General features: G+C 43.6%; 43 protein-coding genes and 1 pseudogene (2 of these 44 cut by a window edge). 28 read left to right on the forward strand and 16 right to left on the reverse strand.

Annotated elements, in window-relative coordinates:
- Together IW644_RS11595 and IW644_RS11600 are read right to left on the reverse strand one after the other, a co-directional pair.
- A protein-coding gene (locus IW644_RS11595; RefSeq protein ID WP_269917736.1) for an Ig-like domain-containing protein crosses the window boundary here: on the reverse strand, positions 1 to 853 show its 5' end (the start). It extends 896 nt beyond the left edge of the window; 853 of the gene's 1,749 nt are visible here — the first part of the coding sequence; its start codon is at positions 851 to 853; the stop codon falls past the left edge of the window.
- 60 nt (positions 854 to 913) lie between these two features.
- The gene (locus IW644_RS11600; RefSeq protein WP_269917737.1) at positions 914 to 4,642 is read right to left on the reverse strand and encodes a TonB-dependent receptor domain-containing protein; all 3,729 of its coding nucleotides are present in this window, start codon (positions 4,640 to 4,642) and stop codon (positions 914 to 916) included.
- Positions 4,643 to 5,108: 466 nt separating this feature from the next.
- Between IW644_RS11600 and IW644_RS11605 the strand changes: the two genes are divergently transcribed.
- The 5 genes from IW644_RS11605 (at position 5,109) to IW644_RS11625 (ending at position 15,334) form a co-directional block, all read left to right on the forward strand.
- Positions 5,109 to 5,750: a hypothetical protein gene (locus IW644_RS11605; protein WP_269917738.1), complete on the forward strand. Its 642-nt coding sequence runs from the start codon at positions 5,109 to 5,111 to the stop codon at positions 5,748 to 5,750.
- A gap of 20 nt (positions 5,751 to 5,770) precedes the next feature.
- A complete protein-coding gene (locus IW644_RS11610; RefSeq protein ID WP_269917739.1) occupies positions 5,771 to 9,721 on the forward strand; it encodes a glycosyl hydrolase family 28-related protein in 3,951 nt (1,316 codons plus the stop codon).
- 176 nt (positions 9,722 to 9,897) lie between these two features.
- Positions 9,898 to 11,832 carry a CRTAC1 family protein gene (locus IW644_RS11615; RefSeq protein WP_269917740.1) on the forward strand — a complete coding sequence of 645 codons (1,935 nt, stop codon included), beginning with the start codon at positions 9,898 to 9,900 and terminating at the stop codon, positions 11,830 to 11,832.
- Between the two features lie 83 nt (positions 11,833 to 11,915).
- On the forward strand, positions 11,916 to 13,415 hold the full coding sequence (locus tag IW644_RS11620; RefSeq protein ID WP_269917741.1) for a sulfatase-like hydrolase/transferase: 1,500 nt from the start codon (positions 11,916 to 11,918) through the stop codon (positions 13,413 to 13,415).
- 8 nt (positions 13,416 to 13,423) lie between these two features.
- On the forward strand, positions 13,424 to 15,334 hold the full coding sequence (locus tag IW644_RS11625) for a CRTAC1 family protein (RefSeq protein WP_269917742.1): 1,911 nt from the start codon (positions 13,424 to 13,426) through the stop codon (positions 15,332 to 15,334).
- Positions 15,335 to 15,468: 134 nt separating this feature from the next.
- Here IW644_RS11625 and IW644_RS11630 read toward each other — a convergent pair whose 3' ends face one another.
- The 6 genes from IW644_RS11630 to IW644_RS11655 all read right to left on the reverse strand — a co-directional run bounded on the left by IW644_RS11630 (position 15,469) and on the right by IW644_RS11655 (position 22,414).
- The gene (locus IW644_RS11630) at positions 15,469 to 16,470 is read right to left on the reverse strand and encodes a family 16 glycosylhydrolase (protein ID WP_269917743.1); all 1,002 of its coding nucleotides are present in this window, start codon (positions 16,468 to 16,470) and stop codon (positions 15,469 to 15,471) included.
- A 29-nt stretch (positions 16,471 to 16,499) separates the two neighbouring features.
- Complete coding sequence (locus tag IW644_RS11635) at positions 16,500 to 17,414, reverse strand: glycoside hydrolase family 16 protein (RefSeq protein WP_269917744.1); 915 nt, start codon at positions 17,412 to 17,414, stop codon at positions 16,500 to 16,502.
- A gap of 183 nt (positions 17,415 to 17,597) precedes the next feature.
- Positions 17,598 to 19,832: an ammonia-forming cytochrome c nitrite reductase subunit c552 gene (locus IW644_RS11640; protein WP_333473862.1), complete on the reverse strand. Its 2,235-nt coding sequence runs from the start codon at positions 19,830 to 19,832 to the stop codon at positions 17,598 to 17,600.
- Positions 19,833 to 19,919: 87 nt separating this feature from the next.
- Positions 19,920 to 21,152, reverse strand: a complete 1,233-nt coding sequence (locus IW644_RS11645; protein WP_269917745.1) for a retropepsin-like aspartic protease family protein — start codon at positions 21,150 to 21,152, stop codon at positions 19,920 to 19,922.
- Positions 21,149 to 21,598, reverse strand: a complete 450-nt coding sequence (locus IW644_RS11650) for an acyl-CoA thioesterase (protein WP_269917746.1) — start codon at positions 21,596 to 21,598, stop codon at positions 21,149 to 21,151. Before IW644_RS11650 ends, IW644_RS11645 begins: the two co-directional genes overlap by 4 nt.
- Before the next feature lie 105 nt (positions 21,599 to 21,703).
- Entirely contained in the window at positions 21,704 to 22,414 is a 711-nt protein-coding gene (locus IW644_RS11655) for an FFLEELY motif protein (protein ID WP_269917747.1), read from the reverse strand.
- A gap of 154 nt (positions 22,415 to 22,568) precedes the next feature.
- On the opposite strand from IW644_RS11655, the gene IW644_RS11660 reads away from it, so the two are divergent.
- The 4 genes from IW644_RS11660 (at position 22,569) to IW644_RS11675 (ending at position 27,743) form a co-directional block, all read left to right on the forward strand.
- Positions 22,569 to 23,198 (forward strand): elongation factor P hydroxylase, encoded by a 630-nt coding sequence (locus IW644_RS11660; protein WP_269917748.1) that lies wholly within the window; start codon positions 22,569 to 22,571, stop codon positions 23,196 to 23,198.
- Complete coding sequence (locus IW644_RS11665; protein ID WP_269917749.1) at positions 23,195 to 24,358, forward strand: ATP-NAD kinase family protein; 1,164 nt, start codon at positions 23,195 to 23,197, stop codon at positions 24,356 to 24,358. The genes IW644_RS11660 and IW644_RS11665 overlap by 4 nt, the downstream gene beginning before the upstream one ends.
- Positions 24,359 to 24,477: 119 nt before the next feature.
- Complete coding sequence (locus IW644_RS11670) at positions 24,478 to 24,771, forward strand: YfcL family protein (protein WP_269917750.1); 294 nt, start codon at positions 24,478 to 24,480, stop codon at positions 24,769 to 24,771.
- 218 nt (positions 24,772 to 24,989) lie between these two features.
- Positions 24,990 to 27,743 (forward strand): M16 family metallopeptidase, encoded by a 2,754-nt coding sequence (locus IW644_RS11675; protein WP_269917751.1) that lies wholly within the window; start codon positions 24,990 to 24,992, stop codon positions 27,741 to 27,743.
- 62 nt (positions 27,744 to 27,805) lie between these two features.
- Here IW644_RS11675 and IW644_RS11680 read toward each other — a convergent pair whose 3' ends face one another.
- A complete protein-coding gene (locus tag IW644_RS11680; RefSeq protein ID WP_269917752.1) occupies positions 27,806 to 28,147 on the reverse strand; it encodes a carboxymuconolactone decarboxylase family protein in 342 nt (113 codons plus the stop codon).
- Positions 28,148 to 28,524: 377 nt separating this feature from the next.
- Here IW644_RS11680 and IW644_RS11685 point away from each other — a divergent pair, with 377 nt between their 5' ends.
- From IW644_RS11685 to IW644_RS11700, 4 genes are all read left to right on the forward strand, one after another.
- A complete protein-coding gene (locus IW644_RS11685) occupies positions 28,525 to 32,658 on the forward strand; it encodes a two-component regulator propeller domain-containing protein (RefSeq protein ID WP_442864434.1) in 4,134 nt (1,377 codons plus the stop codon).
- Positions 32,659 to 32,725: 67 nt separating this feature from the next.
- Entirely contained in the window at positions 32,726 to 34,033 is a 1,308-nt protein-coding gene (locus IW644_RS11690; protein WP_269917754.1) for a short-chain fatty acid transporter, read from the forward strand.
- A 183-nt stretch (positions 34,034 to 34,216) separates the two neighbouring features.
- The gene (zigA, locus tag IW644_RS11695) at positions 34,217 to 35,419 is read left to right on the forward strand and encodes a zinc metallochaperone GTPase ZigA (protein WP_269917755.1); all 1,203 of its coding nucleotides are present in this window, start codon (positions 34,217 to 34,219) and stop codon (positions 35,417 to 35,419) included.
- A 1-nt stretch (position 35,420) separates the two neighbouring features.
- Positions 35,421 to 36,104: a DUF1826 domain-containing protein gene (locus tag IW644_RS11700; RefSeq protein WP_269917756.1), complete on the forward strand. Its 684-nt coding sequence runs from the start codon at positions 35,421 to 35,423 to the stop codon at positions 36,102 to 36,104.
- Positions 36,105 to 36,241: 137 nt separating this feature from the next.
- Here IW644_RS11700 and IW644_RS11705 read toward each other — a convergent pair whose 3' ends face one another.
- Positions 36,242 to 37,714: an ATP-binding cassette domain-containing protein gene (locus tag IW644_RS11705; protein ID WP_269917757.1), complete on the reverse strand. Its 1,473-nt coding sequence runs from the start codon at positions 37,712 to 37,714 to the stop codon at positions 36,242 to 36,244.
- Positions 37,715 to 37,863: 149 nt separating this feature from the next.
- Between IW644_RS11705 and IW644_RS11710 the strand changes: the two genes are divergently transcribed.
- Both IW644_RS11710 and IW644_RS11715 read left to right on the forward strand, forming a co-directional pair.
- Positions 37,864 to 38,595 carry an SDR family oxidoreductase gene (locus tag IW644_RS11710; protein ID WP_269917758.1) on the forward strand — a complete coding sequence of 244 codons (732 nt, stop codon included), beginning with the start codon at positions 37,864 to 37,866 and terminating at the stop codon, positions 38,593 to 38,595.
- A gap of 5 nt (positions 38,596 to 38,600) precedes the next feature.
- Complete coding sequence (locus IW644_RS11715; protein WP_269917759.1) at positions 38,601 to 39,089, forward strand: GNAT family N-acetyltransferase; 489 nt, start codon at positions 38,601 to 38,603, stop codon at positions 39,087 to 39,089.
- A 580-nt stretch (positions 39,090 to 39,669) separates the two neighbouring features.
- Here the strand turns inward: IW644_RS11715 and IW644_RS11720 are convergent.
- Positions 39,670 to 40,500 (reverse strand): tetratricopeptide repeat protein, encoded by an 831-nt coding sequence (locus tag IW644_RS11720; RefSeq protein ID WP_269917760.1) that lies wholly within the window; start codon positions 40,498 to 40,500, stop codon positions 39,670 to 39,672.
- A gap of 473 nt (positions 40,501 to 40,973) precedes the next feature.
- Here IW644_RS11720 and IW644_RS11725 point away from each other — a divergent pair, with 473 nt between their 5' ends.
- The 3 genes from IW644_RS11725 (at position 40,974) to IW644_RS11735 (ending at position 44,756) form a co-directional block, all read left to right on the forward strand.
- A complete protein-coding gene (locus IW644_RS11725) occupies positions 40,974 to 42,362 on the forward strand; it encodes a L,D-transpeptidase family protein (protein WP_269917761.1) in 1,389 nt (462 codons plus the stop codon).
- 41 nt (positions 42,363 to 42,403) lie between these two features.
- The gene (locus tag IW644_RS11730) at positions 42,404 to 43,450 is read left to right on the forward strand and encodes a YcbK family protein (RefSeq protein ID WP_269917762.1); all 1,047 of its coding nucleotides are present in this window, start codon (positions 42,404 to 42,406) and stop codon (positions 43,448 to 43,450) included.
- Between the two features lie 130 nt (positions 43,451 to 43,580).
- A complete protein-coding gene (locus IW644_RS11735; protein WP_269917763.1) occupies positions 43,581 to 44,756 on the forward strand; it encodes an alcohol dehydrogenase family protein in 1,176 nt (391 codons plus the stop codon).
- 85 nt (positions 44,757 to 44,841) lie between these two features.
- On the opposite strand, the gene IW644_RS11740 is transcribed toward IW644_RS11735, so the two are convergent.
- The gene (locus IW644_RS11740; protein WP_136783032.1) at positions 44,842 to 45,366 is read right to left on the reverse strand and encodes a lactoylglutathione lyase family protein; all 525 of its coding nucleotides are present in this window, start codon (positions 45,364 to 45,366) and stop codon (positions 44,842 to 44,844) included.
- Between the two features lie 312 nt (positions 45,367 to 45,678).
- Complete coding sequence (locus IW644_RS11745; RefSeq protein ID WP_269917764.1) at positions 45,679 to 46,092, reverse strand: helix-turn-helix domain-containing protein; 414 nt, start codon at positions 46,090 to 46,092, stop codon at positions 45,679 to 45,681.
- A gap of 91 nt (positions 46,093 to 46,183) precedes the next feature.
- On the opposite strand from IW644_RS11745, the gene IW644_RS11750 reads away from it, so the two are divergent.
- Positions 46,184 to 46,675 (forward strand): DUF2938 domain-containing protein, encoded by a 492-nt coding sequence (locus IW644_RS11750; RefSeq protein ID WP_269917765.1) that lies wholly within the window; start codon positions 46,184 to 46,186, stop codon positions 46,673 to 46,675.
- A 106-nt stretch (positions 46,676 to 46,781) separates the two neighbouring features.
- Here the strand turns inward: IW644_RS11750 and IW644_RS11755 are convergent, their stop codons facing one another.
- Positions 46,782 to 47,492: a hypothetical protein gene (locus IW644_RS11755; RefSeq protein ID WP_269917766.1), complete on the reverse strand. Its 711-nt coding sequence runs from the start codon at positions 47,490 to 47,492 to the stop codon at positions 46,782 to 46,784.
- A gap of 265 nt (positions 47,493 to 47,757) precedes the next feature.
- Here IW644_RS11755 and IW644_RS11760 point away from each other — a divergent pair, with 265 nt between their 5' ends.
- From IW644_RS11760 to IW644_RS11785, 6 genes and pseudogenes are all read left to right on the forward strand, one after another.
- Positions 47,758 to 48,195, forward strand: a complete 438-nt coding sequence (locus tag IW644_RS11760) for a GNAT family N-acetyltransferase (RefSeq protein WP_269917767.1) — start codon at positions 47,758 to 47,760, stop codon at positions 48,193 to 48,195.
- A 45-nt stretch (positions 48,196 to 48,240) separates the two neighbouring features.
- A pseudogene (locus tag IW644_RS11765) lies at positions 48,241 to 48,619 on the forward strand (lactoylglutathione lyase).
- Positions 48,616 to 49,035 carry a GNAT family N-acetyltransferase gene (locus IW644_RS11770; protein WP_269917768.1) on the forward strand — a complete coding sequence of 140 codons (420 nt, stop codon included), beginning with the start codon at positions 48,616 to 48,618 and terminating at the stop codon, positions 49,033 to 49,035. Before IW644_RS11765 ends, IW644_RS11770 begins: the two are co-directional and overlap by 4 nt.
- A gap of 409 nt (positions 49,036 to 49,444) precedes the next feature.
- Positions 49,445 to 50,110 carry a FlgO family outer membrane protein gene (locus IW644_RS11775; protein WP_269917769.1) on the forward strand — a complete coding sequence of 222 codons (666 nt, stop codon included), beginning with the start codon at positions 49,445 to 49,447 and terminating at the stop codon, positions 50,108 to 50,110.
- Between the two features lie 4 nt (positions 50,111 to 50,114).
- Positions 50,115 to 50,879, forward strand: coding sequence for a FlgO family outer membrane protein (locus IW644_RS11780; protein ID WP_269917770.1), 765 nt, complete (start codon positions 50,115 to 50,117; stop codon positions 50,877 to 50,879).
- 10 nt (positions 50,880 to 50,889) lie between these two features.
- Positions 50,890 to 51,615 (forward strand): FlgO family outer membrane protein, encoded by a 726-nt coding sequence (locus IW644_RS11785; RefSeq protein ID WP_269917771.1) that lies wholly within the window; start codon positions 50,890 to 50,892, stop codon positions 51,613 to 51,615.
- A gap of 137 nt (positions 51,616 to 51,752) precedes the next feature.
- Here the strand turns inward: IW644_RS11785 and mnmC are convergent, their stop codons facing one another.
- Positions 51,753 to 53,813, reverse strand: a complete 2,061-nt coding sequence (gene mnmC / locus IW644_RS11790) for a bifunctional tRNA (5-methylaminomethyl-2-thiouridine)(34)-methyltransferase MnmD/FAD-dependent 5-carboxymethylaminomethyl-2-thiouridine(34) oxidoreductase MnmC (RefSeq protein WP_269917772.1) — start codon at positions 53,811 to 53,813, stop codon at positions 51,753 to 51,755.
- A gap of 3 nt (positions 53,814 to 53,816) precedes the next feature.
- On the reverse strand, positions 53,817 to 55,088 hold the full coding sequence (locus tag IW644_RS11795) for a Kelch repeat-containing protein (protein WP_269917773.1): 1,272 nt from the start codon (positions 55,086 to 55,088) through the stop codon (positions 53,817 to 53,819).
- A gap of 223 nt (positions 55,089 to 55,311) precedes the next feature.
- Between IW644_RS11795 and IW644_RS11800 the strand changes: the two genes are divergently transcribed.
- The 3 genes from IW644_RS11800 to fabB form a co-directional block, all read left to right on the forward strand.
- Positions 55,312 to 56,877: an AMP-binding protein gene (locus tag IW644_RS11800; protein WP_269917774.1), complete on the forward strand. Its 1,566-nt coding sequence runs from the start codon at positions 55,312 to 55,314 to the stop codon at positions 56,875 to 56,877.
- A 72-nt stretch (positions 56,878 to 56,949) separates the two neighbouring features.
- Positions 56,950 to 57,087: a hypothetical protein gene (locus IW644_RS11805; RefSeq protein WP_269917775.1), complete on the forward strand. Its 138-nt coding sequence runs from the start codon at positions 56,950 to 56,952 to the stop codon at positions 57,085 to 57,087.
- An 82-nt stretch (positions 57,088 to 57,169) separates the two neighbouring features.
- A protein-coding gene (fabB, locus tag IW644_RS11810) for a beta-ketoacyl-ACP synthase I (protein WP_269917776.1) crosses the window boundary here: on the forward strand, positions 57,170 to 57,671 show its beginning. 713 nt of this gene lie beyond the right edge of the window; 502 of the gene's 1,215 nt are visible here — the first part of the coding sequence; it begins with the start codon at positions 57,170 to 57,172; the stop codon falls past the right edge of the window.

The following is a 57,671-nucleotide window of genomic DNA, read 5'->3' on the forward strand; positions in this document are numbered from 1 at the left end:
GCCCGTTTTCATCAATGTCTTTATTCGCTAGGTTTAATGTGAATTCAGAAAACACTTCCAAGGCCACGGTTGTTGATAGCTCAGGGTTGCTTAAGCTTGTAACGGTTACCGTAGTTTCACCAATAGCTAGGGTGGTGATATTGCCGTTTTCATCTATCGTCGCAATACTCTCATCTGCTACGCTAAAAGATAAACGTTGATCGCATGCTTTTTGGGGCAGCACGGTGGCAAATAACGAGCCTTCTTTACCAAGGGAAACTCTGATAGGTTCGGCAGTGACGCTTTCTACGTCATCAAAAACAGCGTTTATTGTTAACTCAAGTGTTCGTCTAGGTAATACTTCCCCCGGCTGTAAGTTAAAGCCGTTGTCTATGGCAAAATCGATGGTATAGGTGACCGATGGAGGGTTGTCTAGAAGACCGTCAGGTTCAGACCCTGGTGTCGAACCGAAGTTGTCACTGGTATCACATGTACTTAAACGATCGGCGAATAAATCCGTGTCCACAACCAAGTTTCTACCGTCTACAGTAAATGGTGATATGGTTTGATTAGGCTGTCCAATAGAAGGTGCCTGCGGTGTTCTATATAGAGGTGATGTGGTGAACTGTAAGTCAGAAATAATGATATTTCCTTGGGCTGGCTCACCATCTACCGTAACGCCGGCTACCAAATCAATCGTTTGTTCTCCCGATTCTTCTGTCATTTCTGCCGTTAACATTGGCATTGATATCTCAAGGGGGGCATCTGCACTAAAATTTGGGTCAAAGCCTTCGTCAGTACCACCGCCACATCCTGTAAGCGCAATTGTTACCGAAGCAGCGAGAGCAGATATTTGTAGTAAGTTTTTCTTCATCTTACTTCTCCAAAAATGTGAAATTGGCCAGACTGAAATCTGGCCTTATTAATTGATTAACTAGAAAGTTCCGCGAAGACCAATTCGGAATTGACGACCGAATTTGAATAGCGATGCCGTGCGCTCTTGTGGAATACTGCTATCCTCATACACGCTGCCTTCGTCAAGCACGATTTCATTGCTATTAACGTTATTCGGGTTGATGGCGTTGGCTGCGGTAACAAAGTTTCTTCTGGTATCGTCTGTAATGTTTAGCGCGTTAAACGTTACCGTGAGGTTTTTGTTAATCGCATAAGATGCACTGAAATCTAATCTGTGAGATTCATCCTGCCAAAGCGATACGCCAGATAACCCTCGGTTCACCAGTTGCTGACCGGTGTAACGGTGTGCCAGTCTTAACTGAATGCCATCTTTTTCATAAAACAGCGTTGCGTTTGCCGAGTGTCTAGGCGTAAAAGGTTGTGGCAAAGGCTTAAGAAAACGACCAGAATTTCCAATTTCTACAGGGTCGGATTCAGATTTCTGATAGGTGTAGTTAATGGTGGCACCAAAACCAGACCAGACTCCCGGTAAGAAATCGTAGTTTTGCGTATAACCAAGCTCTACACCTTCAATAGTGGCACCTGAGCCATTTTTTGAGGTGGTGATATTGGCAACATCACATTCAATTCTCCACTGCTCAAAGAAACCAGCTGCAAGGCGAAGTGGATGACAGTCGTCTTCTCCCCCTGGTGTGCGGTTTTCATCAAAGTCGAGAAGAAGGTCAGAGCTTTGTAAATCAACTTCTTCTCTCACGTCACGGTAGTGGAAAGGAGTAACCACGGTTTCTTCGAAGTTATCCATATCTTTGTAGAAGAAAGCCGCAGACAACAGTCCAGAGTCACTGAAGTACCACTCGTAAGATAAGTCGATATTGTTCGAGGTAAGCGGTTTAAGTGCTGTGTTGCCAGCGTTGCCCGAGGCTAAGCCAAACTGGTTTTCGCGGATAAAAGCAGAAGGGTTTAAAGAGTCAAATCGCGGCCGCGTCATTGTTTTAGTTAATGCAAATCGCACGATAGTCTCTTCGTTCAACGCATAATTTAACGTCAAACTCGGCAACCAAATAGAACTTGATGCGTCATCAGTCACTGGCGCGGTTCTAACTTGAACTTCTTGGCCCGTGCCATTTGGGCCAGTGAACGATGTACTTCTGTCCAGGAAAGGCCAAACATAGCCAGTCTGGTTAAAGCGCGCCCAGCTTGAAGCATTTGTCGGCACTAAATTACCGTTCGAGTCATATACTTGGCCTGGTAACTCATTAAAAACAAAGTTGCCATTTTCATCTTGAAATACTAAACGGTTTACGTCTAAGCCAGTTTGCCCGTCAGGACCAACAACAAGGAATTGCCCCGTGTTTACGTCAAAAGGAATGGTTGCCGCATTATTAAAGTTGTATCCGTGGGTTAGTGCCCACGCCCAGCAGTTGCTTAGTTCTGCTTCGTTTTGTGGCGCGTAACGGGTATCACCGTTGGCAATAGGTATACCTAACGGGCAAGGATCAAGGCTGGTGTTACCCAAGTCCCTTTCTACAAACAAGTTATATGGGTCAATGACTTGCGGTGCTCTGATATAGTTGATACCACCGATACCAGAGGCTTCGTTTTCATCTTTTACGTAACGAACGCCAATGTTACCGGTAAGTCGGCCATCCATAAATTCAAAATTAGCTTTGAAGTAGGCAGCCATGGTTTCGGTCGTTATTTCGCGAGTACCTTGGTCGCTAAAACGTACGCCAACTTCAGACGCATCTTTACCAGACAGTAGCTCTAATGCTTTTTGGGCATCAAGTAATGGCCATCCTCCCCAAAAGGCATTGTCACGATTAGCTTGTAAATCCTCGCCGTAATTGTCATAAGGAAAAGCTTCACCAGAAAGCATGTTAGCAACGCGAATAGACGCTAAGCCTCGCACTTCAAACTCGGCATCAGGATCATCGAGCGCTATAAGATCTTCACCGTTAGTAATCGCTGTGTTTTTTATTGATACGTCACGGTTTCTATGAGAGTACTTTCCACCAAACTCTATGCTGGTCACGTAGTCATTATCGAGCGCATAATCAAAGTCAATGAACAGAGACTTATTGGTATCTTCGAATTTGTTCTCTCTAAACGCTAAATTTCCTAGGTGATTGTGTTGTAAATCAAATGGGTTAAAACGGCTGGTCACACTGTTAGCACTGCCGTCAAAGGCATCAAATTCACCCGGTGTGCTTCCCGTAAAATATTCACAGTCTGACAGTGAGCCTTGCGTACAGTCGTAGCCTACAAGTTCAAGAATATCTGATGGCATGGCCTCAACGACGTTTCGACCTGCCGTGCCCCAGGTTGCTGTGCCTATCGTAAAGAATGCATCCGGGTCAGCTCTATCAGGTGTTTCATCTTCAGAACCAGAATAACCAGCTCGTAGGTTCATGGTTAAGTCGTCGGTAAAGCTGTGGAAAAGGTCTAACGTAACAACATTGGTTGTGAGTTCTCGTAAGCCTCTTGCTCTATTGAATCCCCCAGTGATTGAGCGACTCGTAGAGCGCTGCAGTGTATTGGTAGAAAGGTCCACCACATTAAGTGCAACATTGTCGTCACCAGGGTGAATGGAAGGAGTCAACGGCGCAATGTTCATAAACATGCGGTGGTTATCGGTAAGTACCTTTTGATTGGTATGTGTAATATCGACCTGAAGCATAGTGTCGTCACTTACTTCATACTGAATACCCGTTGAAATAGACAGTCTGTCGCGCTGATCGGTATTTAAGTTGTAGTTGATAAACTCACGACCCATTACGAATAAATCACCCTCAACCAATGTTTGGGTTGCAGGGTCGTAGTTTAAGAGACTCTCAATGGGGTTTAATAAGGGCTGGCCGTCTTCACCAAGAATAAGTTCACCACTGTTGTCGCGCTGGTAACCGAGAACCCGAATAGGCTGACCGGTTGCAAGGTCAGTAGCTGGACGTGCTCGGCTGCCTTCATCGAATGCATCTGCTATCTGGATAGCTTGGTTAGCCCAATTAGTATCTATTCTGTCGACGCGAGTATTTTGTCGGTCTTTTGTGGCGGTTATGATGAAACCTAGTCGATCGTTAAATAGCTTTTCCGAGAAACTTCCAACAATTCGATAATCTTCATCGTCTGCGAACTCGTTGTGTCTACCCTCAACAGTAAAAGAGCGACGAGGCTTGTTTAACGACAAAGGGCGTACGGTTTTTAGCTCGATATTGGCACCAAGAGAGCCTTCGTCTTGGTCGGCTGCAGCTGTTTTCACCACATCTATCGAGGATAAGATATCTGCAGAAAAAGAACTCAAGTCAACGCTGTTATTGTTAACGCCATTACCGCCGCCACCGCTCAAACCGCCTGTTAACGCCACACCGTTAATAGACACTTGGTTCAACGAAGGACCAGCACCGCGTACCGATATTCTGGTACCTTCACCAGCTTCTTCTTGTACTGTAACGCCGGTAACACGCGATAGGGCGTCAGCGATGTTTTGGTCGGTAGATTTACCCACATCTTCAGCATGTATCGAATCTGAAACGCTGTCATTAAAGCGTTTAGAGTTGACTGATTTTTGTAAACTTCCTTTTATTCCTTGAACTTCTATAACCTCAATATCGGACTCTTCGTCTTTAGTTACAGCACGTTCGACCAACTCTTCGTCTGACTCTTTCGGGGCTTCTTGTGCCCACAGAGGCTGACTCAAACAAGACGCGACCACCACGGTTGTGATCGCATTAAGCTTAAATTTTTTATACATGTGGTTTTTACCTAGTTTGAGTGTTCTAATTTTTATCGAGCTAACAACAGTCAAGTCCACCAGATTTTCTTCTCGCATACTGCATTTTGAAATTACAACGCCAATCTGAAGCTTAATAGACCTGAAGATTTGATACCTACCTCGCTCAACTCTCCAAGTTTCAACTATCGCTAGATGTTATTAGTTTAAACATATGATGTTTGTTGTTGCAATTTTAGTTCACAAAAAATTAACCATTTTTTGTCTTATTCTTGTCAAATTATTGAAAGATAATGAAATTATGTTTTTCAATGTGAGGGGCAACGGTTTTTTCTTATTCAAAAATCAGGAGTGAAGGGACTCAGGCAGTGTGACAGTTTAAACCTTGAAACTAAAATTTAATGTCGGTTATTTGTTGAAAAAATGTTAAACAAATGATTATATCAAACATATTATGTTTGAATTGAATAATCTAAAAGGAAGAAACATGCTGAACAAAAAACAGACCGCCGTGATGTACTGGAGCTGTATAACCCTATTAATGCTCGCCTTATCTTTCTCAAGTAAAGCTTCAGCCACGCTGATAAATAGCTCTTTCGACAATGCGTTTGAAGGATGGCAGGGGCAAGTCGACATCTTCGACGGTGCAAATGAATTGTTTTTTGTTGATGTAAACGATTTTTCCGATTTTTCTAAGAATTTTTCTACAAATGCAGACACGCTTTTTCTATCGACGGATTTTCAAGGTGCCGATGAAATTTTTGGGGTATACCTCTTTCAATCATTCACGGTAGGCGCTACAGCACACTCACTCTCACTGGCATTTAGTGCAGCTGCTGATTTCTTTCAAGTTGCATTATTCGACAGTAACGCAAACCTTTTACATGACTTCGATACAGACGGAGTAACTGCTGACTTATCGGTGCTGCGTGGGCAACTGGTCTCTCTTGAATTTGCTGTGGGTGACACGAACTTTTCGCTAGGCGATACGCTAACCGTTTCTAATATTCAACTAGCTGATACATCGGTAGAGGTTCCAGAGCCGTTCAGTTTCTCCCTATTGCTAATGGCCTTAATTGGGCTGTGGGTTCGCCGTAATTCTGTAACTTCCAGTTATACACTTCGCTAATTCGTTTCAGGGAACATACCATGTTTAATCAAAAGCAAACTCTTAGCCACTGTGTGTCTAGGAAGCTAAGTACTTTTAATAAAAAACTTGTGCAAAATTTACTGAGTAGATCTCTTTACCATGCCTCTTCACGTCCTACATTGTCTGTACTAAGTGCTATACCTGCGTTATTAACGCTCAATATGGCGCAAGCCCAAGTGGCGGAGGTTACGCAATGGGAAGTCATGAGTGACACCGTTGTTGAGCAAAGTGACCGCTATGTTAAGCGGGGGGTAGGGTATTTTACTGAAAACACCTTTACTTTATCAGAGTCGGTTAGCCAAAGTGATACATTGCGCTTAGTCGTCACGCAAAGCAGCCATGAGGTTATAGAGCCAGACGGATACAACAATTTCAATCAACCCTACTTTAATATAACGGCGACTCAAAACAGCCACACTATTTACTTTAGCCCAGCCCGAAAAGCGTTTGCCTATGACGTTAAGCTTCAACAACAAGTTCAACCGAGTAATGCTCTGGCATTTGCCTACGATTTTAATATTGACCAAGTACAGCTTGAAAATAACAACTGGGAAGGTTGGGTGTATCCCACGCGCAACCGAGGTGAAATGGTATTTGAGGCAGATGGTGGGAGAGATGAAACAGGAGCAATTAGCTATACCGATACCAGTGCTAATGTAAACATCACGCAAAATGGCATTAGATTTAACAACCGTACCAATCAGCCTAATATCAACCCGTGGACGACGTTGCTCGAAGGTGCTATAGGCAAAGATATCAACTCAGTCTCGCTATGGGTGAAGGTTGAAAAAGCTCAGCCAGGCAATGTAACTGTAAGGCACAATCTTGTTCCTTTCCCTGTGATTGATGACAAGAAAGGACCAACTATTAACGCGGGCATAGACATCGGCCCACAATACGAAATGATCATTCCGGCTTCCGAAAATGGCAACTGGGTGCAAGTTGAATTTATTGATAGTAAAACTGGCTTACGCAGTTTTACTATTCCTGATACGTGGCGTCATTTTGATGGCGAGTCATCTATTCAGGTTTATCCCCAGTTTTTATTTGATGGACTAGAGGTGGGTGACAAAGTCACCATAGATAGCTACGCAATAAACGAAATATCTTTGGATGAAGCGTGCTGTGCGCCAGTAGATGATAGCGACACTGGAAATAGTGGCGGGGGCTCTTCAGGTGGAAGTGATAGCACTCCAGACATTAACGAGCCAGATTATCAGCTCGGTGATATTCTTAACTTTAACTATACGTTTGACGAGAACAGCTTGGCACCAAACCAGGGCAGTCAAGGCTGGGTATATTCTGTTATCGATAGGGGAGCACTTAGTTTTGCCGATGGGGAAGGGAGAAATGGAGCGGCGCTTGTCTATGAAGATACAAGTGAAAATGTTAACCCAGAGCAAAACGGGTTTTACCTTCAGCAATGGAATAACAGTCCGTTTACTGCAAGGTTTGATAACCACGGTCACATATTAAGAGAAGTGTCTTTGTGGGTAAAAACTGACTTAGTGTCTGAGAAGGACATTGAAATCATTCACTACCTCCTTCCTTATGGTTTAGTTTCAGGTAATAAGCGAAATAATTACCCTGCTGCAGTTGAAGCTGCACCGCGTTATACAGGTACTATTCCAGCGAATAGTAGAGGCTGGGTTGAGTTAACATTAACGCTCACTTCCGATTCAGAAGGCGATTTTATTATTCCATCCACGTGGTCGGGCTATGAAGGGGGCGATTTCAATATTTATCCTGAATTTAAATTTGCTGGCACTGAAGTAGGGGATAAAATTTACCTAGATGACTATTTTGTTGTATCAGAAGTGGGCGAGCCGCTACCTATTCCCACAGATTTCACTATTGCATACGACTTTGAAGAGGTAACAGTTAGCCAAACTAACGGATGGGGTTTTGTACTTGCGGATTTCGGTAGTATTAGCCTAGAAGATAATGGTGGTGTGAATAGTAGTAGTGCTATCGGTTATACCGACACCAGTGTAAATACAGACATTAATAATCAATCTTTACTTTGGCACAAATGGGGCAACGCTAACCCCTGGAGCCAAGCTTTTGGTGGTGGTGCTGTAGACACTGAAATTCAGTCCGTAAGTTTAAATGTAAAAGTAGTTAAAGGGGCAGGCAATCCCAGTACAACCCCAGTAACGGTGAAGCATCACTTGTTACCGTGGAATGTTACCTTGAGTGGTGGTAAATCGGGCAAAGTTGCTGCAGCGCAGGCGATAACCGCAGACTACACCGCGACGGTTGAACCAGAGCATTTCGGTGACTGGGTAACGATAACCTTTGTGGATGCAAACACTGATGAACTTGGCTTCTCTGTTCCAGAAAGCTGGATCCTCACAACGGGTAAAGATATTACAGATGTTCTTCCGTCTTTCTATTTCGGCGGGTTAGAAGAAGGGGATAAGGTAATTATCGATGACTATCTGCTAGTAGGTGACAACGCGCTCGCTAGAAGCGGTGAAATTGAAAATGACGTTCCGTTGCCTGAATACGGCTATCATGATGGCAGCGGCACTTATACAGTAACACCCAGACCTGACCCCATCAGCTTTGAAGACTCTAGGTTCTATACACCGCCATCGGCAACCGGCATTCAGCGTGATTTACTGGTTGATTATGCAGTTAATAACCAGGATTCGACTGACGATACTCAGGTGCTGCAGGAAGCGCTTGATGACATAAGTAACAATTTAGGCGGAGGAAAGCTCTTTATTCCTGCCGGCGACTATTACTTTAGAAGTGTACATCTTCGGTCAAATGTACAAATTGTAGTTGATGAAAATGCACGTTTTTATCTGGCACCAGGTGGTGGTTACAACACCTGGATGTTTGAAATGGGCTTTGGTGACCAGGGTAAAGCAGAAAATGTGAGCATGGTTGGCCTTGGCGAAGGTTTTACTATCGACTTGTCTATCGACAGAACGCCAGAACCCAATGAGCGAATTGCTGTGTTTAGAATGGGTGACATAGAAAACTTCAGGTTTGCTAATTTTACTATTGAAGATAACAAGACTATTTTCGCTTCCTTTTTAGTTGGCGTTACACAGCGAGATAACGACCTCCACTGGCCAGTAAACGGCATTATTGAAGACATTACTCAGTACAACTCATTGTTCGGTTACGGGCTCGTTCAAACCTATGCCGCCGATAACATTCTGTTCAGGAATCTTCATAGCGAAGGCGGTATCACGTTACGAATGGAAACAGACAACTTAAGCATGAAGGACTTCGGTAAGGGCGGTATTCGAGATATTTTTGCTGAAAATATTCAAGGTACAGATTGTTTAGCCCCCGTTATGTTTGGCCCTCATTTTCAAGAGAATGGGTCGGTACAGGTCAATGGTGTTGTCTCCCACGGTTGTGGTTTTGCCGTGAGGGTAGACGAAGGGTTCGTTGAACTGTTCAGTCCTCAAGGAGAAAGTTATACGAGGAACCAGTGGCGCGATGAAGTTAACGCTACTTATGGTGATGGCTGCGCTGATGTAACTTATGCTCGTGGTGCAAACCAATGGGCTACCCGGATTACGCCGACGAAAGCGTGTTTAGATGCAGTGCATAATCGAACTAAACTCAAACCTGGATGGTTTGAAGAGTCTTACGTTTATAACGTTACCGCCAATTTCGATACAAACGCTCACTTGAAGCTAGATAACTTAAACTTCGTAGCTAGCTGCGACAACATCTGTATTGCTTCTCCCGAACAATGGTCGAGAAGAGGACAAATTTTCCTCGGGGATTCTGTCGCCGCTATCGTAAACGAGCAAAAAGAAGGTGTGGATTACAATTTCAATATTAATATTGATAACCCCTCGTCTAATGGCTTTCCTAATGGGCATTACGAAAAGCTAGATAGCTTTTCCATGCCGTTATCTTCGTGTCGTTCTAACTACCAAACCGCACTACCAAATTGTAGTGATTTAAGGTGGTATTAAGCGGGTTCATTTAACAATTTTATAAAAAGGGGAACATCATCGTTTCCCCTTTTTAATGCACTAAAAAACGTGCAACTGTAAAATCACTTAACATCTTGCAAACATATGATGTATATTAAGGTGGCATTTAATGGTGTGAGCCACATATAAGTTTAAGCATACAGAGAACGAGATAAATGTTTGTTAAAGGTCAATTCATCAGCGCTGCTAGAGGCAGCGAGTACTATAAAAACAAAATATCTAAAGTGCTCTTAGCAGTGCTGACTACCAGTGCTTTCGCTTGTGCAAATGGTGTGGAGCAAAACAAGGTAGACTTTAGTAGCGAAAATATTAGCAACGAGCACATCTTATTTAAGCAGGAGGTAAAGCACCTTCCTCTAAAAAACAGCAATTTGCGCAAATGGGATGTAGCTACAGTGGCTGACCTTGACCAAGATGGGTTTCCTGATCTTTTGCTAAATGACCATGGTTTTAGTTTAAAAGTGTTGTGGAACAACAATGGCCGGTTTGCCAAACCTTACGACCTTATCATGGGGGATATGCACGGTATTACTGCAGGTGACTTCGATAAAGACGGCAGTATAGAAATAGCGGTTTCCAGAGGCGGTGGTTCAGGGAGCAATGCCAGAAACACCAAGCTTTTTCGGATAGCGAGAAACCGTGAAATTTCAACAGTACCAAATTTAGAACAGCCCATGCCTTTTATGCGTGGGCGAACCGTAAAGCTTGTCGACTTAAATAGAGATGGGTGGCTGGATTTACTTAACTTTGCGTTTCCATCGCGTGAAATGCAGGGAAAAAGCGAAAGCTACGTATTTAAAAATACGCAAAACGGTCAATTTTCCGAGGAAACGAAACTTCCTGCAGTAAGAGGAGATGGTCAAAAAACGCTAATTACAGATTTTAACAACGATGGACTCCCTGATTTAATCGTTTATGGCAACGATAAGGCTAGAGCTTATCAAGCAAGTGAAGCGTTTGAATATAAGGAGGTGACGAGTCGCATTTTTCCTGCTTTGCTAAGTGATGTCACAAGTATCAATGAAATTGATTTTGATAACGACGGCGATTTTGACCTATTTATAACCCGCTCAGTCGAATATCAACCAGGGCAAACTTTCTACGATAAAAAACAGCAATTGTTGGGATATTATTGGTTAAGAGGTACACATAAATTTCCACCTTTGCACGCAGGCCCTGTTATCGAGTTTGTCAACTTTCAAAGTCAATGGCCCACAAAGGATTTATTCATTGGCGAGTCAGCTTATCCCTTTGCGTTTGAAGGTGAAACTCATATCGGGCGAGATGTTCGAATTGTAAATAGCGATGCACTAGGGTTCCCCGATAAATTAGACAAAAAGGGCGCTTATATTGGTTACATTGGGAATGAGCAATGGCAATTCGCCGCGGCAACGTTTTCAATTTCTACCGGGGTAATAAAAGGGGTTACCGCTTTTCCTGAAATGCCGAAGCCAGATGCGTTGACTGATATGCTGCTGTTAAATAACGGCGGTAAGTTTACAGACTATTCTACACAAGCGGGAATTTCCTATACTGAAAATACAGTGTCATCAGCGGTAGCAGATATCAATAATGACGGGTTCAGCGACCTTGTTATAACCAAGAAAGGCGACCTAATTCATCCTAACAACGCACTCACTTTTCTTAATGAAAACGGAAAGGGTTTCAAAGCTATTACGGCTCACGGCATCATAACTGAAGAACTAGGTGCACTAGGCCTTGGAATTGAACCGTTAGACTACGACTTAGATGGCGCTGTTGACCTAATAATAGGTAATGAACGCGGCAAGTGGCATCTATTGCGTAACACCAAAAAACACAATAATTACATTGGTATACATGTTCCATCTTCGCCTAAGGCAAACGCTAATTCAGAAGGTGCGGTAGTGGAAATTGACGCCTGCGGTATTAAGCAGAAAAAGAGAGTAGGGCAAACCTCAGCAGCATATTCTTTGAGTTCAAATACGGCGTTACATTTCGGTTTAGGCAACTGTACTGGACCGGTATCAGCAACGATTTCTTGGAGCAATGCCGAGCAAGCTTCACGAACATTTGAATCGGTAAATACTTATCACCAGTGGTTATTCTGACTGCAAGGCTTAAGCATTTACACAGAAAGCGAATGTTAAAAGAATTTTTGAAATTTTACTTAGTGGTATAGAAGGACAATACAATGACAAAGCACAATCGTAAAGTGCTCAAAATTTGGACGCTGTGTTTATCTATGATAGCCGTGGCTTCGCTTGCTCATAGTAGTGAGCAAAAAGAGGGAGGACTTTCAAAGGAACATAAAAAACCGAATATCGTTTTTATTTTTTCTGACGATGCAGGCTATGGTGATTTTGGCTTTCACGGCAGTAAGGTAATGAAAACGCCTAACCTTGATCAGTTAGCTGCCGAGGGAGTTCGGTTCGAACAGGGCTATGTTTCAGACCCCACGTGTGGACCTTCTAGAGCAGGCTTATTGACAGGGCGCTATCAACAACGCTTTGGTTTTGAAGAAAACAATGTTCCTGGATATATGAGTAAAAACTCTGCGCTAGATGGCGATCAAATGGGCGTGCCTGTTGAAGAAAAGATGATGGCTGCTTATCTAAAAGAACTGGGTTATACATCTTCCTATTATGGGAAGTGGCATTTAGGTGGTGCAGATAAATTTCATCCTCTAAATAAAGGTTTTGACGAATTCTATGGTTTTCGTGGCGGCGCGCGCAGTTATTTTGCTTATGAAGAAGGTAAAGCACCATCAAAGCTAGAATTGATGGAGCGCAACTTTGCCCAATACCAAGAGCCTGAAGGGTATTTAACGGATGAGCTTGCCGATGAAGCGATAGATTTTATCGAGCGTAGTACAAAAGCGGACAAGCCATTTTTTGTTTTCCTTTCGTTTAACGCGCCTCACACACCGATGGAAGCAACAAAAGAAGACTTAGCTAAATTCCCTAACTTAAAGGGCAAACGTAAAACGGTTGCCGCTATGATGTATGCCATGGACCGGGCCTCTGGAAAGGTTCTAGACTCGCTGGAACGCTTAGGTATTGAAGATAACACCTTGGTGGTTTTTACCAATGATAACGGCGGCCCTACAGATATGAATGCTTCAGACAACTTCCCGTTTAGTGGAACGAAATCTAATCATTTGGAAGGCGGAGTAAGAGTTCCATACGTTATGAAATGGCCGGGCGTATTCGAACAAGGAACTACGTATCCTCACCCCGTTAGTACCTTAGATTTGCTCCCTACATTTTTTGCAGCAGGTGGTGGTGATACTTCTACATTAGAAAATATAGATGGCGTTAATTTAATACCCTTCGTCAAAGGCTCAATTCAAGGTGCGCCACACGAGTTTCTTTATTGGAAAAAAGATACCCGAGCAACAGTTCGGGCGGGAAACTGGAAATTAATGCGTTTTCCAGACCGTCCTGCTGAGCTTTACTACATTGATAACGACGAAAAAGAGTTCAGAGACGTGGCTAGTGAGAACCCAGAACTTGTAAAAATGCTGTTTAAGAAAATATTCGAATGGGAATCTACGCTAGAGCGACCTCGTTGGTTACTTGAACGCAAGTTCGAAAATTACGATATCGATCGTATGGATCACTATTGGAATAAGCCAACTGATGGAAATGAGTCAGAAGGTAAGCTGTTAATTCGCCCCGCATCCGCGCACTAGAGGGAAAAATGAGCAAAGCACACTGGTACAAGGAAATAACACTGAAGCGTTTTGCCGGTTTGATGCTGTGTACAGTCCCTATTTGGGGTTGCACACAGCTAAAAACACCGCCACAGGACACCGCATTAGAGAATAAGGATACGCTTTTTGCTCGAACCAGTGACGTAATCACTTTCACTATGTCTCTTCAAAGAAAGTGGGGCGCTGCGGTTACCGCAGATGTAGACCAAGACGGATGGGATGACGTAATAACAACTCAGCACGGCACGAATGCACTTATTTACTGGAATAATGAAGGCAAATTTTCCGAACCTGTTGTAATAGTCACAGGCGACACACATGGATTAGGTGTGTCTGATTACGATGGCGACGGCAATATGGATATTGTTGTATCACCCGGTGGTGGCGATGGAGGTAATCCTAGACGACCTGTATATTTTAGTGTGGATACGCAGCGAAATATCACTAAAGGTGGTACGTTCTCGCACTTTAGCGCCAGTAGAGGGCGGGCCATTAAGTTCTTAGAAGCCAACAGCGATAATAAGTTGGACTTGTTCACAACGGGTTTTGCGCCCAAACGGGTGAAGTCATTAACCACTAATCAACTGTATCTGAATTCAGGGACAAGCTTTTCACACCCACTAACCTTATCTATCCCTCATGATGCGCTTTCAGTAAAAGCGCTTGTTACAGATGTAAATAACGACCATATTTCCGATGTCATTACCTTCGGAGGTAAAGACATGACCCTATCGGTAGGGCAAGGGGACGGGAGCTATGTAGATAAAACAAAGGAAGCTTTAGGGGAGTTAGCTAATACCCAAAATGTGATCAATATTGCAGAAATAGACTATGACAACGACGGTGACTTCGACTTATTTCTTGCCCGTAGCCTCTATCAGTTTCAACAAGAATCTTACTATGACCCTAAAGATAAAAACTTTGCGTTTTTTGTGTTCAGAAACAACTTTATGTATGACGACATTACCATTGAAGGCGAAAACCTTATCTTGGAAAATATTCAAGAAACCTATGCAACCTATGACATTCAGCTAGGTAGCGAACGGAAAGTTGTTGAAGCCGAGCGCACTGCGCACTATATGGATGGACGCCTTGAGATTACACCAAACGATGCGATGGGGTGGCCAGAAGGTGAAGCACTTAAGGGCATGCATATTGGCTATATGGGTAACGGAAAATGGCGTGTTGGCGGCGCAGTTAAATCTCGCTTATCAGCAGTAATAAAAAATGTTGTTGATCACCTAGGTGAGATGAAACGAAAGCCTTTGCCAGCGCTTTTACTCGAGAACCGTAGCGGTAAGTTTGTTGATGTTACAAATAGCCTAGGTATCGACATCCAAGAACAAACCACCAGTGTTGCCGCAGCCGACTTCAATAATGACGGTTTTATGGATTTAGCTATAACCCCTTACGGAAACATGGCGCTGCCCGTAGAACATTACGTATTGATGAACGAAGCTGGGACGGGATTTAAAAAGCTTCCTCACGTTGGACTAACCTCTGATGAAATAGGTGCCACGGGTGTCGGAGTCACCGCATTCGATTATGACCAAGACGGCCGTATGGACTTGGTTTATGGCAATGAAAGGGGGCGCTGGTACTTAGCTCAAAATCAGCTCCCCAAAAATACTTTGGGTAACTTTATAAAGGTAGAAGTGGGAGTGTCTGCCGATGAAAAAGCCCAGCCAACGGGTGCAAGAGTAACCATTACGGCCTGCGGCAAGCAGCAAACTCAACATGTAGGAGCCACTGGGGATGGCTTCCACCATATGCTAAATAGCAAAATGCATTTTGGAATTGGTGAGTGTGATGTTGTTGAGAATGTACATGTTATCTGGGCTAACGGCGAGAAAAAGTCAGTAGGGAACATCGTAGCCGGAACAAATATTAAGCTTTAGAGAATGGCGGACACGTGCTCAATAGCTTAAACAGTGACAAAAGACAAAGTTAACGGTAACTCATAGTAGGTAAAGTGAGTATTTGGAGCTGCTTTGAAGAATAGACGATTAAAGCAGCTGCCGAGTTCTAATTTCTACTGGATATCTTCAGGCTTTTGCCACACGCGAATGTATTCAACTTCAAAATCTACAATGCCATCGTGTTTTTTGCCTTCGGGGCTATTTTTTTCTAAATCCTCTAGACTATTTGGGTAGCCATGCCATGGGAAGGTTTCCATATCGAGCCATAAATTAATAGGGCGAGTGGCCACGTATCCGTTGTAGTCATCAGGAAGTCCTTCACGGTTTTGCTTAGCCCATGCAGTCGCTTGTTCTGGCGTCACAGATGAAAATAGCTCACCATCGATGTAATAGTTTATGCCGTCCTTGCTCCATTCAATACCGTAAACATGAAAGTCATCAGCCATTCTAAAGCCCAGCTGCTTTCTTTCTGTGTAGCTGGGCTTGCCGCCTACAGGTTTTTCCCAGTCGCGAATAGACCACCATAGTTCGCTGTCTAAATGGTCTTTGTTAGGATCTTCTCGGCTGTCGCCAAACGACTCGAAAAAGTCGAACTCCATTTTTGGACCCATAGACCAAAACGCACTGGTGACCTCTGCATCGGCAGATTTGCTTTTTATTTCAATGTAACCATAGGTGAACGAGCGGCGACCTATAAAACACGGCGTAGTGATATTTTCGTGCTTCATAGGTTCACCAAAGGTCGGCTTTCTAATCTCTTCAGTAAATGGAAAATCAGGCTCCCAGCGTGCTTCAAGCATCAGCTTTCCATCTTCTAAGCGATAGTTACGGCCTGAAAACTGTGAAGGAGCCCGACCTTTCCACACCCATTTGTCTGGATTGTCAGGGTGTATGTATTGCGGTTTACCATCTTTGAATTTGCCAACAATAAACCATCTGTCTTCGTCCACTTTATCTGCATCAAATTCATCGCTTACTTCTTTATTTAGTACCCAACCTCCGTTATTCATAGGGTCGGAAAGAGGAAGGACTGGGGCTGCACTTGAGCTATAAGATACGCCCGCGCTTACCAAACACGTGCTTAAAAAAGTGGTTTTAAGAATTCTAGTTTTCATCAGTGGGTTTCCTACTATTAGCGCTTTATTTAGTGTTTTGGCTCGAAAAAACGAACGTAATCAACTTGTATTTGTTCGGGTAAAGCACTGTCGTCTATGGCGGGGGTATTACCCAGGAATGTACCTAATCCGGTAAGCCAGATATTGACATCATTATGCTTATAGCGAGTTACGGGAAATTCGGTTTCACTTACTAATTTTCCGTCAAAGTAGTAACGAACGTGGGTTTCAGTAAACTCCATGCCATAAATATGAAAGTCGCTAAGTAATGTGCCGTCGTTAAAGCGTATTTGTTTTGTACCTACTTTATTCTGGGTGCGTCCTTCATCTTCGGTACCTGGCTCTGGTTTCCACTGATGTGCATCCGTTTGGTAATGCGTAGGGTCGATAGAGTCATTTTCGAAAGGATCGAGTTCGATATGACTATTAAGGTTAGGGTCATCTAATGGATTGAACGCAAGGCTGTCGTTATTCTCGGGCTTCTGAAGATATCGCATCATCCAAAAAGAACTATGCCATCCAGCGCCAGCTGGGGTTTTCAAACGCGCTTCATAAAACCCGTAGCGGAAAAGACGTTTTGAAATAATTCCTCCGCCAGTGTATTGCACGACTTCAGCAGGTACTTCACCTTCCTTTTGTCCAGGTTGAAGCCATTTATTGCCGGGGCACTCTACGCGTTCCTTTTTGAGTAAAATACGGTAAATCCCGTTAGATACTAGGTTATTTGCTTTTCCTTGCTTGCTCCAATGTTTACAGTCCAATCGATATTGCCACTTACTTTCATCAATTTTGTTTCCACTGAATTCATCGTGCCAGACTAATCGGTAGGCGCTGTTTTTATTTTCATTCAGGATAGGAGAAACTTCAGGCGTTTGATCAAATGAACAACCATTACACAGACTTACTATTAACAGTAGGACGAGATTGCGATACTTTTCTAGCACAAGAGGCCTCCGTGGCTTTCTGGCTGCTTATTGTTTCCATGTGTAATTAATTTAAACATAATATGTTTTAATTTGTAATATATTTTAGCCTTTAAGTTAAAAAGCTCTAGGCCTTGCATTCATAAACTTAAGGTGTGGCTTAGAAAAATAGAAAAGAGTTCGTAGCTCTGCCAGGGAGCAAAGCTAATTGGTAGCAAGTGATTTGAAATACATGAAGTTTTCTCTGTCACCTAATTTCTGTGAAAAAGACATGCCCAGTTCAATAAGCCTGCTGTCTCGAACATGCGAAAGTCCCTCTTTTAGCACGGTAATCGCATTTTGTGTTTTACCTATATTATCCAGAGCAAGGGCGTAGATATACCAGTTTTGAGTATTGGTCGGTGCTAACTCAGAAGCTTTTTTAAATAATTCAACCGCAGCAGGTTTATTCTGCTGGCGAATATTAAGCATTCCCAGTGAATAGTAAACAATGTCGCTAGTAGGAACCGCTTTTACTGCTTCTTCAAGGGTTTGTTTTTCAAGCTCTGCTTTATTTTGGCTTCGATATAGTTCAGCAAGATTTATGTAATTAGCTTCAAAGAACGGGTCTACTTGAATACCCTGTTTTAAAAGTGTTTCTGTTTCTTGAATGTTTCCTAGCTGGTATTCAACCATACTTTGATTGAGATTCCCTTCACCACGCCACTGATTGATGATGTTCGATGCTTTCAGTTCGTCCAATGCTTGTTTAAACGCAGCAGAATCAATACCCAAACCAATTAAATTATTAACCGCGGCAACGCGAACGCTTTTATATTTATCGTTAAGTAACCCTTTATATGATTTTAGCCGTTCGCCCGCTGGAAGAGCCCTGCCAGCTTGGGCGGCGGCAAGTCGCAGTAATGGTTCTTTATTTCTTATAAACGGTCTCAAATCTCGATCTGTCAGGGTTTCGATACGACTAGATAGCATTGTGACCACTGTCGCACGCTTTATAACGGGCAGCGTTTTAGCATAGGCAAGTCTTAGCACTTCGTTTTTATTCATAGCTTCGCCATGCACAAAAGCAATGTATTTTTCTTCATCGCTATTTAATGTTGAATCTCTGCCGTACCACTCATTTAACTGCTTTGACACCCAATCATTGTTGTTTTCATGGCAGTTAAGACAGGCGTTGGGAGCACCCGTTTGTTCTGATACATGTGGAGTAGGGATGCTAAAGCTGTGGTCCCGTCTGGCGTCCACGCCCATATAGGTACGCGTTGGCATGTGGCAATTTACACACTGGCTCGCTTCACTGTCACTAGGATGTTTGGTGTGCTTTTCACCTTCGTATGCTCGTGCAGAGTGGCACTGCAAACACAGCCCATTACCTTCTACTTTCAGCTTCATGGTGTGTGGGTTGTGACAGTCTATGCAATTAACACCAGCCTCATACATCCGGCTTTGAAGAAAAGACCCATATATATACACTTCTTCTTTTATTTGCCCGTCAGCAAAGTAAAGAGGGGATATAAGTAATGAAGGAGTGAACTGATCCAGATAGTGGTGTTCGGGGTTAATACCGTCGGTCAACGGAGAACGAAGAGAGTGGCAGCCAAAACAGGTATCCATAAAGCTATTGTCCCGTTTCGCAGGCTTATATTCGCCATTTTCAAGCTCTTGCCAGCTAGCAATTTTATCTCCTTCTTTTAGTAACCATTGCCCTATAGCTTTTTGTTCGTCTGCCGACAAGGTATTGTGGGAATAGGCGGGCATATCGTTACTGATAGCTGTATCAGCCTTCGAAGCATGCGTAGAAGAAGGTGGGTTGCTATATTGCTTATTATGGTTTGCCATATCTCCATGGCAAGAAGTACAAGAAACATTAATGGAATCAAAGTGACTGTTAAATGCTAATGTGTCCGCGTCGAAGTTACGTGTTAGGCCGGTCGAATGGCAATCGGCACACATTCCGTTCCAGTTTTGCATCGGCTGCTTCCAGTGCAGCCTATCACTTACGCCAATATCTTCATCTTGATAGTTAGGGTACCAGCGTTGACCGCCTTCTTTTTCGTCACGGCTATCCCATGCGAATGGAAAAACTTGAAAACGGCCACTTTCGGTTTCAATTAAATATTGTTGTAATGGGTAGTGACCAAATACATAAGAGATAGTGTACTGCTTAGCTTCGCCTGCCTCTGTGAGCGTGGCAAAAAATTTACCATTTTTTCTAGAGAAAGTTGCACGTTGTGAAAAGTGCGTAGTTGTTGCGTTATCAAAATCGCCTAAAACCGTTTCGTTTGTCGCATGATCCATGGCTTTTCCATGGTCTGATGTTTCCCATTGGCTGACTTGCTCAGCATGGCAATTCACGCATTGTGAAGATTCACTAGCGTAAGAAGTGTGACTTGAAAAAACAAAAAGCGATGCGAGAAGAAATACACCAATACGCGGCACGTCAAAAGCTCTAATATGTTAATAGTTTGTATAGAGTATCATGTTAACGCGAGCACGTCATAATAATACAAACATCCTATGTGGAGGTTATTCGTTACGTTCGGTTAAAATCAATTCACTAGACTGGGGCATTATCGCGAAGTCAAACTGCCCTAAGACGTTCATTCCCAACAATCCATCAGAATCGGGTAATGCGTCTTCGGGCAGCACGATGGCAGAAACATCGTTGAACTCGTAGCCAGCAAAGTAAAATCGCGGTATTTGTACCAGAGGGGCTTCAATAGTTCCTGACGCGGTTCTAACGTTGAAGTTACCGATAAACGTGAGGTTTCGCATACGGCCTAGGCGAGCGAATAATCGTGACGATATTGCTGTGGTACTGGCGCCGGTATCTAAGATCATGGTGGCTTTTTGGTTAAGCGCCTTTGCTTCAAGGCGATATTGGTCACCATTACGCTCTAAAGCTACACGAGTTTGATAACGTGCTGCCTCAACGTCTGATGGCGCTAGTTCGCTTTCGCTAAGCGTATTATCTGTGTTGGCGATATCGCGCATTTCATAGGCTTTATTGCGAATGATATTTGCGTCTCTATCGTTTAATGGCAGGGCGGCGAGCACATCTTCCATCAAGGTAAACTTTTGCTGATAGGCGTAGGCTTCAGCCAGGTTAAGAGTGTAGTGTTTCGCGTCGGGTATGCGCTGGTATAAAGGTTCGTTCAACCTTGCTACTAGTTCCCATTGTTCGTCCTGACTTAATTGCGTCTGCGCCTGTTGATACAAGGTGGCAATTTTTGTGTCAATAAACGTAAGCGTTTTGTTTGTAAGAGGCAGTTCAGCTAAGTCGTAGTAGTGCACTATCGCTGTGGGCAGGGGCTTGGTTAACTCAATTAGTTCAGCTTCTAGTAGCAGTAGTGATTCATTAAGCGGATCATTTTTCAGATACTTTGTAAGCTCTGTGGCAAGCAGTGCATATTGCCCGTTATTGAGTAAAGCTGTTAGCGCTGACAGCTGGTCTTGGTCTAATTGAGAAGAAGAGAAACCTTGCCCTTTTATCTCATTTGATGCCGTATTTGCCCCGCTGATGTCAGTGGGAAAATCAATGCGAAAGTCAGAAGATCTTGGGGCAGAGATAGGTACTGCCTTACTTTTTACATTTAGACCGCTTTTGTGCTTTGCATTATCTTCTAGGCGGTGTTCATAGCTTGCCTCTAATTCATAAGCTCTATCACTGTGCTGTTTTAAGTTAACCCACAGGTATATATTAAAGCTTAAGGACACACACAAAGTACATAGAAGCAGCACTGCTAGCCAGGTTCTCATTTGGATATACAAGCCTCGCCGTATATGTCCACGAATTGCTTAGGCATCCTTTTGGGCGCACCAGTATCAAGGCTGACGCAAACAAAAGTTGTTAGTGCATCAAAAACGGGTTTGTTACGCTTTGGGCAGATGAACTGGAATTGACGCTTCAGAGTTAGTTTGCGATCGCAAAACACTATCCAAGTTGCACATTCTAACGTATCTCCAAGATGTGTTGGCAGGTGGTAGTTCAGCTCGTGACGCTTAATAACCATGCCGCGGTTGAGCGATTGATAATCGGCAAACTGTAAGCCAAGGGCGTTTGAGTGAGCCCACGCTAGGCTTTCTAACTGCGACAGATACGCCACATTGTTCACGTGCTGATAGTGATCAATATGTGTTTCATCAATATGCCATTGCTGAACATAGGGGTTGTCTAACATCCAATTTAGCGTGTTGGAGCTCAAACTTCTTCCTCATTTATATATCTTGTTTATATCCTAGCTGCTTCATTACCGTCGGCGTAGCGCCGTTGCTTACGAAGGCCAGTTTTTGCATTTCTTTTTTGCAACTTAAACCACAGGTAATGGGTTATCTTCAGGTAAGATTAAATCGTCACTTAACAATGACTGCATAATTGCTTTTTCTCTTACCAAAACAGGTTGTATAAAGCCTTGCACATCGCCTAGCGCTTTAAATGCATTAAAACCACGCTCTAAAAACTCATGCAGAGCCAGTAAGCCAGCTAATTTGGCTGGACGTCGAGATAGCGAAATCAACATACCTATACCACGAATCTTTATTACGTCAGAGAGTTGATCGCCCAAATGAGAAATTATGTCGATTTGATGCGCTCTGTCTTCCATCCTGCCCACATTGCGATAAGCCAAGGCGTAGTTATCTCGGTTGATTGGCTCTGAAGGAAAATGGCTTTGTAGATATTGGGCCATTGCCATGTCTAAATCGAACGATAGTGCATTTAACGATAATGCGTCGTCCATAGCGTTCATGGCTTTGTCGGGCAATACTTTTGCGAGCTTAGGAATAACGCGAACTAAGTCAGCGTCGCGCTGGCTAAAATCTTTTGGCCCGTACAATTCATCTACAAAGAACGCCATGGCTTTTTGATAACGTTTTTGCTGCGCCAAATCGTCGTGCGTGACCAGTAAGCGTTCACACTGCCAATGCTGCAGCTGATGAATAATAGGCATTACACCCAACTGATTGGCCAAATCACGAAGGGCATTTACCCGATGAATATGTTTAATTATCTGTTGCGCCAAATGAGAAACTCCCTGTTGAACTAATGTGACTTGTTCGCTCTTGTAAACCTAGATTGACCTATGCCAGCATGCCTTTCAAGTGAGAAGACAAAGTTTTGCTGGTATACTCCACCGCCATTGATTTAGCTCACTCGTATAGAACTTATTTGCCGACATGAAGATTGCAAGTCATCACGCTCTGTCTGACCCAGACGTTCCTGCGTTAATAGCACTGTTTAATTCTACATTTGAAGATTTTAATACGCGCTTAGTTTTAGGCGATGATGAACCCATCTACCTCCCTGCCGACGGTGAAAAGCCTTATCATCAAATCGTGTTTGCCCATGGATTCTTTTCAAGTGCTTTGCATGAAATTGCACACTGGTGTATTGCCGGTGAAAAGCGCCGTCTGTTAGAAGACTACGGTTACTGGTATTGCCCAGACGGTCGAGATGTAGCGCAGCAAGCCGATTTTGAAAAAGTAGAAATTAAGCCACAGGCTATTGAATGGGCGTTTACTGAAGCGGCAGGCAGAAAATTTCAGGTAAGCACAGACAACTTAAATGGTGCTGAACCCGACAGAGAAGGGTTCACCCGAAACGTGGCTGCTCAGCTAGAAGCCTATAAAGCTAATGGTTTTCCACCACGCGCTGAACGTTTTATACAAGCGCTGTCATCTGAGTTTGGCAAAAGTAAATTGTCTGCTTTACCCATCAGTAATGCAATAGATAAGGCGGCTGGAAATGCGTTAACAGGTTTAGAAAGAAGCGAAACAGGTTACGGGATAGGAGTTGTTGCTGAATGAGTCAAGTTAGCACTAGTCAATCAGTGTCTGATCAAAAGCCTACATTCAAGCTAGGCGTTATAGTTAACCCCTTTGCGGGTATTGGCGGAGCGCTTGCGCTTAAAGGTAGCGATGGTGCTGAGATTCGTGAAAAAGCCCTCGCTATGGGAGCAGAGAAAAAAGCTAACGAAAAAATGGCTAAAGCGCTCAGTATCCTAGAAGCGTTGTCAGGCCAGTTCACAGTAGTTACAGCCTCAGGCGACATGGGCGAGACCGTATGTGAATCTCTAGGTATCCCTTGTGAAGTTATCTACACAGCCAATGCCGAGCAAACTGAAGGTGAAGACTCAGAGCGCGCGGCTCAAGCCATGATACACGCTAATGTGGACTTGCTGCTGTTTGCGGGTGGTGACGGAACCGCGCGCAATATTTGTAGTGTAGTGGGAACCCAGGTGCCCGTACTAGGCGTGCCTGCAGGATGCAAAATTCACTCTGGCGTTTACTGTGTATCGCCGTCAGCGGCAGGGCAGGTAGTAAGTCAAATGATTGCTGGCGAGCTTGTAAGTGAAATGGACGCAGAAGTCCGTGATATTGACGAGAACGCCTTTCGCGACGGGAAAGTTATTGCCAAACACTATGGTGAAATGCGCGTACCTGCTGAACTCACTTACGTTCAAGCTGTAAAAATGGGCGGCAAAGAAGACGAGGCGTTGGTGCTTGATGATATTGCGGCATATGTTAGCGAAATCATGGACGATGAGCCTGACACCTATTTTGTCATGGGGTCGGGCTCTACCGTTGGCGCGATTATGGACTTTTTGGGCTTAGACAACACCTTGTTAGGTGTGGATGTGGTGAAGCAAGGAGAGTTAATTGCAAGTGACGTTACTGCCAGTGAACTGATTGAGCTAACTCAAGATAAGCCCACGAAGGTCATTTTGACGGTTATCGGTGGTCAGGGCCACATTTTGGGGCGCGGAAATCAACAGTTAAGCCCAGCGTTTATTCGTCAGATTGGCAAGCAGAATATGCTTGTCGTTGCCACTAAACAAAAACTACAGGCGTTAAACGGCAAACCGCTTCGTTTAGATTCGAGCGATGCTTTGCTCGATACTGAATTAGCGGGCGCCTTTACGGTTATTACCGGCTACAAAGACAAAGTACTTTGCCACGCTGTTTAAGGGCATTGCGCCATATACCAAGGCAAACTCATAACCTTTAGAACAACGAGATTTATCTTCAAATAAGAATTGAACTTTAGAGATAAAGAACTGAAATTAAAAACAGAAAGGAGTAAGACGTGTTACCACCTGCTGCAGCACCAGAAAGTGTCGTTAAAGCTATTGCAGATATTGAGGCATCGCTTGATGACGTGGTAAATCACGGTAGCGATGATGAATTGTTCATTGCCAGCTACTTACAAGGCCATTTCGCGGTAGAGGCACGCCAACTAGAGATGCAAGAAGGCGCTACCGTTGCGATGCTTAATGAAAAAATGCTTGAAAGCCTTAATAAAGCTTTCGCTAACAACGAATTAGAAAGTGAAGATGCTCAACAAGTCAAAGCACTATGGGCACGGTTAGTCGCAATGTAATTGCGGCTTTCCTTATCTACTTTTTCACAAGCTTTTTCATAAGAGCTATCTCCCCTGCGCGTCGTTTTTCCCTCTTTTACAATCCGTTACAGTTTTCTGCATCATAGCGCTTTATATACTGTCAAATTGATTTATGTTTAGTGTTGGCGGCAAAGCCGTTTTATGGTGCTTGGCACATTTGCGTGTTTAGCACAGACAACAAGATTAAGGATGACGACATGACTGTACTTAAGCATCTCACCGAGCGCTTAAAAGTGAGCGTAGGTGTGCTGGCAGTAAGCAGTACGCTAATAAGCTCAGCGTTTGCCAAGAACGATATTAATATTGATTACGAAAAATTTACTACTGATAACGGGTTAACCGTAATTGTTCACGAAGACCGCAAAGCTCCAGTAGTTGCTGTGGCTGTGTGGTATAAAGTGGGCTCAAAAGATGAGCCAGAGGGTAAATCTGGGTTTGCCCATCTATTTGAACACCTTATGTTCAACGGTACCGAAAACTATGATGATGAGTGGTTCGGGCCGCTTCAAGAAGCCGGGGCTACAGGCCTCAACGGTACCACAAATTTTGACCGTACTAACTATTTTCAAACCGTCCCAACACCTGCGCTAGACCGCATTTTGTGGATGGAGTCTGACCGTATGGGTCACCTGTTAGGTGCAGTAACACAAGAGAAATTAGACGAACAACGTGGCGTTGTACAAAATGAAAAGCGCCAAGGCGAAGACCAGCCTTATGGTAGCGTATTCACTCATATTTTTGAGGGCTTATTTCCCATAGGGCACCCCTATCATCATACGGTAATAGGCTCTATGGAAGACCTCAACTCAGCGTCGCTTGACGACGTTAAGGGTTGGTTTAATCAATATTATGGCCCCAATAACGCAATATTGGTGCTGAGCGGCGATATTAACGCAGAAGAAGCCAAACCTTTGGTTAATAAGTACTTCGCTGATATTGAACCGGGTCCAGCGCTGTCTAAATGGGAAGCATGGGTACCGAAGCGTAGCGCTAACACCCGAGAAGTGATTCAAGACAAAGTGCCACAGTCGCGCATTTATCGCCTTTGGGTTTCACCTGAAAACACATCTTCAACTGCAACCGATCTGTTCATCGCTGCAAGTGTCATGGGGGATGGCAAAAACTCACGTCTTTATAAAGAACTTGTTTACGATCAGCAAATTGCTACCAATGCATCGGTATTTAATTACGAGCTACAAATGGCATCCATCTTTGGTGTTACGGTTGACGTAAAAGACGGCGTTGACGTAGCAAAAGTAGAAAAAGAGATTGATAAGGTCATTAGCGAATTCTTGCGTAAAGGCCCTAGCAAAGACGAAGTTAAGCTTGTGTCGACGAAACAACGCGCTTCAATCATTCGAGGACTCGAAGAAGTAGGGGGCTTTGGCGGAAAAGCTGACACCCTTGCTAGCGGGGAGTTTATTGCTGGAGACCCTAACTATTTTAAAACTGAATTAGACGAGCTAGCAGAAGCGACGCCCAAAGACGTTAAAGCGGCTGCGAATAAATGGTTAAAAGAAGGGTGGCACCAAATCACGGTTGTGCCGTTTATTGAACATACAGCATCCACTGAAAGCGTTGATCGCAGTTCAGGTTTGCCGCCAATTAATGCAGAGACACAGCTAAGCTTCCCTGAGGTTACGCAGACCACTTTATCTAACGGTGTGAATGTGGTGTTTGCGGAGCGCTCTACGGTGCCTTTAGTTAATGTGGCGGTGCAGTTTGATGCAGGTTACGCTGCTGATGCGGGCGGTAAACTTGGGCTCGCGAGTTTCACCACACAGATGCTTGATGAAGGGGCGGGTAAATACGATGCCTTAGAACTAGCTGCAGAGCTAGAGCAGTTGGGAACGAATCTAAATGCTGGCTCAAATTTAGACACTACAACAGTTAGCATGTCGATGTTGACAGAAAACATGAAGCCTTCTTTGGCGCTTTTGGGAGATATATTAAAATCGCCCACGTTTAAAGAAGAAGAGATTGAACGTCAACGTGCCCTTATATTAAGTAATATTGCACAGCAAAAAACGCGTCCTGTGAGCATTGCGCTGACTCTGCTACCGCCACTTATCTATGGTGATGCTCATGCCTACGGTATTCCATTTACCGGTACAGGCGTTGCTCAAGACGTCCAAGAAATTACGCGAAGCGATTTAGTTAATTTCAAAAATACCTGGCTACGCCCTGATAACGCGACAATTTTTGTAGTGGGTGACACCACATTGGATACCATTAAGCCAATGCTGGAAAAAGAATTTGGTCGCTGGAAAGTTAAAGGCAACAAGGGCGTTAAACAAATTACCGAAGCGGCTATGCCTGAAAAAGGCCAAGCGATTATCATCGACCGCCCCGGAGCACAACAGTCTCTTATACTAGCTGCGCATTTAGCGCCACCAACAGGGGCCGACAATAATATAGCTATCAATGCTATGAATAAAACCCTAGGTGGTGCTTTTACGGCGCGTGTGAATATGAACCTACGTGAAGATAAAAGCTGGTCTTATGGTGCGTATACCTTCCTTCAAGACGCCAGAGGGCAGCGACCGTTTATGGTTTATGCACCAGTGCAAACCGATAAAACAGGGCCGTCTTTGCTTGAACTCAAAAAAGAGCTCAATGCATATATAGGGGATAAGCCGCCGATGGCGAATGAATTGGAAAGAGCTCGATTGGATGAAGTTCGCTCGTTGCCTGGTCAATTCGAAACGGCCAATGCGGTAATGTATAGCCTCTTATCAAGTAAGAGATTTAATAGAGAATATAATTATCCAGAGTCTTTGGTCGAAAAGTACAATGGATTATCTTTAGACGATTTAAGTAGTGCGGCGAAAGAAGTACTGCATCCGGAAAAATTGACTTGGATAATCATTGGTGATGCAGAAAAAATCAAAGCGGATGTTGAAGCAGCGGAGCTTGGACCTGTCAGTGTTCAAAGTATGAATTCGCTGTAATAAGTGACACTGCAAAGCAAGCGAAAGGGCCGAGAAGTTTCTCGGCCCTTTTTTATTCGGAATTATTCGCTAAATTCGTCAAATGCGCGCAAAGCATCGGCAGCGTACATAAATGATGGGCCTCCGCCCATGTAAACCGACATACCACACACTTCTTCTATTTCTTCACGGGTAGCACCTAAATGCACTAAAGCTTTAGCATGAAAACCTATGCAGCCATCACATCGCGTTGCAATACCAATCGCAAGGGCAATAAGTTCTTTCGTTTTTTTATCCAACGCGCCATCGGCGGTCGCCGCCTTGGCCATGTCAGAAAATCCCTTCATGACTTCGGGTACGCCTTTTTTAACCTCGGCTAAATACGGATTTAAGCTATCGGTAATTTGTTTATATGACTTTGTCATTGTGTTCTCCTAACGCAAATAAAATCGGGCTTTAATGTCTCTTTTTCTTTCAGCACAAACGCTTTTAAAAAGAGACTATCTACTGGCCTCGTTGGTCAATGTCATCGTCAATCATAAACCTATAGCTTTTGCACGTTATGATTTAGGTCAAGAAGCGTTTATTTGTTGGTGACAAATGCGCCTTTTGTAGAATGGTGAGCGGCGACAACATGCACTAAAGTTAAACAAGTTTAATTAGCAGCTCCATTTTTGATTTGAAGACAACCTCTCTGGTGAACACGACAAAATTTATACTCTCACCCATTCGCGTGTTTGCAATCGCTCTTCTAAATGTAGTGTTTATTAGTGTTGCGCTCGCATCTGGTTCAAACAAGTTAATGAATGAATATGCGGTTGAGCTTTTAACTGCTGAAGATGGCTTTGTTTCATCGGAAATCTATTCCATAGTGCAAGATCGGCAAGGCTTCCTTTGGTTTGGCACAGCAGAAAATGGAGTAATGCGCTACGACGGTCGCAACGTCAAGCTCTTTGAATCGAATAGCGAAGACGACCAAAGCCTTTCTCATAACGATGCCGGCAACTTAATGTTGGATGCCGAGGGCAATATTTGGGTGGGTACGTGGGGCGGTGGTGTTAATCAATACGACCCTACAACCGGTCAGTATGCGCGCTATTTAAATGTGCCTGATGATGCAAATTCTCTGTCATCAAACCGAATTCAGTCACTTTTTCAAGATAACGCAGGTGATATCTGGCTAGGCTCTTACGACAAAGGGCTTAATCGTTTTTTAGGCAACGGGCGATTTCAGCGAGTTCAAAAAGTACCAGGAAATAAAAACAGTCTTTCCCATAATCGCATTTGGGACATTATTGATAATGATGCTGATAGCCTTTGGGTAGCAACCAGCTATGGGATAAATTTGCTCGATAAAAAGACGCTAAACGTCAAGCATTTCTTGCCCGAACCAAAAAACAAAACGGCTACAGGCGCAAATGAAATACGCAGCTTACTCCGTACATCTTCGCATCAGCTATTTGTCGCTACGCAAAACGGGCCCTTCTTATTCTTTCCAAGTTCCGGTGTCTTTTTGCCTCAAACGACGCGAGAAGGTAAACCACTAAGTCAAGTAAACTCAATGATTGAGGACCATGATGGTCAAATATGGTTCGTCACTACTGAGGGATTGTATCGACATACCGGAGAGGGGAACTATGTTGAAAAGGTCGACTTTGGTTATGAAAATGGCCTTCGCATAATTTTTGAAGACCATACTAAAACCATGTGGATTACCAGTGAGGTTCATGGAATTTTTAAATTTTCTCCTCGCGGCAAAATTAAACAAATTAATAGTGAATTACTAACCGCACCAAGTGGTATCGCACTTGATAACGTCGATAAAAATGGTAATGAAAATGGCGATGTACTCATTGTTACGGCAAACGCCGACGTGTTCAAATGGAAAGTGAATGAAGAGCTTTTGCAAAAAGAATACGACTCGGTATTTAAAGAGCTTAAAGGTTATAAAGAGCGTGGGGTTATAGAAAGACCCATTATAGTGCCGGATCAAGAAGGGTTTCTGTGGGTAGCACAAGATGACTTTGTGGCTAGAGTTGACCGACGTACTAAAGCAATAAGCCGCATTGAATACCCCAAGACTGACAGTAATTATCGTCAGTTTCGTGAGTTCAGAGCACTTGAACTAGACAATCATGGCAACGTTTGGATTGGTACCTATAAGCACGGTATCTACATTTACAACAAGCATTCCGAGGAATTCAGACATCTCACAACCGAGGACGGTTTAACGCACCCAGAAATCCATAGCCTATACAAAGACACCAACGGCAATATGTGGATTGGCACGGGCGGAGGGGTGAATTTGTGGTCAGCTGATAGTGAAAGTTTCGCGTTCTTTAGTGGCGCAAAGGATCAGCAGGGAAGTTTGGTCGATAGCATTGTGGAAGACATCCACCAAACGAATGATGGAGAAATATGGATAGCTACCCAAAGGGGGTTGCACCAGTATTTCGCCGAGTCTAAATCCTTCAAGCATTTCAGTGAAAAGAATGGGCTGCCCACCACCTTAATAAGAGCTATCGCCGATGGCGAGGACGGCAGGCTGTGGCTAACCACCAATAAAGGTGTTTTTCTTTATAATCCCGACACACAAAATGTTATTAGCTACAACAGTGCCACAGATTTGGCAGGTAAAAACTTTTACTCAGATAGCTTAATTAAAGCGGGTAAGAATACCTATTTTACGAGTAGTCAGCGGGGGATAGAGTACTTCAAATATAACCGAGAAAAAATTGACGCCGTTAGCGCGAACATCGTTCTCACCGGCTTTAACAAAATGGGGGAATCAGTAGAGCTTAATAAGCCACTGTCCTATGTCACTGATATCGACCTTTCTTATGAAGACTACTTTTTCTCATTAGATTTTGCACTTTTGGATTTTTCAGACCCTAAGCGCGCCCACTTTGCATACAAGTTAGAAGGGTACGATGAGCAGTGGATTGATATTGGAAATCATACTTCGGTGTCGTTTACCAATTTAAATGGGGGGGACTACAGGTTACTTGTAAAAGCCATGAAACCAAACGGAGAGTGGGGTGGTGATACCCTATCGTTGAATTTACATGTGGCAGTCGCACCATGGAAAAGCTGGTGGGCATATACTATCTACGGCTTATTTTTGTTAGGCATCCTTGTATTGGTGGTTTATCTGCGCACCCGTCTACAGCAAACCGAAATCACTAAACAAAAACGCTTTGTTCAAACGCTAGAGCAACAGGTCTCTGAAAAAACTGCGTCGCTAAAAGCGCAGGCTAATGATTTAAAACAAGCGCTCGAACGTGCTGAAGAGGCCACGAAATTGAAGTCTGAATTTCTCGCCAATATGAGCCATGAAATTAGGACGCCAATGAACGGCGTTATTGGCATGCTTGGCCTGTTGAAAAAAAGTGACCTTACAGCAGAACAAAGCCAGCGCGTGAGTATTGCTAAAACCAGTGCTAACTCACTGCTTGTGCTTATCAATGACATTCTAGACTTTTCAAAGATAGAAGCGGGTAAGCTTGAATTAGAGTCTTTGGATTTTGACCTAAGGGAGCTAGTGGAAAGTGTTGCACTATCAGTAGCGCACTCAGCCCAAGAAAAAGGTCTAGAATTAGTCGTTGATGTCTCTGAGATCAGCGAAACAAAGATATATTCAGATCCAAACCGAATTCAACAAATTCTGACTAATCTCTTGAGCAATGCCGTTAAATTCACTGAACAGGGTGAAATATACATTGCAGCAAAGTTACTTCCAAGTGATGTTGAAAATGAAGCTATGCTGCACTTAACTGTAAAAGATACGGGAATAGGCATCCCGGAATCCAAACTTCCTCATTTGTTCGACGCCTTCACCCAAGTAGACGCGTCTACAACGAGGCGATTCGGCGGCACTGGACTTGGTTTAAGTATTACAAAAAATTTGTGTCATTTATTGGGTGGTGACATAAGCGTTGCGTCAGAGCTTGGCAAAGGTAGCTGCTTCAACGTTATATGCAAAGTTACGGGCTCAAAGGAAAGCACGACACTGCAACCTGAACTTATTAAAGAGAACACGCGTTGCTTAATAGTGGATAACAATGCATCAACAAGGCATACCTTGCAAAATCAGCTTGGGCTGTGGGGTGTGAACGCGTTAACTGCATCGTCATTAGAAGAGGCTGCAACGCTTTACTTAGCTGATGAGATTAGTGAACAAGACCCTTTAAGAATTGATATTTTGTTTTTGGAAAAAGTCGTTGATGACCACGAGCAAGACAATCACTTACTGAACCTTAAGGGTATCGAAAATTTAAGGTTCAGTCGTACTATTCTTATGACCAGATTAAGCGATGTCGATAGCTATAGCGAGTTTAGAGGGCTGCCAATTGACGAATGTCTGCCCAAACCTATAACGACAACAGATTTACTGAGAATACTAGAAAATACGGTAGGTAAACCCGGCACACAAAACGATGTGCATTCACGGCAGTTGGTTATGGGTACTGCAGACTTTGTAGAGCAACATCCAGATGAAGACCTAGCAGAGCAAGAAACTGAAAACAGCCCCCTTACTATTGAAGCACCACGAATTTTGTTAGTTGAAGACAACGTGATAAATCAACTGGTCGCTACTAATGCGCTCGAAAGCGAAGGGTATGAGGTAGAAGTGGCGAACAACGGCTTAGAAGCGTTAGATATGTTGAAGAACTGCAAGCTTGAAGCTCAATACAGCGCAATTATTATGGATTGCCAGATGCCACAAATGGATGGATTTGAAGCAACGAAATGCATCCGTGAAGGAGCGGCAGGAGATATCTATAAAAGTACGCCTATTATTGCGATGACGGCCAATGCCATGCAGAGCGACAAAGATATGTGCATGGCAGCAGGTATGGACGACTTTCTAACAAAGCCTATCGATCACCAAAAAGTAACCTCAACCTTACAGAAGTGGCTTAGCAAAATTAACTAGCCTCTCGCCAACGAGGAAGTAAACGCGTTAATATGCAACAAGTTTTTAACAAGTTGTGAGAGCGTTAATGCTAAATCGTGCATCAAAACCCTTCGTAAAACTCGTCGAAAGATATCTTCCCGACCCTTATATTTTCGTTTTATTGTTAACGCTCATAACGCTTGTCTTTGCGGTGGTCATTCAAGACCAATCGCCACTTACCACAGTTCAACAATGGGGCGACGGCTTCTGGGGGTTGCTAACCTTCTCAATGCAAATGCTCTTGGTATTGGTAACCGGGTTTATGCTGGCATGCACGCCACTAGTCAAGACACTGCTAGAAAGTCTCGCCCGTCTAGCTAAAAGCCCAGGAAGCGCTATTGTACTGGTTACTTTAGTGTCGCTTACAGCCAGTTGGATAAACTGGGGCTTCGGGCTAGTGGTAGGGGCGTTATTCGCTAAAGCACTTGCAAGAAAAGTGACGGTAGATTATCGGCTATTGGTGGCGAGCGCATATTCAGGTTTTGTCGTATGGCATGGCGGCTTGGCGGGCTCTGTACCGTTAACTATTGCAACACCGGGCCATTTTTCAGAGGCACAAATAGGCGTAATTGGTACCAGCGAGACTATTTTTAGCGGCTTCAACTTACTGTTGTTGGCGATTATGTTTGTAGTTATCCCCCTTGTGAATCGCTTAATGCTCCCTCCTAAATCTGAAAGCGTGATTGTGGATAGCACAAAGCTACAAGACGATGCTTTACCTTCAGCAGAAAACGAAAGACCCGCCGATAAACTTGAAAACAGCAAAGCTCTTGGTTTACTTGTCGGTTTCACTGGGCTTGCTTATCTTACAAACTATTTTATTTCTGGCGGCGGGTTAAACCTAAACATCGTTAATACGTTATTTCTTTTCCTTGCTATTGTCCTTCACGGTACGCCCCGCAATGTTTTACATAGTTTGCAGCAAGCGGTTCAGGGCGGCAGCGGAATAGTAATACAGTTTCCGTTTTATGCTGGCATCATGGCGGTTATGGTGCAATCTGGATTAGCGCAGACTATGTCAGAATGGCTAATTAGTTTTGCATCTGCAGAGTCGTTGCCCGTATGGAGTTTTATTAGTGCAGGCATTGTTAATATATTTGTGCCTTCGGGTGGTGGGCAGTGGGCAGTGCAAGCCCCTGTAATTCTACCCGCGGCCGCTGAACTGGGTGCGGAAGTAAATAGGGTAGCAATGGCAGTGGCGTGGGGTGATGCTTGGACGAACTTAATTCAGCCGTTTTGGGCACTACCCGTACTTGCCATAGCTGGCCTAAAAGCCAAAGATATCATGGGTTTTTGCTTAGTTCAGCTTATCGTAACAGGCGTTATTATTTCCTTGGTGTTGAGATTTGTATAAGTGCAGTGTACTTCAGGCCTGAAAGGGAGTGGCTCTTTTGTTCGGTGCCACTACAGTCAACTCGTGCTCGCTGAGTATTACTAGCGATTTGCAATAAATAAGTCATATCAATATTTCTATTTCGATTGTTATGTTATAACATTTGATTAATTCGAGGAGTAAAATGAAACGTAGAGAGTCGTTATGTCTATTCAAACTCAGCTTCCCGTTACCGTACTATCGGGTTTTTTGGGCGCCGGAAAGACCACCGTGCTGAATCATATTCTAAATAATCGCGATGGATTGAAAGTGGCGGTTATAGTTAACGATATGAGTGAAATCAATATTGACGCCGCTACTGTCAAAAATGAGGTTAGTTTCAATCGAGCGGAAGAAAAGCTGGTTGAAATGAGCAACGGCTGCATTTGTTGTACGTTGCGAGAAGATTTACTTGAAGAGATAGAGCGTTTAGCTCACAAGGGTAAGTACGATTACTTAGTCATTGAGTCTACGGGCATATCGGAGCCTTTACCAGTGGCCGAGACTTTTACTTTTGCCGATGAAGACGGCAAAAGCTTATCGGAAATCTCTCGTCTCGATACTATGGTCACGGTGGTTGATGCATTAAACTTTCTAAAAGATTATGACGAAGCTAAGTTTCTTAACGAAGTAGGCGAAAGCTTGGGCGAAGAAGATGAGCGAAGCGTTGCTGATCTATTGGTCGAGCAGGTGGAATTTGCTGACATTTTGCTAATAAGCAAAACTGATTTGGTTTCTGAAGAAGATTTGGCCCGCCTTAAAAGTATCCTTCAAACCTTAAATACCGAGGCTATTCAAGTTCCTATTGAGCATGGGAAAGTACCGTTAGATAAAGTGCTAAACACAGGTCGTTTTAGTTTTGAGCGCGCTCAGCAATCGCCGGGTTGGTTGAAAGAAATGCGTGGCGAACACTTGCCAGAAACCGAAGAGTTTGGTATCAGCAGCTTTTCGTACGAAGCAAGACGTCCGTTTGACCCGCAGAAGTTTTATGATTTTCTTCATAGTAAAGAAATAGCTGGCAAATTAATTCGTTCAAAAGGTTTTTTCTGGTTAGCAACACGCCCACAGCTTGCAGGCAGTTGGAGCCAGGCTGGCGGCATGGCGAGATACGGAGCCGCTGGATTGTTTTGGAAAGCCGTACCCAAAGAGCAGTGGCCTGAAGACCCTGACTACCTTAAAGCCATTGAAGAGCAATGGATGGAGCCTTTCGGTGATATGCGTCAAGAGCTGGTATTTATTGGGCAAGGGCTTAATAAAGAGGACATAATCAGGCGCTTAGATAGTTGCTTGTTAACTGATGAACAGCTTATTCAAGGCCACCATGTTTGGGCAGAAATGCCAGATCCTTTCCCAGCGTGGGAGCACTAGTATGCAGGCGTTACAAGACCACAATACAGTCTTCGAACATAGCAACTCTTGGCGTTCAAGCGCCGACGCTATGGTTCTGGGTGATATTTTTGAAGAAGGGGTTAGCGTTACGGTATGGAATAGACCCGAGGCGCCGCTCATCTCCCAATATTATGGCGAGGTTTTTAAATCATTAGGAATGGGTATTCGTGGTGTGTTTTCTATTGATTCTTTAAGAGAGGAAATTGCCACACTTCTACCAGGCGAAGAAACCAGTATTGGAAAACAAGCCGCCATTGATGATATTTATCTGCTTTCTGACATGCTTACCACACTATTTGATTGTGACAGTGTAGGGGTAAGACTCGTGCCCTTATCTTCGGCAATGTGCCCCAGCTTTCACGTAGACAATATTCCTGTTCGATTGGTAAATACTTATTTAGGCGAAGGTACTGAGTGGTTACCTAAAGAAAGTGTGGTAACTAGCCCGATGATTGGCCTTAACGAAGCGAATACGCAAGGGCTTACGAAGAATAGGCTAGGGCAGCGCTACCAAGAAAGCAGCGTTAAACAAATGAGTGCTTTTGATGTGGGGTTACTCAAAGGAAAGTCTTGGCAAGGTCATGAAGAGTTTGCCGCCGTACATCGGTCTTGCAAAGTGCAGCCAAATACTCAACGTGTGCTGCTTACTCTAGACCCAATGTAGTTTCAAAAAGTGCACTGCATTGAATATGAGCCAGATGCAGATTTTAAGCGCTTATAATGCCTTTCTACTGTTTCTTTGGCGCTATCACTCTTTTTCATGAGTTTTCCCTTGTGATAGCGCCTTTTTCTTCTCAGATTTTAGTTTGCTACATTGTAGTCTTTCATATTCAGGGTGTTGCGAATGCTGGGAATGCATTCCTCTGGGTTGTGATTAACATACAGCAGCGTGCTGGTGCCAGCCTTTGCCAATATATCAATAAGCTTAAGTGCTTTTTGACGGTTGAAGTCGTCTAAACCGTTACAGGGTTCGTCTAATATAAGCAGTGCAGGGTGTTTTACCATAGACCTCGCTATAAGCACTAATCGCTGATCGCCAAACGATAGCGACTGAAACGGTGTATTCTTCTTCTGTTGTAAGCCCAGTACAGCAAGCCATTGTTCTGCTACGTTTCGCTCAGCCAACGTTGGGCGGGTGTATAGACCAATGCTGTCGTGAAAGCCAGAAATGATTACATGTTCAACACTTGCGTTTACTTTGTATTGCATGTGCAGCGCATTCGACATAATTCCAATGTGCTTCTTAATATCCCATATGCTCTCGCCAGTACCCCGTTTTATTCCAAACATCGTCAAGTCGTTGGTATAACAATGGGAATTATCACCAGTAAACATTTGAAGCAAACAAGTTTTACCTGACCCGTTCGGGCCCGTTATCTGCCAATGCTCATTTTTATTAAGCGTAAAGTTAAGCTTTTCAAATACAGTACGTTCATCGAAACGCACAAAGCCGTCATTCAGCTCGATTAAAGTATGGGGTAGTGAAACAAGTTCACTGGTTGACTCCTTGCGATTTTGATCATTTGCGCTAGGCGCTGCGGGTACATCGATATCATCAGACTCCAGCGCAAACCAAGTACTCAACTCTGAGCGCAAGTCATCATAGTTAAGAGTGCCGTCAGATTTCCACGTAATAGCTAGATCATCCATAACAATGAGTTGTGCATGAAGGCCCTCAGGAATGTCTGCAAGCTTGTTGGCGGTCAACGCCAGTGTGGCTTGCTGTTGAGAAACAAGAAAGCGACTAAATGCATCAATCGCTTCAACATCTAAGCCTTCGAAAGGTTCATCAAGCAAAATAATTGCGGCATCGCTCAACCATGCCAGCATGATAATTACCTTGCGAGTTTCTCCCGTCGACAGCGAAAGAAACGCACTATCAAGTATATGTTCAATTCTCAGCGCAGAAGTAAGTTCGCTGTAATAAGGGTGATTTTGATAATTCTCATTGGTGCGTAAGAATAACTCGCGTACCTTTGTTGGCTCAGCGATTACATCTAAAATATCCGCACTGTCTTTTTGTTTTTCTTCTTCGATTAACGCCTGTTGCTTGAATACCGATACTTCCGCAACAAGAGAACTACTCTCGCGAATACCGCTTTCTACTTTACCGTTACCCGCTAGTGATGAAATTAAGAGCGACTTCCCGCTACTATTTCTACCTGCAATCAGGTAATGCGAGGGTGGTTTTTCATTGTTTAGCGTTAACGAAAACGCAGGGGTAATATATTGATTAGAAAGCTTTGTTTGAAATTCTGAAAGATACAGCATCATGATTGCGAGTGGATAAGAAGTAGAACTATTGTGAAGTTTTCTGGTTACCTGTCAATGGTGAATAAGACTTTCTGAAGACGGAGCCAGCTGGTAAGTTAGTCTTATGAGCTAAGCGCTACATTCTACAGTCGATTAAGGGAATGACTTTTTTGAGCAAGGTAATCATTGTTACAGGAGCAAGCCGTGGTATTGGTGCCGCAACCGCCAAACTGCTAGGAAGTAAAGATTATAAGGTTTGCGTTAATTACCTATCAGATAAAAATGCTGCGGATAGGGTGTGCGCGTCGATAGCCGAAAGTGGTGGCGTTGCATTTACCCATAAAGCCGATGTTTCAGATGAAGCACAAGTGCTGAACATGTTTGAGACTGTGAACAGCCAATGGGGTGAAATAACGCATTTGGTAAACAATGTGGGCATTTTATTTACCAAAACTGAGCTTATCAACGTTAGTGCTGAGCGTTTTACCAAAACACTTAATACCAATGTGCTTAGTGCATTTTTGTGCTCAAAAGCTTTTGTCAGACAAAACGTTACGGGTGGCGCAATAGTCAACGTTTCATCTATAGCCTCTCGTACAGGTGCGCCCTTTGAATACGTAGATTATGCCGCATCGAAAGGAGCTATGGATTCATTCACCAAAGGGCTTTCCTTAGAACTTGCCGCAAAAAATATTCGTGTGAACAGCGTTAGGCCTGGGTTTATCAAAACCGACATTCACGCGGATGGCGGTGAACCTGGCAGAGTAGAGCGGTTAAGCTCTCAAATTCCTATGAAGCGGGGCGGTACAGCTGACGAAGTCGCTCAGGCGATAGCCTGGCTTCTATCATCTCAGTCTTCGTATGTTACTGGGTCCTTTATTGATTTAGCGGGTGGAAAGTAGAGCGCATGGTTACACTCAGAGATTTTGAAATGAGCGATGTAGGTAGACTGGTAGATATTTTAAATCAACGGTCGGTCACGCAGTTTCTGTCGACAAAAATTCCTAGCCCTTATACAAAAGAAGATGCCACATGGTGGGTTCAAGAGGGAAGCAATCAGGGTTTTATAAGAGCTGTTGAGTATGAGGGCAAGTTAGTAGGGTGTATTGGTGTCAACCCTGGCAACTTTGAATACGAAAGATCTGGAGAAGTCGGGTACTGGCTTTGTTCATCACATTGGCGAAAAGGCATTATGCGCGATGCACTGCGCCAAATTATTGCGCTTACTTTTTCAAACACAAATATAGAACGCATTTTCGCCTGCGTATTTTCATCTAATTTTGCTTCTCAAAAGCTGCTTTTAGATGCTGGGTTTAAACAGGAAGCAATATTGCAACGCGCCATTTTTAAAAACGGACATTTTTACGATAGCCATATTTTTGCCACATTGAAATAGGTTAAGCGTTGCAGCACAGATGAAAGCTTCTTTAGTTAAATACATACTTCATATTGATGGTGTCGCAGGAACGAGTGTTGGCCTATTGCTTCTGTTTTTCCAAGATATAGCGAGCGACTTCTACCAACTGCCGAAAGGGCTCATTCTATTCTTAGCGAGTGCTAATGTATGCTATGGCATATACGCATTAAGGCTTGCCTTTATACGCAATAGATCACTCAACGGAGTAGCAGCTTTAGCTATTGCCAACTTTCTTTGGGCGATTACATGTGTAGGGATTCTTCTCACTTATTACGAACAAGCGAGCATGTTCGCACTACTATTTATTAGTGCAGAGTGCATATTTGTAGCAATACTTGGTTTGAGTGAATGGTGCTATAGATTTTTATTAGTTTCTAGAAGTGATTGATATTCGCATAGAATAAGTGCGATTTGTAACCGTACTAGTACTTACAGAAGTAGCTATCAAATATACTTTGTTGAAAACATGAACGGCAAAATCTAGCCGCTTTTTACAAAACGCCCGATGAAGTGATCAACCGAGCGAATCGTTTGCAAAAAGCGTCAACTTTTCCTAGGTCTAATCTATAAGAAATTGCCAGTAATAGCGTATGAATTGGTCAGTGGGTACGTCAGAACATCCGTTTGCTTTATCTTGACAACTACGGCCCTTAATTCTTGTACCTGTGGTGTTTTTTGTAATGGAGATTGGCGCGCTCTGATAGTATTCAATACCGGTATCAATGAGCTCGCCAAGTTTTGGTGTTTTAACGGTAACGACTTCAATCTCGTCCCCGTTTGGCGCTAATGCTCCTGCTTTGTGGGCAAGTGGGGCTTGTTCATCAGAATTCTTCGCGGATAGTTCTTCGAGTGTTGATAGCGTTTGTGGGAAGTTTTGTTCATTAAGCTTTTGCTCCGACTTTAATCTAGCTACTGTGTTAGGCACCAGCTCATGGCGCTGCTCAGCCGCTTTAGCCAACCAAAAGTCAGCTTGCTCTAAATTTTGTACGCTATAGCTTGGGTTCGACAAAATCTCAGCCATAAAATAAATCGCGTTTTTGTGACCACTCTTGGCTGAGTCTCTAAGAAAGCGTAAGCCTGTCTCTTTATCAGCAAGGTTATCGTCAGAGATAATTAATAGTCCTGCTTTATAATTTCCCTCAGTAGAACCCCAGCTCCCCGCTTTTTTAAAAGCTTTTAATGCTTTGCTTTTATTTTTATCGGTTCCATAACCATTAAGGTACATATCCCCCAATATAATATTTGCGTTTATGTGCTTGCGAGCGCTTACTTTAATATCTTTGAAGCGTTGAACACATTCCCGTTCTGCGCAAGGGAAATAAGAAATTGATGCAGCGTTAGCCTGTGAAATTGCAATAACCGAAAGTAAGAAAAAACAGTATTTAAGCATTGTTGATATCCTTATTCTGCTTGATTTGTAAACACCGCCACCATCCTAGACGTATTGTTATAATTGTTCAATAATACTTTTACTGTTGTAAAAACGATGCAAGTTCAATTAGTTAAATAGTTTAGTTAAGTGTTTAGCATTTTAGTTGCTTACCTAACTAAAGCTTTTTGGCCACTACCAAATATGTCTTTGCCAAACATCGAGTTTTCCACTAAAGCGTTTAGCGCTATTGCGGCTCTATTTACATTTCTAAACCTATCTAGTTTGTAAAATTTACGGCGATTTTCTAACCTTTTCCCGTAAAAATCTTACTGAAAAGCTGAATTACCTACACATAATAATTCTGTTATCTAAAGTCTTTCAATTCCTGTTCATGCAAATAAATTATATTTTTCAGTAGGTTATGCTTTTTGTTATTCCCTGGCACTTGTTTTGCGACCTTGTCTATGTGTGTATTTTCAAGGAAAGGAACAATGGAAACCGAACATCGAGCCGTCAAGCATACTGTTCAATTGCGCCATAGTGATCAATTGGAAGTGAACGCTTCTGGTCGCTTTTTAGCGCCTAAAAAGCGAACTTCTAGCATAGCAAAACAACTCTTTATTGCTGCTGCATCTTTCTGGTTACCCTTAGTAGGCGTTGCCTCGACCGTTTCTACTTCCTCGCCAAAAGCATTAGAACAGACAAGTAACAACTCTGTTTTGCAAACACAGTTAAAGCAAATGAAAAGTGCCTATGCTTTTTATTCTTCTATAGCTCAGCAAGGTGGTTGGGAAGCCTTAAACGAAGACTTGCTTCTTAAGCATGGTGCATTGAGAAAGGCTTCAGCAGATGCAACACCTATCCACAGTGACGAGGAAGCTCAAGCTGTAAGTGCATTAGTCGCTCGTTTAGGCAGAGAATACACCTCGATAGATACAAATTGTACTCATGCATTAATAGCGACTCACTCCGAGCCATGCGTTTTCGATAAAGATGTCGAAAATGCAGTAAAAGATTTTCAACGCCGTCACGGCCTTGTAGTAGATGGTGTAGTAGGCAGAAAGACGCTTGCTGCACTAAATATGTCGGCAGATGAGAAAGCCCAGCAATTAGCACTGAATATAACACGCTTGGAGATGTTCGAAGAAAAAGACAGCGATGCTTATGTGTTAGTTAACATTCCAGAATTCCGCCTTCGTTATATTAGTAAAGGTAGAGTAAAAGCCACTAAAGACGTGGTAGTAGGCAAGCCAAGTTGGGCTACGCCTTCTTTTAGCGATCATATCGAAAAATTTGTCGTTAACCCAGAATGGCGTATACCACTTTCGATAGCGACTAAAGAGATCGCCCCGAAAGTAGCAGACAACCCTAACTACTTAGAAGAAAACAATATCGTTATTCGAAGAAATAGTTTTGTTGATGATGAGTTGGTTGACCCCAATACAATCGATTGGGAAAACATAAAGCCCTATCAGTTTGATCATTTTCTAGTAAAGCTTCCCAACGAAAAAAATCCGTTAGGCAAGGTTAAGTATCTATTCCCGAATCGACACGCTGTGTACGTGCACGATACGCCTTATCAGCAGTGGTTTAGTGAAACAAACCGCGCAGCGTCTCACGGCTGTATTAGATTGGAAGACCCTTTCTCACTAGCAAAGTTAATTGCAGAAGAGCAGGGCGTAGAGAGTCTAATGGACAACGTCATAACAGCTCGTGAATTAAGCCAGTCAAAAACCTTTCACCTCGAAGAGCCTCTTCCTATTCATTTGGTGTATTGGACCGCGTGGGCTGACCAAGACGGTACCGTGAACTTTAGAAATGATATTTATCAGCGCGATAGACGCGACGCTAAGGCGCTTACTCAGGTAGCGTCTCTGTAAAAGAATATGAACGAATAATAGCGGTAACAAGGTAGATGAAGATGATAGTGAACAATCTAATAGTTTCGGTAGTGGCATTCGCATTACTTTTGAACGCGCATTATGCTCTTGCGCAGGGCGCAGATGCAAAAAATGCCGAGGTGGTTCAAAAAAAAGTTTCTCAAAGAGCGCCGCATGAGCCAGTTGTCGTTGAGAATAAAGCTCACTTGGAGGACGCTGAGTTTAGTTTAAAGATCAATAATATCGTGGTGCCTTACAACGTCTTTTCTTTATTTGTATTGCCTGAAGAGGTTACAGAGCTAGAAATTATTTATCCGCAACCGGATAAAACCTATCAGCTGTTTGAAAACGGCGTAATGGTTGAAAAATCCGAGTCTATGACATGGCATTGGCAGGCGAAAGATACTCCTGGCGAGCAGCGCTTAGAAATAAGAAGCGAAGACGGACAGGTCAATATGTCGTTAAATGTATTCGTGATGATTCCTGCCGAGGAAGTACAAGGTGGACGCTTAAAATATTATCATATAGGGCCCTATCCAGATGAAAGCGAAGTTAAAAATAAAGACGTTTACGTTGAACCCGAAGGCTTTATTGAAGTTACCCAGAAAAACCAAGACTTACTATTGTCTCCCCATTTCAAATTAAAAGAGTTCACCAGTAAACAGCGCTCTGGCTACCCTAAATTCGTGTATCTTCGTCCATCTCTACTTTTAAAGCTCGAAATGCTTAGAAGAGAAATGAATATGAACAATATTCATGTTTCAAACATGGTGATAATGAGCGGCTACAGAACGCCCCAATATAATAAGGCAATCGGTAACGTCAAATTTAGTCGACATGTATATGGCGATGCAGCCGACATTTTTGTAGATAATGACGGTGACTACAGAATGGACGATTTGAACAGCGATGGGGTAGTGAATATTAAAGATGCTGACGTAATGGCCAACATGATTGCAGAGCTTAATAAACGCAGTGAATATAAAGGCTTAATCGGTGGTATGGGGGTTTACGGACCTAAACCTCACCGAGGTCCATTTATTCATATTGATACCCGTGGTATTAAAGCGCGATGGAGAAAACCTTAAGTGCAGCAAATCTAAAATACTATTCAACCGTTTTAAAATATAGCTGATTGGCGTAGCTACTTTGCATGAGCAACAGGCATACGTTATTTTACCGTACTAATTGTTATTAATTCGAAGCTTAAGAGAGATTATGAGTATTACTAACTTGCTTGGCGACAAGCAAAGATTCGATGTAAAACCTGACGATACGACTATGAAGGCTGTGGTGACCATGGCGAACGGTGGTTATGAGCAGTTAAATTACACCGATGTTCCCATGCCAAAACCGCTTGCTGGCGAGGTGCTAGTTCAGGTTTTAGCAGCAGGTGTCAATAATACAGAAATTAATACACGATTAGGTTGGTATTCTTCTAAAGTCACTCAAGGCACTGACGCGTTGGATGAGAATGACGATGAGAAGTCAAGCGCTGCAGAAGAGTTAGACGGTGGATGGAATGAACAAACCCCTTTTCCATTTATTCAAGGAACTGACTGTTGTGGTCGAATCGTTGCGGTGGGGGAAGGCGTGGACCCTACACGTATCGGAGAGCGAATTTTGATACGTTCTTGTATCCGCAAAGACTCTTGGGACTCATTAGAGAATATTTGGATGGCGTCAGACTTCGATGGCGCTTTCGCACAGTACGTAAAAATAACAGCGAGTGAAGCCTTCGCTGTCGAGTGCGACTGGGCGGATGCCGAACTCGGAACCATACCTTGTGCTTATGGTACTGCTGAAAATATGGTTCATCGAGCCGGCGTTTCTAAAGGGGAGCATGTTTTGGTGACTGGGGCTTCCGGTGGTGTAGGTTCTGCTGTTGTGCAGTTAGCTAAACGTCGAGGTGCGACAGTTACCGCCGTTGTTGGTAAAAATAAAATGGATGTGCTTAAGGATATAGGTGCAGACCGCGTTATCGAACGCAACAGCGATCTAATTGAAGTGTTAGGAGAAAAGTCGGTTGATGTAGTTATCGATAACGTTGCAGGTGAAGGATTCACTCAAATGTCCGTGGTTATGAAACGCGGTGGTCGCTACGCTTCTTCCGGCGCCATCGCAGGGCCAATAGTCACGCTTGATATGCGCAACTTTTACTTAAAAGATCTCACCTTTATTGGTTGTACTGCATGGGACGAGCCGGTTTTCCCGAACCTTATTTCATATATCGAACGCGGTGAAATAAAACCTATGTTAGCTAGAACTTACCCGCTGGAAGATATCGTAACAGCACAAAAAGATTTTTCTGAGAAAAAGCACGTGGGTAAAATCGTGTTGCTGCCACCCGAGCAGACGTCACCGCAACAAGATTTTATCGATAGCTTAAAGTAATAAAGGCTCTGTTTCTGTTGAAGTTAAATTTGCTGAATGAAAACAAAGCGCCCGCTACATGCGGGCGTTTTACCGATTATTAGGCTTACTGATAAGCACCGCTAGCGTAGTGAAGTTCGTAGCTGTGGCTGTAAATTTCGATAATGTTACCGAACGGGTCTTCCATGTAAATCATACGATATGGCTTTTCACCCGGGTAATAGTAGCGTGGTTTTTCCATACGGCGCTTACCGCCGGCATCCACAATTTTCTGCGCCAGTTCTTCAACATTTGGATCTTGAACTGCGAAGTGAAACACACCCGTTTCCCAATATTTAAAGTTATTATCAGGGTTTTTCTGTTGTTCAAATTGGAACAGCTCAATACCTATCTTATCGCTGGTCGACATATGAGCAATTTTATAGCTGCCCCATCCCTTGCCGAATACGTCAGTGGACATTTTGCCAATTGCGCTGTTATCTTCTTGCACACTAGTCGGCCCCATTATGGTGTACCAACCCAGTACTTCACTATAAAACTCTACCGCTTTTTCCAAATCTGGTACCGAAATACCAATGTGAGAAAAGGCACGTGGATAAGCCGTTTGTGAAGCTTGCTCTTCTTTCGTCATTGGTTCCTGCGCAGCATTTGCAGTATATGTCGGTAGAGTGATTACCGATAAACTCGCCATCATTAATAGCCACTTCTTCATCATAACTTCCTTAACTGTTGTATTACTGTAAACCGGGCAAGCGCCCTTGATTGACCGATATACTAGTTTTTAAAGTTATTAAATTGAAATTATGGATTATTATTATTTTAATAAAATTAAATTATTGCTATGGCTTTTAATAGGATAATTGCGCTGGACTAATAGCAAGAAGGGTGTGCGCGTATAGTTTCAAATTCCAGTTCGAACAAATACTTGTCTAAAAGCTTTATTTTACTTTTTACTCGATGCTAAGCCTTTTATTGCCCCCGTACCGGCAAGGTTCATCAAACGACGAAATCTAGGGCATTCTAGGTGGCTTGGCGCTGTGCAGGCTGCCGCATGTTTCAGACCATCGCGCATGGCTGTGAGCTTCTTTATTGTTCCGTCTAATTCGTTGGCTTTTCTCAGTAGTAGTTCACGATCAATTTCAGGCTTTGCCTCGTTCCCCAAAATACCCGCAATCTCTTCTAAAGAAAAACCTGCAGCGCGACCTAATGCAATTAACTCAAGACGCTCTAGTACATTCGGGCTAAACACACGACGTATACCTTGCCGACCAATAGAACTGATAAGACCTTTCTCTTCATAAAACCGAAGTGTTGATGCTGACATTCCTGACTTTTTGGCTACTTGAGATATTTCCATACATTTTTCCAAAGGATTGCTTGACTTAAAGTTAACTTGAAGTTGTAGGCTATCATCTCTAATTAATTGTAACTAGCTGTTGAGTATGAATATGCAGAATATTGTTTTTATCGTGCTGATTGGTATTGGGGCTACCCTAGTGATGGACTTATGGGCGCTGCTAAGGCAACAACTGTTTGGTATTGCTCCAACAAATTGGGGCATGGTGGGGCGTTGGATAGGGCATATGAGAAAAGGGCGCTTCTCGCATTCTTCTATTGCAAACGCCGATGCTTTGAGTGGTGAGAAGATCATTGGGTGGACAGCGCATTACGTGATTGGTATTGGCTATGCGGTGTTACTTTTTCTTTTATTTGGAGAGGCTTGGTTGCTCCAACCATCGGCTGGGCCAGCTTTAGCACTAGGTATAGCCACAGTAGTTGCACCATTTCTCGTATTGCAGCCTGGTATGGGCGCAGGAATTGCTGCGTCGAAAACGCCTAATCCTAACGCTGTCCGTCTACACAACGTTTTAAACCATGCAGTATTTGGCCTAGGGTTGTACCTTGCGGCATTGGTTCTAAGGCTCGCCCTGTCCTTATAGTCATGGAATTGGTAGAGCGGTAAATATAAATAGAAGCTGCAGATTGCCAGACAGAATCTGACTAGGGAAGGCATTTGCTAGCAAAATAAGCGGCGGTTGGGGTTATTCAGTTGGCGATTATTACAGTTGATGCCCTACCTTTTCTGACGCCAAGAAATGTAGCAACGTGTTGATTATCTTCACTGTATAGCCTAACAAAGCCTCCTTGCATACTGGAGGAAATGTCTGCATCAAACATTAAGTCATCTACTAGACTATTTAATATTTCAGCGTCATCTGACGCCACCTCTATTGCACAAAGGTCATCATTGCAAACGGCCTCTTGATACAGTGCTGCGTCTTGCTCATTTAGTTTGTCGATAAGTGAATCTTGCAGATCGCTTTCTATTGAAAGGGTCTCACTAGTCTTTGGAGCAAACTTTATCGTCTCTACAAGGCCCTTTAATTCCGTAATAGTCAACGAACCTAAACGCTTAGTGTCTAATATGGCAACGTCGTTACTGACCTGTAAAATGTGACTTGTATCGTCAATGGGTTCTTCTGGTTCAATCAAAGCGTGAACATTGGTTTCATCACTAGTTAGCTTTTCATTTTTTAGCTCAGCGTCAGTATCGACTTTCGTCACCGTAAGTTCTTCCGCTGAAGTCAGTGCTTGAGACGAAGTTGAACCTGACTTATCCGCGTGGGGAACTGCTGTATTGTTTAGGTTAGTTGCTTGGCCTTGTTTCTGAATACGTGGCTCACTGGTTAACGAACCGATAAAGTAACCCACAGTAGTGAACAATACTGCGGTCAAAACAAAAGAGAGTTTTTTCAATATAAATATCCTTATTTCAATAACTGAAAGATGTTGTGCTTGTTGTGGGTAAGATTACCTCTGTCAAAAGCGCTATTCCGTATGCTCCTAACCAACAGTTCCTATAAAGCGTGTCAAAGTACTATAAAGATTAAAACACGAACCAAGAACAACATATCACAATGAATAACGAAATTACTTACCTCAATTGTTGATAAGAAAGTTTAAAATACCAAAACGGCCACAATTATTTATTTGTTCTTAATAATTAACCGGAAAAAACAGGATGAAAATTTCAATGGAAGAAATAAACAAATCTAACTACGAGCAGGTTTGTGACTTGGATGTAGCGGAAAATCAGCAAGCCTTTGTTGCGTGCAATATGTGGTCGCTGGTTGAGTCTTATTACAATGATAACCATACCTGCAAAGCCATTTATTGCAACGACCAGCCCGTAGGGTTCTTCATGTGGGTTCAGGAAACGCCAACTAAGGTGTCCATTTGGCGCTTTATGATTGACGAGAGCCATCAAAATAAAGGAATTGGCAGAGTTGCTTTATCCCAAGCTATCACGCTTATAAAGCAAACTTCTGAGCTCAAACAGATAGAGATATGCTATAACCCCAAGAATCCTGTTGCCAAAGCCTTCTATTCAAGCTTTGGTTTCGAAGAGGTGGGGTTAGATGAAGATGGTGAAGACATGCTTGCTGTTATTGCCGTTTAGCCACGACTTAAATTTAAAGCAGCGAAATGCGAGGGCTCTCAAGATATGGATGTCATAGATATTAAGACTTTTATTCCAAGCAAAAACTACGACATTTCTAAAGCATTTTATTCTGAGATTGGATTTAATGCAGAGTACGTAAATGAAGACCTAACACTGTTTGAAAATGGTGATTGTCTCTTCTTTCTTCAGCGCTTTTATAATCCTGAATTGGCGAATAACTTTATGCTACAAATATGTGTAGCAGACATTCAGGACGCTTTTGATTTGTGCTCACGGTCGTTACATAAAACGAAAATTTCATCAATTGAGCAACAACATTGGGGAAGTGTTTTCTATCTATGGGGCCCTTCGGGCGAACTACTTCATATTACCGAATTAGGTAGCTAGCTTTTGCGAGAACGACGGGCGGAATGACGAATGATGCATACGAATTACACCGTTAAAGAAAGTCCTCCGTCAGCTGAAGACTTTGCCAGTTTAAGAAAATTGATTGGATGGAATAACCCGTGTTTATCGGTTGTTCAAAAAAGTATTGATGCCTCGTTGTTTTGGGTAACAATTTACCTCGACGACAACCTTGTAGGCTGTGGTCGGGTGATTGGCGATGGCGCAATGTATTTTTACATTCAAGACGTCATTATTCATCCAGAACACCAGTATAAAGGTTTGGGATCGAAAATAATGAACACGTTGATTACACATTTAGAGTCTTGCTGCGCACCTGGCGCAACCATTGGCTTGTTGGCTGCGCATGGTAAGGAAAGTTTTTATCTTAAGTTCGGTTTTGAACCTCGTAATGGTGAAAGTTTAGGTCTAGGCATGTGCAGGTTTATTTAGCTACCTGGTCATTTACGCGACATGCAAGTCTTAAGAGTTCTCAAGTTTATTCAAAACACTATGTATCGTAATTATCGTCTTTCAAACAACGGCAGCTTTCTGTCTTAAGGCGGCAAGTCGCCTCCGCTTTTTATGAACGCCCTGACGATAAATATCAAATTCTTTTAGCGCGGAAAAAGGTAAACCTACTGAAACTGGCGTTTTACGTCACTTGGTTATCAGCAATTTTTTCAATGTATCCCTCTATGTATCGTTCAATGCTACTAGCAGCCTCTCTTTGGTGTGAATTTTGCAGAAGCCTGTTTAAAGACACTGAAAATGTCGGTTTGCGTAGTAGCTGATCACTGTTTTTCGATGAGTTTTTGCTTCTTTCCGATAGAAATTTGACGTTTTTCACTGGACACGTGTAATGAAAAGTATCACAAAACCTGTTTCTAACGCTCTGCCGACAGAATATGGTCGCTTAGTCGCGAAAGCCTTGGCATATACCGCGCTTCTCTTGGGCTTTCTCTCTGGTTGCTCTTCATCTGACGAGCCTAAAAGTCAATTTGCGCAAACCGATGCCAGCGACGTATCGGCATTGGGGAATGTGGAATATCATACCTATATGTTGGCGAACGAACTTTTTGCTGATGTGGGCCCGGCACGTCAGTCACGCTACGCGGTAGTTGGCTTTGTACCTGCAGATACTATGAAATACAGCGCCGACCATCAACACCCGTTAATGCTATTGGGCCATCAACTTGAACAGGGAATGATTACTGAGGCCACGAAAAGAGGCTTTTCTACTCAAGAATTTAAGCTTTCGAACGATATAATTGTTAGTGACGAAAGCGACAGAGTGTTAACGCGCAATATCGACCAGCTTTCCAATATTGAGCGCGTCGATTTTTATATTACCGGCACTTTGGTATATCAAGAGTCCGGTGCGGTGGTTAATGCTAGAATAATCAACGCTAGAAATAAAAATATTGTCGCTGCGGCAACTCGCTTTTTCCCAGCCGAACTGTTTTGGCGAGAAGAACGAGTAACCACCAGAAACGGCAAGCTATACAGAACTGAAGGTACGAGGTAACCCCATGAAAAGACGAAATCAATACGCGGCGCTTTCGCTTTGTGCTTCACTGCTAAGCGTTAGCGGGTGCTCTATGATGATGGGGGAAGAAGAGGTAGCAGAACAAGCGCCTCAGCGCCCGGCCATGAATGTGATTGATATTACTGCCGCCGACCGCGCTCCTACGAAGCCAGTTGAAAATACCAGTGATACTCAGCCTCAGGGTATGGACGCGTACGGCGCTATCGGTCAACCCCCTTTGTATTCGAGCGTACAGGGCGCGTATAAAGGTAGACCTCTAACCAAGCATATTGGCGACTATGTGAAGAACATGGCGCAAGACTTAATTGCCAATATGGAATACGTGAATAACAAAACACCTATTGGTGTAACCCATTTCGCACTACTAGATACGGATTTGCAGAAAACGGATTTGCTTGGCCGTCAGATGGCGGAATCTTTTGTTCATGAACTGCATAAATTCCGCGTGCCGGTTATAGACTTCAAAGCCACCGAGTATATTCGCATTACTGACAATGGCGATTTTGTATTAAGCCGAGACTATTTGGAACTGAGCAGCAGCCTTCCTATTGAATATGTGTTAACCGGAACCATGACTAAGCACCAAGGTGGCGTGTTAGTTAACGCTCGTATTTTGGGCATGGAGTCGCGCGCAGTGGTGGCAACTGCGCAAATGTTAGTGCCGTTCTACGTGGTAGATGCACTTATTCCAAGTGACGGTAGCCAGCAAAACGGTATGCGCGATGGCGTTAAGCTAAGTCGCGGCTAGGAGTTTCAGCATGGTGTTTACTAAGAAGCTTATTCAAAATAGCTGGGTAGCGGTTGGCCTTATGCTGAGTGTATGTATGACAGGGTGCACTAGCACAGAATCTATTGGCTCATTTTGGTTAGGTGAAGACGGTGAAATTACGCATCACGCGGAGCCAGTACCTGTACCAAGCCGCTCAGGGTTAGAGTACACACCAGATTCTCGCGATAGGCAATATCAACAGCACGTGGAAGTAGAGCCCGGCTACAAAGACCCGCTACACCATGGCTATTCACCTTCACAAACGCATAAACGTTTAAACGATTACGCCTCGCAGCTTGCTATGGAGTTGATGGACAATGCTACCCGTCTTACACAGCAAGATATGGTGGGTGTGGCGAGTTTTGTAAGGCTTAATCAGTCGTTGAGCGACAGCACCGTGTTAGGCAATCAGCTTTCAGAGTATCTAATAGCCGAGCTACAAGACTTTGGGTTAGCGGTTGTCGATTTTAAACTTGCAGGTGGCATTACCGTAACGCCAATTGGCGATTTCGTACTTACTCGAGATGGTACTGCACTCGCTAAACAGGTTGAAATGGACCATGTTGTAACTGGCACCATTATTGAAGATGACAGAGGCGTTAGAGTAAACGCCCGTATTGTGTCGCTGGAAAATAAACAAGTGGTGGCCAGCGCCAACGTATACATTCCTGCGTTTATCGTAATGGACTTAAATAAAATGGCTAGAGTAAACTAGCCATTTACTTCCATTGTGCTCTGTTTTCAAGAGCAAACTCTTTTCATGTTCCATTGAATACCGCTAAAAGTACGAGCTTACTTACCTAGCTAATAAGGGCTAGTTAATAGGAGAGTATTGGCAAGGCTGCCTCGCTATTAACTTTGACTTCTAATCGCTTCGCGAGTCATAAAGCGGCTGGTGTTCACGGCATTAAGCAGGTCATTACTTAAAGGTAGCGGCTCCTTACATAGGCTGCTTACCAAAACCTCTGCCATTAAAGGCGCTGTGGTTAACCCTCGTGACCCTAAGCAAGTAAGGGTGGAAACTACGCTGCTTGGCAACACTGGCGCGCTAGTCAACGGTTTGCCCACGCCTAGCATAGTGTAGTGTTCTTTTAATGAGTCAAAATTATGTAGTGCACCGACAACAGGCTGATGGTCGGGTGAACCTAAGCGCGTTGCCGCTCTTGCTTGTCCGTCGTGTTGTAACACCTGCACTATGCTGGTGTTTGCCAGCGCCTGTTCGTGTGTGGCAAGGTTCGTTTTGGTTTCTTCGCTTCGCACATCGGTACTTAAGTCATTTTTTACGTAGGTTGAACCCAAGGCGTGTCTGTCGTCGAGCGCAGGTGTCATATAGCCTTTATGACACAATACCGTTTTGAGCTGTTCAATTGGCTTTTGGGTGGGAATGGCTTCAACCTGACCGCGAACAGGGCGAAGGGATAGGCTGTCAAAATCGCTAGCGTTTACCGCACCTGCACCAAGGGCAAGGATAAGGTGATCGGCAGTAATAACTTCTTCACTCTCAGCGCTATCTGAGTTAAAACGAATCTGCACCCGCTGCTTTGTTGTCTCAACTGCCTCATGAGATACGTAGGTATGATTGGGTTTCAGCTCGAGTTTGCCACTTTGAAGTGCTTCTTCAATCATGGCAGTAACTAGCTGTGGAGGAGAAAGCCATCCGCCCAGACCAATGTATAAGCCAGAGTAGGGAAGAGCTAGGTTAGCGATATCGCTCACTTCTTTGCTGTCCACGGGCCTAATCAAAGCTTCAGGCCATACGTCGGCAGCAGCCAATTTATTTTGGCGTTCTGCTACCTTGTCGTTAAAACTTAATTGAATAACGCCGCAGAAATCATGGGCAACGCTGGTGAAACCATAGGCTTTCACATTCTCAATAGTATGATCATAGCGTTGGCGTGCATATAAAAAACTATGTGCCTGAATACGGCTGGCAATGCTTGCTTCGCTATGAAGCTGAGGGTAAAAACCACCTTGCGGATTGCCAGACGCGCCGCTTGCAAGGGTATCACCATCGAAATACAAGGTGGTGTTAATACCGCGCTTCACTAACGCAAGGCACGCTGTGGCTGCAGCAAGGCCGGAACCGACTACTGCTACTTTACTTGTTTTATCTAAACTGCCGTTAGCGTACCTGTAATAGGGGCCAGCAGGCAGGCGGAGTTTATGCTGCACATTTTCATTGTTTTGGTTAAAAACGCCGGAGAGCATGTCACGCTTACGGCCAAACCCTTTGCGCTTTTTAATGGTAAAACCCACACCAGCAAGCCCACGCTTTACGATGCCCGCGGCGGTAAAGGTGCCAAAGGTTGTACCGGTTTTTGACAAGCGAGCCATTTGGCTAAACAGAGCATCGGTCCACATATCAGGGTTTTTGCTTGGAGCAAAACCATCTAAAAACCAGGCATCGATGAGGCCATTTAAAGGAGAATGCCATTGAGGTAAAAGCTCATGCACATCACCAATCCACAAGTCGAGTGTGGTTGAATGGTTATCAAAATGAAGGCGATGACAACCTTCAAGGCCCATGGGGTAAAGTGAGGCGAGTGCTTGCGCTTCGTCTTTAAGGGCAGGAAAAGCTTCTAGCGCACGCTGCATATCCTTTTGAGGCAGTGGAAACTTTTCCGTGGTAATAAAATACAGGCGCTTTAACGGATGATCAGGGTTCGCTGCTTTGAATTCGTTAAAGGCGCGCATGGCGACCAAAAAGTTCAGCCCTGTACCAAAACCTGTTTCGGCGATGACAAAAGTAGGGTTGGGCCACTGTTGCCATCGTTCAAGAAGGTCGTTGCCTGCAACAAAAACGTGTTGGGTTTCATCAATTCCGCTATCGTTAGAAAAATAAACGTCGTCAAAATGGTCGGCGACAGGCGTACCGCTCTCATTAAAATGAACCTGTGCATGCTTAGATTTCACTGTTTATTTTTCTCCGTTTATGTTGTTTTGTTGTTGGCACTCTAAATTGGGGGCTGTTTTTACTTGTTCGTTAGCTTGCCCATCCGGCGATTGACTTGAAACGTTAAAGCTAGTTTGTTGTGTTGGTGAACAAGACGCCTCTGCGAGTGCTGAAAAATGCGTGGTGACTTTACTAGTAACGCGCTGCGCGCCAAGCATACCGCCAATGGTGACCCAAGAACCGTTAACGTTAATTAATCCGCGATGATCCATGGTAGGCGCTTCAGCTTCTGTTTTCGATATAACCCAAGTTTCTTCTGCAATATCAAAGGCCCAAATGGCGTCGTCCGCAGTTGAAGGCTCGCCGTTATAGCCAATGCCATTGTAGTTGTAAGGGTTAGTCGAGCCGCCTACAAAATAGATTTTATTGGTGGTCTTATCGCCCGCTGCCGCCATGCGATAGCGCGCCGTACCTGTGGGATGGTCAAGTGTACGCCAATCAATCTTTAAAGGGTTTTGCTTATCAATTACGCCTTTAAAGCAGGCAGTTTCTGCAGCGAAGCTACGGCGTTTATCACTGTGAGGTGTTACTGATACGCCGTCACAAATTACTATAGTGTTATTGACGATACCTCCAGCTTGACCGAATACCGGTTTGCCAAGAAAAGGGCTCGCCTGTTGCCATTGGCCTGTTTGCGTATCATAAACCTGCACAAGGTTTACGTTGCCATCGTTGTGCCAGCCAGAAACTAAATAAACGTAGCGGTCTTGATAGACCAAAGCGGAAGCATCATCAACAGGCACGGGCATAGGCGCCAATAGCGTATATTTCCCAGTCGTGGGCGAATATTTATATACGTCTGGCGTACTAATTTCATTATGATGCTCATCCACCGTGTAGCCGCCAAAAATGTAAACGCTGTCTTTTACGCCCACTGCTACTGATGCCAAGCGGCCTTTTAGCGCAAGGCTGGATGGAACTGGGGAAAGAGCTTGCCACTGCAAAGGTTTGTCGTTGTTGTTGATAACAAGCTGCCAAGCACGGTTGTGCACATCGTTATGGGTTTTACATTTACCCAGCCCCATAAAACTAAATACATATTGTGCGTCGTCTATAGTGACAGAAGCTACGGCATTGTTTGAAACTGGTTCTGGCAGCGCGGGAAGGGCGGTAGGCGCAGCTGCTGAGACAGTCGCTGTAGAAGTAATGATAAAGGCAGCCACCATAAAAGAAAGTCGGGGCACTGCACTTAGGAAAATGCGTAGAGCAATGATTCTTAGCTTTTTTAATAACACAGCAATCTTCAATTTTATCTAAATTTCGAACGTTTTGCCGTGTATTCTACCTGTCACCTTTTTGTTTTTCCGCAAAAGTTTGTATCTGCTTGAAAGTCATCTTTTCTTATTGCTTCTGCAAATAACAATCTATCAATAAAAACAATACGTTTATTTAATTGTTGTTGTAAATAATTTGTTAAGTTTGACCGTAAGTCTATTGAAGATTGTTCAGGGAGAAGATATGGCGAGCGTGTTTCACCAATGTGGTCAAAGCATTTGCAAACGCACAAGAGACGAAATGGATGATCGTGCACGTATCATCGCGCATGCACTTGCTGAGCAAGATGTAAAAGAAAACGATGTGGTAGCCATTTTTATGCGAAACCACGTCGATATATTCGAAATAGTAGAGGCATGCCGATATGTGGGTTCGCGCTATGTTTTACTTAATTGGCACAGCCCCACTGTCGAACTTTTGCCTATTCTGGACGACTGCGGTGCTAAAGTGCTGTTCGCTCATCGCGATTTGTTAAAGGGGGAGAATGACCTCCAATCATTGTCACTCGTTCCCACCTTGGCAGTGATATACACGATTAAAACGCCGGACAGCATTTTAGAGCGCTATCACCTTTTAGATAATTCACTGTTAGCATCAGAGCCGAAAAATGGAGAAAAGTATCAGTGCCTTGATACGCTATTAGCTGCCCCAAACGCAAAGCGCTACAGTAAACCGCCAAAACGCTTTAAGGGCATGTTTCCGTACACGTCGGGCAGTACAGGAAAACCTAAAGGCATTAAGCGCGATGAAGACTTAACACGTCCTGATCCTTATTTAATATTCAAAGGTCTCTCTGAAGCGTTAATGCAATTGTCGGAAGGCGATCGCTTTTTCGTATCTGCACCGCTTTATCACAGTGCACCTCATGCGCTTACGCTCTGCTGTTTAGCAGCGGGTAATATTGATGTATACATTGAGCCTCAATTTGACCCCGAACGCTTTTTACAAGACATAGAGCAGTTTAAACTGACCCACGCTTACATTGTTCCCACTATGATGGTGAGGCTACTTAAACTGCCCGAGTCGATAAGAAGCAAATACGACACTTCAAGTTTGCGTTTCGCCTTATCAACCGGGTCCGCACTGCCAAGCGATGTGAAAGAAGCAATGATTAACTGGTTTGGTCCAATTTTCTATGAATCTTATGGCGCTAGTGAATTGGGCTTTATGACCTTAATCTCATCTCCAGAGGCATTAGCTAAGCCTAATTCAGTGGGCAAGCCCATTCCCGGTGCTGCAATTAAAATACTGAGCGACAATAAAGAGGCGTGTGAAGTAGGGGACATTGGCGTTATATACGCGCATCTTTCTATGTTCGCGCCATTCAAATATACCAATACTACGGGCGCTTCGAGTGACTTGCACGCTGGTGAATTCACAACATTAGGCGATATGGGTTATGTGGATGAAGATGGTTACTTATATATTTGCGATAGAAAAAAAGACATGATCATCTCAGGTGGCGCCAATATATTTCCTGCTGAAATAGAGAGCGTCATCATAGAAATGCCTGAGGTTGCAGACTGTGCGGTATTCGGTGTGCCTGATGCTGAGTATGGCGAAAAAGTCGTGGTGGCTGTTCAATGCTCATCCGGCAATACGCTTTCTATTGATACGCTACACGGGTATTTAGGTGGCAAGCTAGCGCGGTTCAAGTGGCCTAAAATGTTGCAAATACACGATGCTCTGCCCAGAGAAGATACGGGTAAAATATTTAAGAACAAACTTAGAGCTCAATTTAGTCAATAAAAGAAACCACTAAAGCTATTTTGAAGGTTTTGTGAAGGTATAAATTAACGCTAGTCATGACCCTGTGCATTCGTGCTACATTGGAATTATTCAGAACAAGAAATTTTAGACTTAGACGGCGAAAACGAAAAAGATGGGAAGTGGACACTACCTGTTTATAAACATATGCCCAGAATTGAAACAGATACTGCAACGCTGAAGTTTGGCTAATTTGAGTATAGCAGATGGCAGAGCAGACCACTTTACCATTCAAAATCGTTACCATAAGCCGCAACAACGCAAAGGGTAAACTATGAGAAGAGCAGTTATCACCGGTCTTGGTATCGTATCAAGCATCGGCGTAAATAAAGAAGACGTACTTGCTTCACTAAAAGCGGGTAAGTCTGGAATTACATTTTCAGAACAGTTCGCCGAAATGGGCCTTCGCAGCCAAGTTTGGGGCGACATTGATATTGATTTAAAAGAGCACATCGACCGTAAAGCAATGCGTTTTATGGGCGATGCAGCAGGCTATGCATACGTGGCAATGCAGCAAGCCATTGCAGACTCTGGTTTAGAAGAGAGTGACATTTCAAACGAGCGCACAGGTATTATCGCAGGCTCAGGTGGCGCGTCTTCTGAAAACCAAGTGCTTTCTGCTGATATTCTTCGCGAAAAGGGCGTTAAACGTGTAGGCCCATACATGGTTCCTCGCTGTATGGCGTCTACGGTATCAGCTTGCTTAGCCACACCGTTTAAAATTCGCGGCGTGAACTATTCAATTGCCTCTGCATGTGCAACCAGTGCGCACTGTA

The organism is Alteromonas sp. PRIM-21 (genome assembly GCF_027563165.1).
Lineage (GTDB): Bacteria > Pseudomonadota > Gammaproteobacteria > Enterobacterales > Alteromonadaceae > Alteromonas > Alteromonas macleodii_A.

Bases quoted from the DNA above. Each gene is read 5' to 3' on its own strand.
- IW644_RS11605 (WP_269917738.1), top strand. From the start codon at position 5,109: ATGCTGAACAAAAAACAGACCGCCGTGATGTACTGGAGCTGTATAACC.
- IW644_RS11730 (WP_269917762.1), top strand. From the start codon at position 42,404: ATGATAGTGAACAATCTAATAGTTTCGGTAGTGGCATTCGCATTACTT.
- IW644_RS11620 (WP_269917741.1), top strand. From the start codon at position 11,916: ATGACAAAGCACAATCGTAAAGTGCTCAAAATTTGGACGCTGTGTTTA.
- IW644_RS11630 (WP_269917743.1), bottom strand. From the start codon at position 16,470: ATGAAAACTAGAATTCTTAAAACCACTTTTTTAAGCACGTGTTTGGTA.
- IW644_RS11780 (WP_269917770.1), top strand. From the start codon at position 50,115: ATGAAAAGACGAAATCAATACGCGGCGCTTTCGCTTTGTGCTTCACTG.
- IW644_RS11775 (WP_269917769.1), top strand. From the start codon at position 49,445: ATGAAAAGTATCACAAAACCTGTTTCTAACGCTCTGCCGACAGAATAT.
- IW644_RS11700 (WP_269917756.1), top strand. From the start codon at position 35,421: ATGCAGGCGTTACAAGACCACAATACAGTCTTCGAACATAGCAACTCT.
- IW644_RS11680 (WP_269917752.1), bottom strand. From the start codon at position 28,147: ATGACAAAGTCATATAAACAAATTACCGATAGCTTAAATCCGTATTTA.
- IW644_RS11715 (WP_269917759.1), top strand. From the start codon at position 38,601: ATGGTTACACTCAGAGATTTTGAAATGAGCGATGTAGGTAGACTGGTA.
- IW644_RS11625 (WP_269917742.1), top strand. From the start codon at position 13,424: ATGAGCAAAGCACACTGGTACAAGGAAATAACACTGAAGCGTTTTGCC.
- IW644_RS11705 (WP_269917757.1), bottom strand. From the start codon at position 37,714: ATGATGCTGTATCTTTCAGAATTTCAAACAAAGCTTTCTAATCAATAT.
- IW644_RS11690 (WP_269917754.1), top strand. From the start codon at position 32,726: ATGCTAAATCGTGCATCAAAACCCTTCGTAAAACTCGTCGAAAGATAT.
- IW644_RS11770 (WP_269917768.1), top strand. From the start codon at position 48,616: ATGATGCATACGAATTACACCGTTAAAGAAAGTCCTCCGTCAGCTGAA.
- IW644_RS11665 (WP_269917749.1), top strand. From the start codon at position 23,195: ATGAGTCAAGTTAGCACTAGTCAATCAGTGTCTGATCAAAAGCCTACA.
- IW644_RS11660 (WP_269917748.1), top strand. From the start codon at position 22,569: ATGAAGATTGCAAGTCATCACGCTCTGTCTGACCCAGACGTTCCTGCG.
- IW644_RS11745 (WP_269917764.1), bottom strand. From the start codon at position 46,092: ATGGAAATATCTCAAGTAGCCAAAAAGTCAGGAATGTCAGCATCAACA.
- IW644_RS11645 (WP_269917745.1), bottom strand. From the start codon at position 21,152: ATGAGAACCTGGCTAGCAGTGCTGCTTCTATGTACTTTGTGTGTGTCC.
- zigA (WP_269917755.1), top strand. From the start codon at position 34,217: ATGTCTATTCAAACTCAGCTTCCCGTTACCGTACTATCGGGTTTTTTG.
- IW644_RS11615 (WP_269917740.1), top strand. From the start codon at position 9,898: ATGTTTGTTAAAGGTCAATTCATCAGCGCTGCTAGAGGCAGCGAGTAC.
- IW644_RS11760 (WP_269917767.1), top strand. From the start codon at position 47,758: ATGAAAATTTCAATGGAAGAAATAAACAAATCTAACTACGAGCAGGTT.
- IW644_RS11785 (WP_269917771.1), top strand. From the start codon at position 50,890: ATGGTGTTTACTAAGAAGCTTATTCAAAATAGCTGGGTAGCGGTTGGC.
- IW644_RS11600 (WP_269917737.1), bottom strand. From the start codon at position 4,642: ATGTATAAAAAATTTAAGCTTAATGCGATCACAACCGTGGTGGTCGCG.
- IW644_RS11610 (WP_269917739.1), top strand. From the start codon at position 5,771: ATGTTTAATCAAAAGCAAACTCTTAGCCACTGTGTGTCTAGGAAGCTA.
- IW644_RS11740 (WP_136783032.1), bottom strand. From the start codon at position 45,366: ATGACGAAAGAAGAGCAAGCTTCACAAACGGCTTATCCACGTGCCTTT.
- IW644_RS11735 (WP_269917763.1), top strand. From the start codon at position 43,581: ATGAGTATTACTAACTTGCTTGGCGACAAGCAAAGATTCGATGTAAAA.
- IW644_RS11750 (WP_269917765.1), top strand. From the start codon at position 46,184: ATGCAGAATATTGTTTTTATCGTGCTGATTGGTATTGGGGCTACCCTA.
- IW644_RS11685 (WP_442864434.1), top strand. From the start codon at position 28,525: ATGAATGAATATGCGGTTGAGCTTTTAACTGCTGAAGATGGCTTTGTT.
- IW644_RS11800 (WP_269917774.1), top strand. From the start codon at position 55,312: ATGGCGAGCGTGTTTCACCAATGTGGTCAAAGCATTTGCAAACGCACA.
- IW644_RS11720 (WP_269917760.1), bottom strand. From the start codon at position 40,500: ATGCTTAAATACTGTTTTTTCTTACTTTCGGTTATTGCAATTTCACAG.
- IW644_RS11675 (WP_269917751.1), top strand. From the start codon at position 24,990: ATGACTGTACTTAAGCATCTCACCGAGCGCTTAAAAGTGAGCGTAGGT.
- IW644_RS11725 (WP_269917761.1), top strand. From the start codon at position 40,974: ATGGAAACCGAACATCGAGCCGTCAAGCATACTGTTCAATTGCGCCAT.